The organism is Arenimonas sp., from assembly GCF_041919775.1.
Lineage (GTDB): Bacteria > Pseudomonadota > Gammaproteobacteria > Xanthomonadales > Xanthomonadaceae > Arenimonas.
The window spans coordinates 1-54,811 of sequence record NZ_JAYRTE010000013.1 but is presented as its reverse complement, the minus strand read 5'-3'; the positions used below and the strand labels follow the sequence as shown (position 1 = coordinate 54,811).

Annotated in this window: 54 protein-coding genes (1 of these 54 cut by a window edge); 31 read left to right on the top strand and 23 right to left on the bottom strand. The window is 69.7% G+C overall.

The annotated features are described in order from the left end of the window. The 5 genes in view from ACE3TE_RS08890 to ACE3TE_RS08870 are tightly spaced (at most 40 nt apart) and all read left to right on the top strand, a layout consistent with a single transcriptional unit that may run on beyond the window. Positions 1-789: the 3' portion of a DUF3014 domain-containing protein gene (locus ACE3TE_RS08890; protein ID WP_374604159.1), read on the top strand. 30 nt of this gene lie to the left of the window's left edge; 789 of the gene's 819 nt are visible here — the last part of the coding sequence; its start codon lies off the left edge, out of view; its stop codon occupies positions 787-789. A 40-nt stretch (positions 790-829) separates the two neighbouring features. Next, positions 830-1,585: a YiiX/YebB-like N1pC/P60 family cysteine hydrolase gene (locus ACE3TE_RS08885; protein ID WP_374604157.1), complete on the top strand. Its 756-nt coding sequence runs from the start codon at positions 830-832 to the stop codon at positions 1,583-1,585. Further along, the gene (locus ACE3TE_RS08880; RefSeq protein WP_374604155.1) at positions 1,573-2,712 is read left to right on the top strand and encodes a diguanylate cyclase domain-containing protein; all 1,140 of its coding nucleotides are present in this window, start codon (positions 1,573-1,575) and stop codon (positions 2,710-2,712) included. Before ACE3TE_RS08885 ends, ACE3TE_RS08880 begins: the two co-directional genes overlap by 13 nt. Positions 2,713-2,739: 27 nt before the next feature. Next, positions 2,740-3,789 (top strand): class I SAM-dependent methyltransferase, encoded by a 1,050-nt coding sequence (locus tag ACE3TE_RS08875; RefSeq protein WP_374604153.1) that lies wholly within the window; start codon positions 2,740-2,742, stop codon positions 3,787-3,789. Beyond that, positions 3,786-4,493: a pseudouridine synthase gene (locus tag ACE3TE_RS08870; protein ID WP_374604151.1), complete on the top strand. Its 708-nt coding sequence runs from the start codon at positions 3,786-3,788 to the stop codon at positions 4,491-4,493. The genes ACE3TE_RS08875 and ACE3TE_RS08870 overlap by 4 nt, the downstream gene beginning before the upstream one ends. A gap of 93 nt (positions 4,494-4,586) precedes the next feature. Here ACE3TE_RS08870 and ACE3TE_RS08865 read toward each other — a convergent pair whose 3' ends face one another. Beyond that, positions 4,587-5,069, bottom strand: a complete 483-nt coding sequence (locus tag ACE3TE_RS08865; protein ID WP_374604149.1) for a YajQ family cyclic di-GMP-binding protein — start codon at positions 5,067-5,069, stop codon at positions 4,587-4,589. A gap of 185 nt (positions 5,070-5,254) precedes the next feature. Here ACE3TE_RS08865 and ACE3TE_RS08860 point away from each other — a divergent pair, with 185 nt between their 5' ends. After that, positions 5,255-5,935, top strand: a complete 681-nt coding sequence (locus tag ACE3TE_RS08860) for an RcnB family protein (protein ID WP_374604147.1) — start codon at positions 5,255-5,257, stop codon at positions 5,933-5,935. A 55-nt stretch (positions 5,936-5,990) separates the two neighbouring features. Here the strand turns inward: ACE3TE_RS08860 and dinB are convergent, their stop codons facing one another. Both dinB and ACE3TE_RS08850 read right to left on the bottom strand, forming a co-directional pair. After that, positions 5,991-7,085 (bottom strand): DNA polymerase IV, encoded by a 1,095-nt coding sequence (gene dinB, locus ACE3TE_RS08855; protein WP_374604145.1) that lies wholly within the window; start codon positions 7,083-7,085, stop codon positions 5,991-5,993. Then, the gene (locus ACE3TE_RS08850) at positions 7,082-7,966 is read right to left on the bottom strand and encodes a LytTR family DNA-binding domain-containing protein (protein ID WP_374604143.1); all 885 of its coding nucleotides are present in this window, start codon (positions 7,964-7,966) and stop codon (positions 7,082-7,084) included. Before ACE3TE_RS08850 ends, dinB begins: the two co-directional genes overlap by 4 nt. 159 nt (positions 7,967-8,125) lie before the next feature. Between ACE3TE_RS08850 and ACE3TE_RS08845 the strand changes: the two genes are divergently transcribed. After that, entirely contained in the window at positions 8,126-9,319 is a 1,194-nt protein-coding gene (locus tag ACE3TE_RS08845) for an acyltransferase family protein (RefSeq protein WP_374604141.1), read from the top strand. Here the strand turns inward: ACE3TE_RS08845 and ACE3TE_RS08840 are convergent. The 3 genes from ACE3TE_RS08840 to ACE3TE_RS08830 form a co-directional block, all read right to left on the bottom strand. Continuing rightward, on the bottom strand, positions 9,269-10,276 hold the full coding sequence (locus tag ACE3TE_RS08840; protein ID WP_374604140.1) for a GlxA family transcriptional regulator: 1,008 nt from the start codon (positions 10,274-10,276) through the stop codon (positions 9,269-9,271). The two genes, ACE3TE_RS08845 and ACE3TE_RS08840, sit on opposite strands and share 51 nt — an antisense overlap. Then, positions 10,263-10,697: a hypothetical protein gene (locus tag ACE3TE_RS08835; RefSeq protein WP_374604138.1), complete on the bottom strand. Its 435-nt coding sequence runs from the start codon at positions 10,695-10,697 to the stop codon at positions 10,263-10,265. Before ACE3TE_RS08835 ends, ACE3TE_RS08840 begins: the two co-directional genes overlap by 14 nt. Positions 10,698-10,804: 107 nt before the next feature. Next, positions 10,805-11,686, bottom strand: coding sequence for a hypothetical protein (locus ACE3TE_RS08830; RefSeq protein WP_374604136.1), 882 nt, complete (start codon positions 11,684-11,686; stop codon positions 10,805-10,807). A gap of 159 nt (positions 11,687-11,845) precedes the next feature. On the opposite strand from ACE3TE_RS08830, the gene ACE3TE_RS08825 reads away from it, so the two are divergent. Beyond that, complete coding sequence (locus ACE3TE_RS08825; protein ID WP_374604134.1) at positions 11,846-12,361, top strand: EF-hand domain-containing protein; 516 nt, start codon at positions 11,846-11,848, stop codon at positions 12,359-12,361. A 51-nt stretch (positions 12,362-12,412) separates the two neighbouring features. Here ACE3TE_RS08825 and ACE3TE_RS08820 read toward each other — a convergent pair whose 3' ends face one another. Then, on the bottom strand, positions 12,413-13,024 hold the full coding sequence (locus tag ACE3TE_RS08820; protein WP_374604133.1) for an OmpW family protein: 612 nt from the start codon (positions 13,022-13,024) through the stop codon (positions 12,413-12,415). A 385-nt stretch (positions 13,025-13,409) separates the two neighbouring features. Between ACE3TE_RS08820 and aceF the strand changes: the two genes are divergently transcribed. The 4 genes from aceF to lpdA are packed head-to-tail and all read left to right on the top strand — an operon-like array spanning position 13,410 to position 19,142. Continuing rightward, positions 13,410-14,768: a dihydrolipoyllysine-residue acetyltransferase gene (gene aceF, locus ACE3TE_RS08815; protein ID WP_374604131.1), complete on the top strand. Its 1,359-nt coding sequence runs from the start codon at positions 13,410-13,412 to the stop codon at positions 14,766-14,768. 7 nt (positions 14,769-14,775) lie between these two features. Further along, positions 14,776-15,831, top strand: a complete 1,056-nt coding sequence (locus ACE3TE_RS08810; RefSeq protein WP_374604129.1) for a mechanosensitive ion channel family protein — start codon at positions 14,776-14,778, stop codon at positions 15,829-15,831. Continuing rightward, the gene (locus tag ACE3TE_RS08805; RefSeq protein WP_374604211.1) at positions 15,818-17,383 is read left to right on the top strand and encodes a GNAT family N-acetyltransferase; all 1,566 of its coding nucleotides are present in this window, start codon (positions 15,818-15,820) and stop codon (positions 17,381-17,383) included. The genes ACE3TE_RS08810 and ACE3TE_RS08805 overlap by 14 nt, the downstream gene beginning before the upstream one ends. Before the next feature lie 25 nt (positions 17,384-17,408). Beyond that, positions 17,409-19,142 carry a dihydrolipoyl dehydrogenase gene (gene lpdA / locus ACE3TE_RS08800; protein WP_374604128.1) on the top strand — a complete coding sequence of 578 codons (1,734 nt, stop codon included), beginning with the start codon at positions 17,409-17,411 and terminating at the stop codon, positions 19,140-19,142. Between the two features lie 82 nt (positions 19,143-19,224). Here the strand turns inward: lpdA and ACE3TE_RS08795 are convergent, their stop codons facing one another. The 8 genes from ACE3TE_RS08795 to ACE3TE_RS08760 form a co-directional block, all read right to left on the bottom strand. Then, positions 19,225-19,434: a DUF2061 domain-containing protein gene (locus tag ACE3TE_RS08795; RefSeq protein WP_374604126.1), complete on the bottom strand. Its 210-nt coding sequence runs from the start codon at positions 19,432-19,434 to the stop codon at positions 19,225-19,227. 169 nt (positions 19,435-19,603) lie between these two features. Continuing rightward, positions 19,604-20,971: a DASS family sodium-coupled anion symporter gene (locus ACE3TE_RS08790; protein ID WP_374604124.1), complete on the bottom strand. Its 1,368-nt coding sequence runs from the start codon at positions 20,969-20,971 to the stop codon at positions 19,604-19,606. Between the two features lie 2 nt (positions 20,972-20,973). Then, positions 20,974-21,306: a Na+/H+ antiporter subunit G gene (locus tag ACE3TE_RS08785; protein WP_374604122.1), complete on the bottom strand. Its 333-nt coding sequence runs from the start codon at positions 21,304-21,306 to the stop codon at positions 20,974-20,976. Further along, positions 21,303-21,572 (bottom strand): K+/H+ antiporter subunit F, encoded by a 270-nt coding sequence (locus tag ACE3TE_RS08780; RefSeq protein WP_374604120.1) that lies wholly within the window; start codon positions 21,570-21,572, stop codon positions 21,303-21,305. Before ACE3TE_RS08780 ends, ACE3TE_RS08785 begins: the two co-directional genes overlap by 4 nt. Next, positions 21,569-22,054, bottom strand: coding sequence for a Na+/H+ antiporter subunit E (locus ACE3TE_RS08775; RefSeq protein WP_374604118.1), 486 nt, complete (start codon positions 22,052-22,054; stop codon positions 21,569-21,571). Before ACE3TE_RS08775 ends, ACE3TE_RS08780 begins: the two co-directional genes overlap by 4 nt. Further along, on the bottom strand, positions 22,051-23,577 hold the full coding sequence (locus ACE3TE_RS08770) for a monovalent cation/H+ antiporter subunit D (RefSeq protein ID WP_374604116.1): 1,527 nt from the start codon (positions 23,575-23,577) through the stop codon (positions 22,051-22,053). Before ACE3TE_RS08770 ends, ACE3TE_RS08775 begins: the two co-directional genes overlap by 4 nt. Beyond that, a complete protein-coding gene (locus ACE3TE_RS08765; protein WP_374604115.1) occupies positions 23,577-23,933 on the bottom strand; it encodes a Na+/H+ antiporter subunit C in 357 nt (118 codons plus the stop codon). The genes ACE3TE_RS08770 and ACE3TE_RS08765 overlap by 1 nt, the downstream gene beginning before the upstream one ends. Next, complete coding sequence (locus ACE3TE_RS08760) at positions 23,933-26,698, bottom strand: monovalent cation/H+ antiporter subunit A (protein ID WP_374604113.1); 2,766 nt, start codon at positions 26,696-26,698, stop codon at positions 23,933-23,935. Before ACE3TE_RS08760 ends, ACE3TE_RS08765 begins: the two co-directional genes overlap by 1 nt. A gap of 145 nt (positions 26,699-26,843) precedes the next feature. Between ACE3TE_RS08760 and ACE3TE_RS08755 the strand changes: the two genes are divergently transcribed. The 5 genes from ACE3TE_RS08755 to ACE3TE_RS08735 all read left to right on the top strand — a co-directional run bounded on the left by ACE3TE_RS08755 (position 26,844) and on the right by ACE3TE_RS08735 (position 35,086). Continuing rightward, the gene (locus tag ACE3TE_RS08755; protein WP_374604111.1) at positions 26,844-27,707 is read left to right on the top strand and encodes a nucleoside-diphosphate sugar epimerase; all 864 of its coding nucleotides are present in this window, start codon (positions 26,844-26,846) and stop codon (positions 27,705-27,707) included. 137 nt (positions 27,708-27,844) lie between these two features. Further along, entirely contained in the window at positions 27,845-29,872 is a 2,028-nt protein-coding gene (locus ACE3TE_RS08750; RefSeq protein ID WP_374604110.1) for a DUF1302 domain-containing protein, read from the top strand. A gap of 17 nt (positions 29,873-29,889) precedes the next feature. Next, entirely contained in the window at positions 29,890-31,257 is a 1,368-nt protein-coding gene (locus ACE3TE_RS08745) for a DUF1329 domain-containing protein (protein WP_374604108.1), read from the top strand. 90 nt (positions 31,258-31,347) lie between these two features. Beyond that, on the top strand, positions 31,348-32,577 hold the full coding sequence (locus tag ACE3TE_RS08740) for a WD40/YVTN/BNR-like repeat-containing protein (protein WP_374604106.1): 1,230 nt from the start codon (positions 31,348-31,350) through the stop codon (positions 32,575-32,577). Between the two features lie 10 nt (positions 32,578-32,587). After that, the gene (locus ACE3TE_RS08735; RefSeq protein WP_374604104.1) at positions 32,588-35,086 is read left to right on the top strand and encodes an RND family transporter; all 2,499 of its coding nucleotides are present in this window, start codon (positions 32,588-32,590) and stop codon (positions 35,084-35,086) included. 82 nt (positions 35,087-35,168) lie between these two features. Here the strand turns inward: ACE3TE_RS08735 and ACE3TE_RS08730 are convergent, their stop codons facing one another. After that, positions 35,169-36,056 (bottom strand): DMT family transporter, encoded by an 888-nt coding sequence (locus ACE3TE_RS08730; RefSeq protein WP_374604102.1) that lies wholly within the window; start codon positions 36,054-36,056, stop codon positions 35,169-35,171. 37 nt (positions 36,057-36,093) lie between these two features. Here ACE3TE_RS08730 and ACE3TE_RS08725 point away from each other — a divergent pair, with 37 nt between their 5' ends. Beyond that, the gene (locus ACE3TE_RS08725; protein ID WP_374604100.1) at positions 36,094-36,582 is read left to right on the top strand and encodes a hypothetical protein; all 489 of its coding nucleotides are present in this window, start codon (positions 36,094-36,096) and stop codon (positions 36,580-36,582) included. Between the two features lies 1 nt (position 36,583). On the opposite strand, the gene ACE3TE_RS08720 is transcribed toward ACE3TE_RS08725, so the two are convergent. Beyond that, positions 36,584-37,480 carry a phosphoribosylaminoimidazolesuccinocarboxamide synthase gene (locus tag ACE3TE_RS08720; RefSeq protein WP_374604098.1) on the bottom strand — a complete coding sequence of 299 codons (897 nt, stop codon included), beginning with the start codon at positions 37,478-37,480 and terminating at the stop codon, positions 36,584-36,586. A gap of 93 nt (positions 37,481-37,573) precedes the next feature. On the opposite strand from ACE3TE_RS08720, the gene ACE3TE_RS08715 reads away from it, so the two are divergent. The 3 genes from ACE3TE_RS08715 to rpe are packed head-to-tail and all read left to right on the top strand — an operon-like array spanning position 37,574 to position 38,935. Then, positions 37,574-37,936, top strand: a complete 363-nt coding sequence (locus ACE3TE_RS08715) for a cytochrome c (RefSeq protein ID WP_374604097.1) — start codon at positions 37,574-37,576, stop codon at positions 37,934-37,936. Further along, complete coding sequence (locus ACE3TE_RS08710) at positions 37,933-38,259, top strand: DnaJ family molecular chaperone (RefSeq protein WP_374604095.1); 327 nt, start codon at positions 37,933-37,935, stop codon at positions 38,257-38,259. The genes ACE3TE_RS08715 and ACE3TE_RS08710 overlap by 4 nt, the downstream gene beginning before the upstream one ends. 7 nt (positions 38,260-38,266) lie before the next feature. Next, complete coding sequence (rpe, locus tag ACE3TE_RS08705) at positions 38,267-38,935, top strand: ribulose-phosphate 3-epimerase (protein WP_374604094.1); 669 nt, start codon at positions 38,267-38,269, stop codon at positions 38,933-38,935. Here the strand turns inward: rpe and ACE3TE_RS08700 are convergent. From ACE3TE_RS08700 to ACE3TE_RS08690, 3 genes are all read right to left on the bottom strand, one after another. After that, the gene (locus ACE3TE_RS08700) at positions 38,898-39,572 is read right to left on the bottom strand and encodes a class GN sortase (RefSeq protein ID WP_374604092.1); all 675 of its coding nucleotides are present in this window, start codon (positions 39,570-39,572) and stop codon (positions 38,898-38,900) included. The genes rpe and ACE3TE_RS08700 overlap by 38 nt on opposite strands. Continuing rightward, positions 39,569-39,751 carry a hypothetical protein gene (locus ACE3TE_RS08695; RefSeq protein WP_374604090.1) on the bottom strand — a complete coding sequence of 61 codons (183 nt, stop codon included), beginning with the start codon at positions 39,749-39,751 and terminating at the stop codon, positions 39,569-39,571. The genes ACE3TE_RS08700 and ACE3TE_RS08695 overlap by 4 nt, the downstream gene beginning before the upstream one ends. Before the next feature lie 83 nt (positions 39,752-39,834). After that, the gene (locus tag ACE3TE_RS08690; protein WP_374604089.1) at positions 39,835-41,865 is read right to left on the bottom strand and encodes a marine proteobacterial sortase target protein; all 2,031 of its coding nucleotides are present in this window, start codon (positions 41,863-41,865) and stop codon (positions 39,835-39,837) included. A 140-nt stretch (positions 41,866-42,005) separates the two neighbouring features. On the opposite strand from ACE3TE_RS08690, the gene pdsR reads away from it, so the two are divergent. From pdsR to ACE3TE_RS08665, 5 genes are all read left to right on the top strand, one after another. Continuing rightward, positions 42,006-42,695: a proteobacterial dedicated sortase system response regulator gene (gene pdsR / locus ACE3TE_RS08685; protein ID WP_374604087.1), complete on the top strand. Its 690-nt coding sequence runs from the start codon at positions 42,006-42,008 to the stop codon at positions 42,693-42,695. Between the two features lie 6 nt (positions 42,696-42,701). Further along, the gene (locus ACE3TE_RS08680; RefSeq protein WP_374604085.1) at positions 42,702-44,720 is read left to right on the top strand and encodes an ATP-binding protein; all 2,019 of its coding nucleotides are present in this window, start codon (positions 42,702-42,704) and stop codon (positions 44,718-44,720) included. Between the two features lie 113 nt (positions 44,721-44,833). Further along, positions 44,834-46,309, top strand: a complete 1,476-nt coding sequence (trpE, locus tag ACE3TE_RS08675; protein ID WP_374604083.1) for an anthranilate synthase component I — start codon at positions 44,834-44,836, stop codon at positions 46,307-46,309. A 9-nt stretch (positions 46,310-46,318) separates the two neighbouring features. Further along, positions 46,319-48,043 (top strand): diguanylate cyclase, encoded by a 1,725-nt coding sequence (locus ACE3TE_RS08670; RefSeq protein WP_374604081.1) that lies wholly within the window; start codon positions 46,319-46,321, stop codon positions 48,041-48,043. Between the two features lie 68 nt (positions 48,044-48,111). Next, positions 48,112-48,585, top strand: coding sequence for a hypothetical protein (locus ACE3TE_RS08665; RefSeq protein WP_374604079.1), 474 nt, complete (start codon positions 48,112-48,114; stop codon positions 48,583-48,585). A gap of 32 nt (positions 48,586-48,617) precedes the next feature. Here ACE3TE_RS08665 and ACE3TE_RS08660 read toward each other — a convergent pair whose 3' ends face one another. Next, entirely contained in the window at positions 48,618-48,755 is a 138-nt protein-coding gene (locus ACE3TE_RS08660; RefSeq protein WP_374604209.1) for a hypothetical protein, read from the bottom strand. 311 nt (positions 48,756-49,066) lie between these two features. Here ACE3TE_RS08660 and ACE3TE_RS08655 point away from each other — a divergent pair, with 311 nt between their 5' ends. The 4 genes from ACE3TE_RS08655 to ACE3TE_RS08640 are packed head-to-tail and all read left to right on the top strand — an operon-like array spanning position 49,067 to position 52,192. After that, entirely contained in the window at positions 49,067-49,654 is a 588-nt protein-coding gene (locus ACE3TE_RS08655; RefSeq protein WP_374604077.1) for an aminodeoxychorismate/anthranilate synthase component II, read from the top strand. 43 nt (positions 49,655-49,697) lie between these two features. Continuing rightward, positions 49,698-50,732: an anthranilate phosphoribosyltransferase gene (gene trpD / locus ACE3TE_RS08650; RefSeq protein ID WP_374604075.1), complete on the top strand. Its 1,035-nt coding sequence runs from the start codon at positions 49,698-49,700 to the stop codon at positions 50,730-50,732. 5 nt (positions 50,733-50,737) lie between these two features. Further along, complete coding sequence (trpC, locus tag ACE3TE_RS08645) at positions 50,738-51,526, top strand: indole-3-glycerol phosphate synthase TrpC (RefSeq protein WP_374604074.1); 789 nt, start codon at positions 50,738-50,740, stop codon at positions 51,524-51,526. A gap of 3 nt (positions 51,527-51,529) precedes the next feature. Next, entirely contained in the window at positions 51,530-52,192 is a 663-nt protein-coding gene (locus ACE3TE_RS08640; protein WP_374604072.1) for an HAD family hydrolase, read from the top strand. A gap of 487 nt (positions 52,193-52,679) precedes the next feature. Here ACE3TE_RS08640 and ACE3TE_RS08635 read toward each other — a convergent pair whose 3' ends face one another. Beyond that, a complete protein-coding gene (locus ACE3TE_RS08635) occupies positions 52,680-53,138 on the bottom strand; it encodes a GNAT family N-acetyltransferase (protein WP_374604070.1) in 459 nt (152 codons plus the stop codon). A gap of 3 nt (positions 53,139-53,141) precedes the next feature. After that, complete coding sequence (gene crp, locus ACE3TE_RS08630) at positions 53,142-53,813, bottom strand: cAMP-activated global transcriptional regulator CRP (protein ID WP_374604068.1); 672 nt, start codon at positions 53,811-53,813, stop codon at positions 53,142-53,144. Between the two features lie 184 nt (positions 53,814-53,997). Here crp and speD point away from each other — a divergent pair, with 184 nt between their 5' ends. Further along, positions 53,998-54,792 carry an adenosylmethionine decarboxylase gene (gene speD / locus ACE3TE_RS08625; protein WP_188664428.1) on the top strand — a complete coding sequence of 265 codons (795 nt, stop codon included), beginning with the start codon at positions 53,998-54,000 and terminating at the stop codon, positions 54,790-54,792. The last annotated feature ends 19 nt before the right edge of the window (positions 54,793-54,811 follow it).

The following is a 54,811-nucleotide window of genomic DNA, read 5'->3' as shown; positions in this document are numbered from 1 at the left end:
CTGGCACTGGGCTTCGTCGCGGTCTGCGGCGTCCTGGCCTGGAAGTTCTACCCGCGCGCCGCATCCGGCGACGAAACCCCGGTGGTCGCGAAGGCGCCCGAGCCGATCGGCATGCCCTACGAACCGGAGGTGCGCCATCCGATCGAAAACGTGCCGGTGGTGCCGGAAACCGCGCCGGCCGAGCCCCTGCCAACGCTGTCCGACAGCGATCCGGTGGCCTGGGCCGCGCTGGCCGGCCTGCTCGACGGCGACGACCTCGCGACCTGGCTCGTGCCCGAATACCTCGTCCAGCGCCTGGTGACCACGATCGACAACCTGCCGCGCCGCGACATCACGCGGCAGGTGTATGCCGCACGCCCCGTGGCGGGCAACTTCGCCGTCTCCGGCACCGACGGGCAGTCGGTCCTCGATCCCGCCAATTTCACCCGCTACGACGCCGCCGTCGCGGCCTTCGAGGCAGTTGACCCGGCCCGCCTGGTGTCGGCCTATGTCCGCCTGTATCCGCTGTTCGAGCAGGCCTACCGGGAAGTCGCGGCGCCGGGCCAGACCTTCAACGACCGCCTGGTCGAAGTGATCGACCACCTGCTGGCGGCGCCGGATCCGGGCGCCGGACTGGCCGTGGTGCCGGTTCCCGGCCAGCCCCGCTGGGCCTTCGCCGACCCGCGGCTGGAGCAAGCGTCGATCGGCCACAAGGCGCTCTGGCGCATGGGCCCGGCCCACGCCGCGCGCGTGAAGGCCAGGCTGGCGCAGCTGCGCGGGCTGCTGGCGGCGCAGGCTCCGGTGCGCTGAAGACTGCCCAGCGGCGGGGGCATGCGCTAGGCTTCCGCGCATGTCGCCGCTCCGATCGATCGGGCGCCGGCTGGCGCGTTTCCTGGCCAAGCCGCGTGAACGAAACAGCCACCTGCCCACCAGCCCGCCGCGGCTGCTCGCCGCCACCCTGCGCAAGGGCGACGTGCTGCTGGTCGAAGGCAGCAGCCGTTTCGCCACCGCGATCAAGTACCTGACCCAGTCGACCTGGTCGCACGCGGCGCTGTGCATCGGCGACACGCTGGGCCCGCCGGCCCCGGGCGAGGAGGCGCGCATCTTCGTCGACGTGGACGTCGTCGAGGGCGTGCGCACGATCCCGCTGTCCACCTTCGCCGGCCTGCACGCGCGCATCTGCCGGCCGGTGGGGCTGTCCGACGACGAGATCGACGCGCTGGTGCGCTTCATGCTCGAACGCAAGGGCACCACCTACGACCTCAAGAACATCTTCGACCTGGCCCGCTACCTCGTGCGCACGCCGCCGGTGCCCGGCTCGATGAAGCGGCAGCTGCTGGCCCTGGGGAGCGGCGAACCGACCAAGGCGATCTGCTCGACCTTGCTCGCGCAGGCCTTTGAATCGATCCGCTACCCGATCCTGCCCGAGATCGAACGCGTGGACGCCGGCACCGTCGGCGGCCAGCTCGCGCGCCGGGAAATCCTGCACATCCGCCACCACAGCCTGTACGTGCCGCGTGATTTCGACGTGTCGCCGTTCTTCCAGATCGTCAAGCCGCGCCTGGCCCAGGGCTTCGACCACCGGGCGCTGGAATGGAAGGCCTGAGCCCCGCGCCGTCACCGCGGCCCGGCAACGAACGCCGCGCCTGGCGGCTTGCGCAGGTGGCGCACGACAGCTACCAGCGGTCGAAGCTGGCCGGTTTCCTGTACCTGTTCGGCTGGAGCGTGGTGGCCTGGCTCGCCGGCGCCCACGTGTTCGCTCCCTGGCCGACGCTGGCCATGGCCGCGGTGTTCCTGCTGGTCGGCCTGCTTCGCCTCGCGATGCGGCCACCGGCGCCGGATGACGCCGGGGCCAACCAGCGCTGGCTGAAGCAGTACGCGCTGGTGCTGCCGCTGGCGCCGCTGGCCTGGTCGGCGGTGCAGGGCTGGATGCTGCTCGATCCGCGCTTCGGCACCGAGGTGCGGATGGTGTCGCTGATCGCGACCATCGGCTACGCGACGGTGTTCGTGAACGTCTACACCACGGTGCGCGGCTTCGCGGTGGTCGGCGCCACCGCGCTGTTCCTGCCGACGCTCATCATCCTGTGGCTCGACAGCGGCCAGCGCGCCCTTGCCGTGGCGATGAGCTTCTACGCGATCTACCTGGTCGGGGCGCTGCTGCGCACCCACGCCGAATACCGGCGCCGGCTCGACCTGGACATGGCGCTGCGCGAACAGCGCGACCTGTACGAAGGCCTGAGCCGCATCGACCCGCTGACCGGCGTGTGCAACCGCCGCCACTTCGGCGAGCGCCTCGATGCGCTGGTGGAACGGGCCAGGGCGGAGGGCGCGGAGTTCTGCCTGCTGATCCTCGACGTCGACCACTTCAAGCACGTCAACGACCGCTACGGCCATGCGGTCGGCGATGCCTGCCTGCGCGCGCTGGCCACCCGGATGCAGCAGGTTTTCACGGCGCCGCGGTCCCTGCTTGCCCGGCTGGGGGGCGAAGAGTTCGGCGTGCTGTTCGAGGGTGGCGAAGACGAGGCACGCGAGGCCGCCGAACGCCTGCGGTCGGGCCTGGTGGCCTCGCCGCTGGCGCTGGAGGGCCGTTTGCTGCTGGTGACGGCCAGCATCGGCCTGGGCCGGTTCGATCCGGACCGCCACGGCGACGCGGACGGCCTGTATCGCGCCGTCGATGGCGCCCTCTACGCCGCCAAGCAGGCCGGTCGCGACCGCATCGCGGCCGACGCGTGAAGCCCGCGGGTTAGACTTGCCGCCCCGTTGCCCGCACCGGCTGCCTTCGTGATTCCCGATCCCGCGCTCGAGACCCTGCTGCTGCCCCTGGCCTCCGGCGCGCTCGCCTGGCCGGCGCCGGGTGCCAGCCTGTTCCTGCGGGCGCGCACGGGCGTGGCGCTGAACGCGGCGCGCGGCCATCGTCCGGTTTGCGAGCAGGGCTTCAAGCCGTGGGCCGACGCGCTGGCGCGGGATGGCTTCGCGGTTTCGGAGGCCAACACCGGCCGTTTCGGCCTGGTGATGCTGCTGGCACCGCGGCAGCGCGACGAGTCCCGCGCCTTGCTGGCGCGCGCGATCGACCAGGCCGGCAACGGCGGCGTCGTGCTGGCCTGCGCGGCCAACAAGGAAGGCGCGCGTTCGATGCAGGACGACCTCGAGCGACTCGCGGGCCCGGTGCACGTGCTGGGCAAGAACCACTGCCGCGCCGTCTGGACCGCTCCGCTGGGTGACGCGATCGACGAGGCGCTGCTGGCGCAGTGGCGCGAACTCGACGCGCCGCGGCCGATCCTGGACGGACGTTTCGTCAGCCGGCCGGGGCTGTTTGCCTGGGACCGCATCGACGCCGCGTCGGCGCTGCTGGCCGCGAACCTGCCGAGCGACCTGGCCGGCGAGGGCGCCGACCTGGGCGCCGGCTGGGGTTACCTCGCGGCCGAGGTGCTGGCGCGCTGCCCGGGCGTGACCGCGCTGGACCTGTACGAGGCCGAGGCGCGTGCGCTGGCCCTGGCGCGCGGCAACCTCGCCGGCCAGCGCCTCGTGCCGGGCCTGCACTGGCACGACGTCACCACGGGCCTGCCGCGACGCTACGACTTCATCGTGTCCAATCCGCCCTTCCACCAGGGCCGCGCCGACCGGCCCGAGCTGGGCCAGGCCTTCATCCAGGCCGCGGCGCAGGCGCTGCGGCCGGGCGGCCGGCTTTGCCTGGTCGCCAACCGCCACCTGCCATACGAACAGGCCCTGGCGCAGGGCTTCGGCGAGGTGCGCAAGCTGGCCGACGCCGGCGGATTCAAGGTCATCCACGCGGTGAAGGCGGGCGCATGAAACTGGTGAAGCTGATCGCCAACCTCGGCTACGGCAGCCGCAAGCAGGTGGCGCTGATGTTCCGCGAGGGCCGCATCACCGATGCCGCCGGCGAGGTGCTGTACGCCGACGACGTGGTCGGGCACGACGACGTGCGCGTGGACGGCGAGCCGCTGGATCCGCCGCAGGGTTTGCTGCTGCTGCTGCACAAGCCGGTGGGCTACACCTGTTCGACCAAGGACCCGGGGCGCGTGGTCTACGACCTGCTGCCGCCGCGCTTCCGGCTGCGCAATCCGGTGCTGTCCACGGTCGGTCGGCTCGACCGCGATACCTCCGGCCTGCTGCTGATGACCGACGACGGCGCGCTGCTGCACCGGATCACCTCGCCCAAGGCGATGCTGCCCAAGGTCTACGACGCGGTGCTGGACCAGGACCTTCGCGGCGACGAGGCGGCGACGTTCGCCAGCGGCACGCTGATGTTGGAATCGGAAAAAACGCCGCTCGCGCCGGCCGGGCTCGAGGCGCTGGAACCGCGCCGCGCCCGGGTCACCCTGGTCGAAGGCCGCTACCACCAGATCCGCCGGATGTTCGCTGCGGTCGGCAACCACGTACACGCGCTGCACCGGCACCGGTTGGGCGGCTTGAATCTGGACGGGCTGGCGCCGGGCGAGTGGCGGCTGCTCGACGACGCCGACCGGGCAAAGTTGTTCGACACGAACTTGTAGGAGCGCCTTCAGGCGCGAATCCCTTCTTTGCCAAAGGCAAAGCCAAAAGCAAAGCCAAAAGATTCGCGCCTGAAGGCGCTCCTACAGCAGCGGTCAGTCGCGGAAGTTGTCGAACTGCAGCGGAATCTCCAGGTCCGACTTCTTCAGCAGCGCCATCGCATCCTGCAGGTCGTCGCGCTTCTTGCCCGACACGCGCAGCTTGTCGCCGTTGATCTGGGCCTCGACCTTGAGCTTGGCTTCCTTGAGCGTGGCGACGATCTTCTTGGCCAGCTTCTGTTCGATGCCCTGCTTGACGGTGATCTTCTGGCGCGCCTGGGCGAGGTTGATCTCGGGCTCGCCGACGTCGAGGCAGCGGATGTCGATGCCGCGGGCGATCAGGCGCGCGCGCAGGATGTCGAGCATCTGCTTGAGCTGGAAATCGCTCGGCGCCTTCTGCGTGACCACGAAGCCGTCCAGCTCGAAGCTGGCGTCCTGGCCCTTGAAATCGAAGCGGTTGCCGAGTTCGCGGTTGGCGGTATCCACGGCGTTGGTCAGTTCATGCTTGTCCACTTCGGACACGACGTCGAACGATGGCATGGCGGCTCCCTGGCGGTTTTGCGCCATTCTAGCCGAGCCGCCGCCGTGTTCATCGGGCTGAACGACAGGCAGGGCTTCACGTCGGGCAAACGAAGGATTCAAGGCCAATTCAGTGCCCCGACCGCCATCATTCGCCCCGTGGATGGCCCTGGCCGCCCACGCTCCGTACCCCGAGGGATCCGAAGATGAAAAGAGTACTGATGGTTTCGATGGCCGCGCTGCTGGCGGGCGCCATGGTGACGCCGGTGGCCGCACAGGACGTGCGCGCCCGCGTCGTTGCCGGCGAGTCCGCCCGTGACAGCAACAAGGGCCCCGTTCGGGAAGATCGCCGCGAACAGCGGCGTGACGACCGCAACGGCCACCGCGAAGACCGCCGGGAAGACCGTCGGGACTGGCGGGCCGATAATCGCGACAACCGCCGCGACTGGCAGGCCGACCGCCGGGACAACCGCCGCGACTGGCAGGCCGACCGCCGCGACAACCGCCGCGACTGGCAGGCCGATCGCCGCGATTACCGCCATGACCGCCGGGACGACCGCCGTGACTGGCGCGAGGACCGTCGCGACAACCGCCGCTACGTGCGCCACGACGACCGCCGCTGGCGCGGTTACCAGTGGCGTCCCGAGTACCGCTACCGGGCTCCGGCCCGCTACGTGTACCCGGCCGGCTATCGCCAGGTGCGCTGGAGCGTAGGCCACCGCATGCCGCCTGCGTATTACGGTCGCCCGTACTACGTGGACTACGGCAGCTACCGCCTGCCGCCGCCGCCCTACGGCCACCGCTGGGTCCGTTCGGACCGTGACGTGGTGCTCGTGGCGCTGGCGACCGGCCTGGTGCTGGACGTGCTTTACGACCTGTACTACTGAGCCCTTCGGCAACGTGGTGCCCCGACGGGCGGCCGAGAGGCCGCCCGTCCTGTTTTCAGCGGGCTTCGTCCTCGTCCCGGTCGAACAGGCCGGGCTGCGGCGGTGACTCGTCATGGCCGCGGAAGTTGGCCAGGCCCACGCCCACCAGGCGGTAGCGCGTGCGCGGCGGCAGGTCCACGCGCTGGCGAAGTTCCAGTGCGAGCGCCGTGAACTCTTCCAGCGTGCCGGGCATCACCGCCGGGGTCAGGCTGCGGGTGAGGATGCGGAAGTCCGCCGTCTTGAGCTTGAGCACGAGGGTGCGCGGGCTGCGCTCGGTTTCGCGCCGGGACGCGGCCCAGGCCTTGGCCGCCAGGCGCACGATGGCGTCGCCGGTGGCTTCCAGCGGCAGATCGGTGTCGAAGGTGTCCTCGGCCGACACCTGGGTGGTCGGGCGTTCGCTCCGTACCGGGTTTTCATCGATGCCCAGCGACAGCTCGTGCAGTCGCCGGCCCCAGCGCCCGAACCGGGCTTCCAGACCGTCGACGCCGAAGGCGCGCAGCTCGCCGACGCTGCGGATGCCCAGGCCGGCGAGCTTGCCCTCCATCACCTTGCCCACGCCGGGGATCTTGCCGACCGGCAGTGGCGCCAGGAAGTCGGCCACCATCGCCGGCTTGACCACGTAGATGCCGTCGGGCTTGCGCCAGTCGCTGGCGATCTTGGCCAGGAACTTGTTCGGCGCGACGCCGGCCGAGGCGGTGAGCGCTGTTTCCTCGCGGATCTGCGCACGCACGGATTCGGCGACGGCGGTGGCGCTGGCCAGGCCGAGCTTGTTCTCGGTCACGTCCAGGTAGGCCTCGTCCAGCGACAGTGGCTCCACCAGGTCGGTGTGCCGCGCGAAGATCTCCCGCACCTGCCGCGACACCGCCTTGTAGCGCACGAAATCAGGCGGCACGAACACCGCCTGCGGACAAAGTTTCTCCGCCCGCAGCGCCGGCATCGCCGAGCGCACGCCGAACTTGCGCGCCTCGTAGCTGGCCGCGCAGATCACCGAACGCGCCCCGCGCCAGGCCACCACCACCGGCCGCCCGCGCAGCGAGGGATCGTCGCGCTGTTCCACCGACGCATAGAACGCGTCCATGTCCACGTGCACGATCTTGCGCGGTGCGCTCACGATGCGGTGCCGAGGCGGTCCTTCAGGGCGGCGCGGTAGCGGCGGCTGCAGGGCAGGGTGACGCCGTCGCGAAGGTGGATGCGGGCGTCGCCGGTGTCCAGGGGTTCGATGCTGGCGACCTGGTCGAGGTTGACGATGTGGCTGCGGTGCACGCGCTGGAAGCGCGCCGGGTCCAGCCGCGCCTCGATCGCCGAGATGGTCGTGCGCAGCGGGTATTCGCGGCCGCGCACGCGCAGGTTCACGTAATTGCCCGACGCCTGCAGCGCCTCGATGTCGCTGGCGGCGACCAGGAACTCCCGGCCGAGCTTGCGCACCAGGAAACGTTCCGGGCGTTCGGCCGGTGCATCCGGCGGCGCATCGTCGGGCGCATCGAGCAGCCGTGCCTCGCCCTGCAGGCGCCTGAGCAGGAACCGGTAACCCTCCATCACCAGGGCGAACTGCAGGAAGGTGCGGCCGTCCTTGAGGTATTCGTACAGAAGCTGCCGGCCCCAGTCGCCGAAGTCGTAGTCGGCCCCGGCCCAGGCGTAGACGGCCTCGCGCAGCGCGACCATGCCGGCCACGTGCAGGAAGCAGAACACCAGGCTGCCCACGAGCCACGCCGGCAGCGCCCGCGCCCAGGTGTCCAGGTGCAGGGGAAAACGCCGGGTGTACCAGGCGATGCCGGGCACCAGGGCCAGCAGGACCAGGTGGCTCGACCACTCCCAGACCGCGGGTTCCATCGGGTGGTGCGGCAGGCCGGCCCGGCGCATCTCCATGCCCACCACCATGGTTTCGCTGGCCGCGCCCAGCAGGATCAGCACGATCCAGGCGCCCCATTCGATCCAGTGGCGGTAAGGCCGATAGCGATCGTAGGCGGTCGGCGGGGGAATGGCGGCGGGCATCGGGCCATTCTAGGCAAGGGGCGGCGCGGAAGCCCGCCCCCATTCGTCCCTGGATTCCGCAATTGGTCACCGGGGCCCCGCCGGGCGTCACTTTGCGCTGGTGGCGGCCGCGGCGGCGTCCCAGTCTGGCCCCGCCATCCCCCGAATACGGAGCCGCCCGTGCAACGCCGCCATGACATCGACGCCCTGCGCGTCATCGCCTTCGCCCTGCTGATCGCCTACCACGGCGGCATGGTCTACGTGGCCGAGTGGGGCTTCCACCTCAAGTCCGGCCACACCTACGAATGGCTGCAGTGGCCGATGATCGCCATGAACCGCTGGCGCATGGATCTGATCTTCCTGCTGTCGGGGCTGGCGATCGGCCTGTTCCAGCCCGAGCGGCAGATGGGGCGCTTCGTCCTGCTGCGTACCTGGCGGCTGCTGTTGCCGCTGCTGTTCGGCATGGCCGCCATCGTGCCGGTGCAGGCCTACTGCGAGGCGGTGGCGAACGGCGTGGTCGAGCCTGGCTTCCTGGCCTTCATGGCGCGCTACCTGCAGCTGCAGCCCTGGCCCGAAGGTGGCTTCGCCGGCGCGGAGTATGGATTCACCTGGAACCACCTGTGGTACCTGGCCTACCTGTGGGTCTACACGCTGGTGCTGGTACTGCTTCTGCCACTGCTACGCAGCCGCGCCGGGCAGGCGCTGGCCGGCTGGCTGGGCGGGCTGCGCGGCGTCTGGCTGGTCCTGGTGCCGGCGTCCCTGCTGGCGCTTTACATGAACACCCTGCTGCAGCCCTTCGGCGACGCCGAACGCGACCTGGTCAGCGACTGGTACCGGCATGCCGAATATTTCACGGTGTTCCTGCTCGGCTACCTGCTCGCACGCAGCCAGGCCTTCTGGACCGAACTACTGCGCCTGCGCCGGCCGCTGCTGGTGGCCGCGGTGGTGATGGGTTCGGTGTACCTGCTGCTGGTGCGCTCGGGCATTGAATGGGGCGAACCCGCGCTGGCGGCGGTTCGCTGCCTGCGCGGCCTGTACGCATGGACCACGCTGATGGCGATCCTGGCCTGGGGCCATCACCTGCTCAACCGGCCCTTCCGCTGGCTGCCCTATGCCACCGAGGCGGTGTATCCCTGGTACGTCCTGCACCAGAGCGCCATGGTGCTTCTGGCCTACTGGCTGGTGCCGCGAGGCCTGCCGGTGTGGGTGGAAGCCGGCGCCGTGCTCGGCGGCACCGTGCTCGCCTGCGCCCTGGGCCACGAGATGATCCGCCGGGTCGGCGTGCTGCGGCCGCTGTTCGGGCTCAAGCGCCGCAAGCCGGTCTCAGTGCGGCCGCATCCGGAACCGCTCGCGGTAGTCGGCGGGCGTGAGTGAGGTGGCGCGCTTGAACAGCTTGCGGAAGCTCGACGCATCCGAATAACCGCAGCGCTCGACGATTTCGTCGAAGCTCAGCAAGGTCGTTTCCAGCAGCGCCTTGGCCCGCTCGACCCGCAGGTGCTGCAGGTGGGCGAGCGGGCTGGCGTTGTAGTGCTGGCGGAAGTGGCGCAGCAGGCTGCGTTCGCTGGTGCCGCAGTGCCTGGCCAGTTCGCTGACGCTCAGTTCGCGGTGCAGTTCGCGCTGCAGGAAGGATTCGGCCTTCTCCGACAGCGAGTGCCGCGGCCGCTCGGCCAGGGCCAGGCTGATGTAGGGCGCCTGGCTGCTTCGGTCGGGGTCGAGCAGCATCATGCGGGCGGTGTTCTGCGCCAGCGCCGGGTCGGCGACGCGTGCCAGCACCTGCAGCATGTAACCCATCACCGCGGTGCTGGCGCCGGTGGTGGCGATGTCGCCGTCCTCGACCACCATGCGCTGAACGTCCAAGCGCACCCGCGGGTAATGGCTTCGGAAGGCGCCGTCCAGCCACCAGCTGGTGGTGGCCTCGTGGCCGTCGAGCAGGCCGCCTTCGGCCAGCAGCAGGCTGCCGCAGCAATTGGCGGCCAGCGGCACGCCGCGCAGGGACAGCGCCCGCAGCAGTTCGATCTCGGGCCCGTAGGCGCGCACCCGCTCCAGCGCGTCCTGCACGCTGGCGTGCATGTAACCGGGCACCAGCAGCAGGTCGAGCGCACGGTCGGGGGACTGCACCGGGCCGATCACCAGGCCGCCGTCGAGTTCGATCGTCGCCTGGCCGCGGGCGCCGACCAGCACCGAATCGAGGCTGAGCGTCGTGGCCGGGTCGCGCAGCCGGGCCAGCTTCTGCGCGATCCTGAGCAGGTCCATCACGCCGGTGTAGCTCGAGGCGATGGCGCCCTCCATGGCCAGCAGGCCCAGGGTGAAGCGGCCCTCAGCGGCTGACATAGACCGCCCCGGAATTGTCCGAAAGCCAGTCCAGCAGGACCCGGGGCACGGCCAGCGCCGGCAGCGGCCCGGTAACGGCCTGTCCGCAGTCGAGCAGCCGGACACGGCCGGGGTGGCCCGCCGGCAGCGCGGTGGCGGACGGAGCGAGCAGGGTCGGCTGGCCCTGTCCGTCGCGGGTCAGCAGCCACAGGCCCGGCGGCGGCGTCGCGCCCGGCTCGCAGGTGTCGGCGATCCGCAGCTTCACGTCGGGGCCTTGTGCGGGCAGCAGGCGCCAGCGGCGTCCCTGTCCGTCGAGCACGGCGTCGTAGTGGGTGCCTTCGACGAATACGGCCTCGTCGGCGGCCGGCGTCGCGGTCCTGGCGGCCACGACGTGGGGGGCGAACAGGGCGGCGGTCAGGGCCAGGGTCATCAGTCGTTTCATCGCGGACTCCTTGTGTCCCGGGCGGGGGGCGCCGGGGTGTCCACAGGGTCGCGCTGGCGAGTCTCGCCCGGCAGTGGCGAAAACGCCACCCTCCGGGCGAGATCCGCCTAGTTGCCGGCCTGACAGCCGTCGGTGTAGTGCAGCCAACCGGTGACCAGGCCGCCGTCGGTTTCAGTGCGCTCGACCCGGCCGCAGGTCAGTACGGGGCGGGTCTCGCCAGGCGGGAGCCAGCGCGGCTGGTCCTCGCCGGGCAGGGTGTCGGTGGCCGGCACGGGTTTGACCGATTCGATGTCGCCCTTGCCCAGGTCCACGAGACAGTCGAAGCGGTCGCCGCCCGAATCGACCAGGCGTACCGCGGCCTTGCCGCGATTGAGCGGCCAGGCCTTGCTGACGCCCTCGGTGACCACGCCGCCGTCGAAGGCGCAGCGCAGCACCGCCTGGCCCAGCGTGGGCAGGTCACGGCTCCAGTCGGCGTCCGGCTTGCCGGCCGCGTCGAAGCGCGGGGCGTTTTCCAGGTCCAGCCCGTATTCCGCGCGGCAGCAGCCCGTGCCCTCGCGACCATCGGCGAAACGCAGCGCGGCGCTGAAGGGCATCGCCGGGCCGTCGGCCATGGTGTCGAAACACTGGGCCGGCGACAGCACTGCACCGGTGAACGCGCCGGGTTCGTCCTCCGGGGCGCCGCGGAAGGTCCAGGCGCCGGTGCCGGTGGCGGCCAGCTCGCCCACCAGCAGGGTTTCGCCTTCGGGCTCGGTGAGCAGGCCGCCCTGCACGCCCAGTTCCAGTGACCAGAAAGGCTCGTTGCCGGCACAGCGGAAGCTACGCGGGACCTGGCCCGGCGGCAGGTCTTCAGGGGGCGAGGTTTCAGGTGTCGGTGCGGCTTCGGTGGGGGCGGGGACGGCGACGCCGGCCGTTTCGCCGGCCGGCTCAGGGGCGGGCGCACACCCGGCCAGGGCCAGGGCGAACAGGGGCAGAAGCAGGGCAGCGCGCATCGCGTTCCTCCGGCTCGGAAGCCCACGATGCCGCAGGGGGCGGGTGCCGGCAAGCTGAACGATTCAGCGGACGGAACGGGCCTGGCGTCAACGCGGCGGCAAGGCCGGCGTTCCCGGTACGCAAGGGCGGAATTCCCCGCCACGAGACGGAGAACGCACATGCGCAAGACTCTGGTTTTCACTGCACTGGCCCTGGCCACCGGACTGGTGATGGCGCAGCAGCCGGGACCCACCGGTGACCGCGAGGCCGCCCGTGCCGAATGGCGCGCCAAGGCCGACGCCCGTTTCGGCGAAGCCGACAAGGACGGCGACGGCCAGCTCGACCGGATCGAAGTGCAGGGCATGAACGCCCGCCTGGCGAAGAACTTCGATCGCGTCGACGCCAATTCCGATGGCGAGATCAGCCGCGACGAGCTCAAGGCCATGCACGGGAAGATGCGCCACCACGGCCGCAAGGCGGGCCACCGGATGAGCTACATGCGGGGTCTGATCAAAGGCATGGACGACAACGGCAATGGCGCGATCAGCCGGGCCGAGCTGGGCGACAAGGTGCCGATGATGGTGGAGAACTTCGCCGCCATCGACGCCGACGGCAACAACGAGCTCAGCCGCGAGGAAATGCGCGCCTTCCACCAGGCGCGCCGCGCCGAACGGCGGGCGCAGCGGGCCGACTGACGCGGGGGTGGTCGCGGGCGGGGCGCTGGGGCGCCCCGCCCGCAGGCGGTATCAGAAGCGCAGGCCGGCGCTGATGCCGTAGACGATCGGGTCGACTTCGGCGGTGCCGACGTTGCCCAGGGACTCCACCGTCACGTCGGTGTCGAAGGACAGGCGGCGCACGTCGGCACGGATGAAGACGTTGTCGCTGACGAACCAGTCCAGGCCGGCGCCGAAGGCGATGCCGTTGGCGTTGGACCCGTCGATGCCCAGGCCCGCGAGCGCGCCCTGGGTGCGTTCACCCGACACGTTGACCCAGCCGTAGCCCAGGCCCACGAACGGGCGCACCGCGCTGTCCGGCGCGAAGTGGTAGTTCACGCTCAGCGTGGTCGGACGATGCTCGACGCTGGCCACGGTGCCCAGGCCATCGAGCGTGACTTCATGCTCGAACTTGGACAGGCCCGACCACAGCTCCACCGACCAGTTGTCGTTGAAGGCGTAGGCGGCGCTGCCGGTCAGGCTCCAGTCGTCGTTGACGCTGGCGTCGGCGCCGGCCAGCTGGCCATTGCCGGACTTGGGGTCGGTGTTCTGGTAGCCCAGGGTCAGGCTGAAGGCCTGGGCATTGGCGCCCGAGGCGGCGAGCGCGGCGGCGAGGGCGAGGCTGGACAGCACGAGACGTTGCATGGGGATCTCCTGGCGTTCTTGGGGGGCCGGCCGGCGACCGGTGCGCAGAGGCTGCGCTGGGGGTCATCAATCCCCGGTGAGGCCGGCGCCAAGACCGGGTGAAGCCAACGCCCGATGAACGGCACGGGAACTAGCGCGCGGGCAGGGGGTCCCATCTGGCACAGGTGCCGCCATGCTGGAGAGGCGAACCTGCCGGTCCCGGTTCTTTCGGACTGGTGGCAGATCCTTGGCGCAAGGGCCTTCATGGTCCCGTCCGGACGCGAACAGCACGCGCGTTCCAAGGCGTTAGCGCTGCCCACGCCCCCCAGGCATCCCCCGGGGGGTTTTTTTTGCGGCCAACCGGGGGACAATGGAAAGCCCTCCGTTTTAGAACCCCAGGTGGACCATGGCCGAGCTCAAGGAAGCGCGGGTGCCGGATATCGGCGACGACAAGGACGTGCCGGTGATCGAGGTGCTCGTGAAGCCGGGCGACACCGTCAGCAAGGACCAGGGCCTGGTCACGCTTGAATCGGACAAGGCGACGATGGAAGTGCCGGCGCCCTTCGACGGGATCGTGCGCGAGGTGAAGGTGAAGGTCGGCGACGAACTCTCCGAGGGTTCGGTGGTGGCGCTGATCGAGCCCGCGGCGGACGCCGGCGACGCGCCGGCGGCCAAGGCCGAGCCCAAGGCCGAAGCCAAGCCCGAGCCCAAGGCTGAGCCCAGGACCGAAGCAAAGGCAGAGCCTGCACCGGAAGCGAAGCCCTCGTCGGGCGCCGGTCCCGCCCAGCCGTCGACGCCGGCCATGAACGCCGGCAACCCCAACTCGCCGCCGGTCACCTTCGACGCGGAAGCCCTGATGCCGGGCAAGGTGCCGCACGCCAGTCCGGCAGTGCGCCTGTTCGCCCGCGAACTCGGCGTCGACCTGGCCCAGGTCAGCGGTAGCGCCCGCGGCGGCCGCATCAGCAAGGAAGACGTGCAGGCCTTCGTGAAGTCGGTGATGGCCGGCGGCGGCGCCCGTGCCGGCGGTGGTGGTGGCGGGCTCGACCTGATCCCGTGGCCGAAGGTCGATTTCTCGAAGTTCGGCGCCGTCGAGCGCCAGCCGCTCTCGCGCATCCAGAAGCTCAGCGGCGCCAACCTGGCCCGCAACTGGGCAATGATCCCGCACGTCACCCAGTTCGACGACGCCGACATCACCGAGATGGAGGCCTTCCGCAAGCGCCTGGGCGAAGAAAACAAGGACACCAAGGTCACCCCGCTGGTGTTCCTGATCAAGGCCGCGGTGGCGGCGCTGAAGAAGTTCCCGGCCTTCAACGCCTCCCTTGATGGCGACGAGCTGGTGCTCAAGCAGTACTTCCACATCGGCATCGCGGTGGACACGCCCGACGGCCTGGTGGTGCCGGTGATCCGCGACGCCGACCGCAAGGGACTGCTGGAACTGGCCCGCGAACTGGGCGAGATCAGCGCCAGGGCCCGCGACAAGAAGCTGTCGTCGGCGGACATGCAGGGCGGCTGTTTTTCGATCAGTTCGCTGGGCGGCATCGGCGGCACGGCGTTCACGCCGATCATCAACGCGCCGGAAGTGGCCATCCTGGGCGTCTCGCGCAGCGCGATAAAGCCGGTCTGGAACGGCAAGGAATTCGCGCCGCGGCTGATGCTGCCGCTCAGCCTCAGCTACGACCACCGCGTGATCGACGGCGCTGCCGCCGCGCGTTTCACCAGCTACCTGTCCCAGGTCCTGGGCGACCTGCGCCGCCTGCTGCTGTGACCGGCCGATGAGCACGCCGGCCGCCACCGCGACCCGCGACGCCAGCGAAACGGCAGCGGCCGCGGGCAAGGACTGGTGGCAGCAGACCCTGGTCGAACTCGGCGGCGTCAGCTTCACCCCGGCGGGCCTGGCCGGTGCGCTGGGCGTCTTCGTCGTGGCCTGGCTGGTGTCGTGGGCAGTGCGCCGCGGGCTGACGAAGTACTCGCAGCGCGAGGGCACGCGCGACCGTCGTGCCGCCATCTACACCGTCGGCCGCATCGTGCATTACCTGCTGCTGCTGGTCGCCTTCCTGGTCGCGCTGGAACTGATCGGCGTGCCGGCCAGCCGCTTCGCGGTGTTCGCCGGCGCGATCGGCGTTGGCCTGGGTTTCGGCCTGCAGGCGATCTTCAACAACTTCATCTCCGGCCTGATCCTGCTGTTCGACGGCAGCCTGAAGGTCGGTGATTTCGTCGAGCTCGAGTCCGGCGTGCACGGCGAGGTCAGCGACATCAACATCCGCGCCACCCGCATCACCACCAATGACAACATCGAGATCCTGGTGCCCAACTCCGAGTTCGTCAGCGGCCGGGTGGTGAACTGGACCCACAACGACGTCTCGCGCCGCCTGCGCATCCCCTTCGGCGTGGCCTACGGCAGCGACAAGGAAACCGTGAAGGCCGCGGCGCTGGAAGCCGCCTGCGCGGTGCCCTTCACCCTGGCCCAGGAAGGCCCGCGTCGCCCGCAGGTGTGGCTGACCGAATTCGGCGACTCGAGCCTGAACTTCGACCTGGTCGTCTGGCTGACCGCCGAGGCCACCAAGCGCCCGTCCGCGGTGAAAGCCGCGTACAACTGGGAGCTGGAAACGGCGCTGGCCAGACACGGCCTCGAGATTCCGTTCCCGCAGCGCGACCTGCACCTGCGCAGCGCCTTCGGCCTGCGCGACGGGCAGGCCTGGGAGGCGATGGGGCGCCCGGTGCGCAAGCCGGCCGAGGCGGATCCGCCGCCGCGCTCCGGTGGCAACGACGCCACCGAGGACGTGAAGCGGGAAATCAAAGAAGACAAGGATTCCACTGATGCCACGTAGCGACGACAGCCGTTCCAAACTTTTCGTGCGACTGGCCACGCGCGCGGACATTCCCGCGATCATCGCGCTTTCCGCGCGCACCTACGGCGAGCACATGGCCTATACGCCCGAAATGGTCGGCGGCCAGCTTACCCAGTTCCCCGGTGGCCAGTTCGTCGCCGAATACGACGGCGAGGTGGTGGGCTATTGCGCCACCTTCTGCATCGCCGAATCGCTGGCGCTGGCCCCGCACGGCTGGCGGGAAATCACCGGCGGCGGCTACGCCTCGCGCCACGACGCCAACGGCGACTGGCTCTACGGCATGGAGGTGTGCGTGGACCCGGCGCGCCGCGGCCTGCGCATCGGCCGGCGCCTGTACGACCGGCGCAAGCGCCTGTGCATGCAGCTCGACCTCAAGGGCATCGTCTTCGGCGGCCGCCTGCCGGGCCTGGCCAAGCGGATCAGGCAGTTCGGCACGGCCGAGGCCTACGTGGACGCCGTCGAGGAGGGCAGGGCGCGCGACCTGGCGCTTTCGTTCCAGCTGGGCAACCAGTTCGAGGTGATCGGCGTGCTGCCCGACTACCTGCCGTCCGACCATGAATCGCTGGGCTACGCCGCCCACCTGGTCTGGCGCAATCCCAGCTTTTCCGACCACCCGGAAATCCGCAAGGCCCAGCGCAGCGGCGACCTGCCGGCGGCGGTGCGCGTGGCGACCGTGCAGTACCAGCAGCGCCGCATCAAGACCTTCGAGGAGTTCGCCACCCAGATCGAATACTTCGTCGACATCGCCGCCGACTACCGCAGCGATTTCGTGGTCTTCCCGGAACTGATCACGCTGCAGCTGCTGTCGATCGAGAACAAGCCGCTGTCGCCGTCCGATTCCATCCGCACGCTGACCAAGTACACCAACCAGTACCGCGACCTGATGCACAAGCTGGCGGTGTCTTACAACATCAACATCATCGGCGGCTCGCACCCGACGCAGATGGACGACGGCGACATCCACAACATCTGCTACGTGGCGCTGCGCGATGGTTCCATCCACGAGCGCGAGAAGATCCACCCCACGCCCAACGAAGTGCACTGGTGGAAGATCGCCGGCGGCGACGGCGCCGAGGCCATCCCGACCGACTGCGGCCCGATCGGCGTGATGATCTGCTACGACTCCGAGTTCCCGGAGCTGGCGCGGCACCTGGTCGACCAGGGCGCGATGATCCTGTTCGTGCCCTATTGCACCGACGTGCGCCAGGGCCACCTGCGCGTGCGCTACTGCTGCCAGGCGCGCGCGGTCGAGAACCAGGTCTACGTGGTCACCTCCGGCAACGTCGGCAACCTGCCGGGCGTCAACAACTTCGACATCCAGTACGCGCAGAGCTGCATCATCACGCCCTGCGATTTCCCGTTCGCGCCCGAAGGCATCGCCGCCGACACCACGCCCAACGCCGAGCAGGTGGCCTTCGCCGACCTGCGCCTGGACGACCTGATGCAGGCCCGCGCCTCCGGCACCGTGCAGAACCTGCGCGACCGCCGCCACGACCTCTACCAGACCACCTGGAAAAAGCGCCGCACCTGAGGCGCCCGCAATCCCAAGGACAGACATGGCCAAGACCATTGAACTGAAAGTGCCGGACATCGGCGACGACAAGGACGTGCCGGTGATCGAGCTGCTGGTGCAGCCCGGCGACACCGTCGCGAAGGACCAGGGCCTGGTCACGCTCGAATCCGACAAGGCCACGATGGAAGTGCCGGCCAGCGATGCCGGCGTCATCAAGGAACTGAAGGTGAAGGTGGGCGACACCGTCTCCGCCGGCGACGTCCTCGCCATCGCCGAGGTCGAAGGCTCTGTGGGAGGGACTTCAGTCCCGAAGCCCTCCCCCGAAAAGGCGGAGTCGGATGCAAAGGCCTCGTCCGGCCGCGACGCCGACATCACCTGTCGCATGCTCGTCCTCGGCGCCGGCCCCGGCGGCTACACCGCCGCCTTCCGCTCCGCCGACCTGGGCATGGATACCGTGCTGGTCGAACGCTACGACGCCCTGGGCGGCGTCTGCCTCAACGTCGGCTGCATTCCGTCCAAGGCCCTGCTGCACGCCGCCGAAGTGCTCGTCGAAGCCAGGCACGCCGCCGACTTCGGCATCAGCTTCGGCGAGCCGAAGATCGACCTCGACAAGCTGCGCGGCCACAAGGAGAAGGTCGTCGGCCAGATGGTGAAGGGCCTGGCCGGCATGGCCAAACAGCGCAAGGTGCGCACGCTCACCGGCACCGGCAAGTTCGTTTCCGCCAACGAGCTGGAAGTCGAAGGCAAGGACGGCAAGCAGCTCATTCGCTTCGAGCAATGCATCATCGCCGCCGGTTCGCAGCCGGTGAAACTGCCGGCCTTTCCCTGGGACGACAAGCGCGTGATGGACTCCACCGACGCGCTGGAGCTCGCCGAGGTTCCCAAGCACCTGCTGGTGGTCGGCGGCGGCATCATCGGCCTGGAGATGGCCTGCGTGTACAGCGCCCTGGGCAGCGAAGTCACCGTCGTCGAGTTCATGGACCAGCTGATGCCCGGTGCCGACAAGGACCTGGTCAAGCCGCTGGCTGACCTGCTCAAGAAACGCGGCGTCGCCGTGCATCTTGGCTGCAAGGTCACCGAGGTCGCCGCGAAGAAGGACGGCCTGCACGCCAGCTTCGAAGGCGATTCCAGGCCCGAACGCAGCAAGTTCGACCGCGCCCTTGTGTCCGTGGGCCGCGCGCCCAACGGTGGCAAGATCGCGGCCGACCAGGCTGGCGTCGAAGTCACCGACCGCGGTTTCATTCCGGTCGATCGCCAGATGCGCACCAACGTCCCGCACATCTTCGCCATCGGCGACATCGTCGGCCAGCCGATGCTGGCCCACAAGGCCACGCACGAAGGCAAGCTGGCGGCCGAAGTGGCCTTCGGCGAGAAGAAGGAGTGGGTGGCCCGGGTGATTCCCTCGGTCGCCTACACCGACCCGGAAATCGCCTGGGCCGGCGTCACCGAAACCGAAGCCAAGGCCAAGGGCCTGAAGGTCGGCGTGGCCAAGTTCCCGTGGGCGGCCTCGGGCCGCGCCGTCGGCATCGGCCGCACGGAAGGTTTCACCAAGCTCATTTTCGACGAGGAAACCGACCGCATCATCGGCGGCGGCATCGTCGGCGTGCACGCCGGCGACCTGATCGCCGAAGTCGCCCTGGCCATCGAAATGGGCTGCGAAGCCGCCGACATCGGCCACGCCATCCACCCGCACCCGACGCTCAGCGAATCGGTGGGCATGGCCGCCGAGATCCAGGAAGGCTCGATCACCGACCTGTACATCCCGAAGAAGAAATAAAAAACGCCCCGGCGACGAATTCGCCGGGGCGCCGATCCCGACGCGGCGCTCCTGCCCCGGTGCGAGGCGGCGGGATTCGTGGCTAGATTCTCAGGGGCGCGCTGAACGCCGCCTTTGCGCGGCGGGCTTCGATGCGCTTCCAGACCTTTTCATGGAAGTGGTACGCCACCGTATTGCAGGCCGGTTCAACCAGCGCCAGCGCGCCGCCGACCACCACGCTGCCGGTGAGCGCATAACCGACGCCGAAGGCGACGGTGAAATGAACGGCGGCGAATGACAGGGTCTTGGCCATGGCGGGCTCCTTGGGGACGCCATGAATACTGGGGGCAGGGCGCCCGGCAATCCATTCGATTATTCCCATGCCGGCGATAGGCGCTGACTATGATCTTGTGGGAGGGACTGAAGTCCCTCCCACAAGAGCAAAAGATTCGGCCCTGAAGGGCCTCCTGCAGGGACGGACTTCAGGAGAAGGCGAACCAGCAGACGGTGCAGATGACTGCGGCGGCCAGCACGTTCAGCATCGCGCCCTCGCGGAACATGCGGTGTGCGCTGACCAGGCCGCTGCCGTAGGCGATCGCGTTCGGCGCGGTCGCCACCGGCAGCATGAACGCGCCGCTGGCGGCCAGTACCGCCGGGAACATCAGCAGCGCCGGGTCCACGCCGATGGCCACGCCGGTCGCGGCCAGGATCGGCATCATCAGCACCGCCGTCGCCGTGTTGCTGGCGATCTCGGACATCAGCAGCACCGCCACCACGATCGCCACCAGCAGCAGCGGCAGCGGCAGGTTGCCCAGCCCGGCCAGGTGGCCCGCCAGCGCCCCGCTCAGGCCCGAAGACTGGAACGCCGTCGCCAGCGCGATGCCGCCGCCGAACAGCACCAGCGCGCCCCAGGGAATCGACTCCGCCGTTTCCCAGTCCAGCAGCCGGCTGCCCTTGCCGTCGGGGATCACGCACATCAGCACCACCGCCAGCAGCGCCACCGCCGCGTCGTTCGCGCCCGGCATCAGCAGCCAGCTGCTCCAGCCGCCGAACGGTTCGGTGCGCGTCACCCAGGCCAGTGCGGTCAGCGCGAACACGAACACCACGCGTTTTTCGCCCGGCGTCCAGAAGCCCGCGGCCGGCAGCGTCGCCGCCGGCGTATCGCCCAGGCCGCGTCCCAGCCACCAGCCCACCAGCGGCAACAGCAGCAGCACCACCGGGATGCCGATGCTCATCCAGTCCAGGAAGCCGTAGCGCGTGCCGGTGGTTTCCGCATACACCTGCATGAACACCAGGTTCGGCGGCGAGCCGATCGGCGTGCCCAGGCCGCCGATGCTGGCCGAATAGGCGATCGCCAGGATCAGCGGCGCCTGCAGGCGCTTGTCCGGGTACACCTGCAGGATCGCCAGCGCCACCGGCAGCATCACCAGCGTCGTCGCGGTGTTGGAGATCCACATGCTCAGCGCGCCGCAGGCCGCGATGAAGCCGAACAGCAGGCTGCGCCCGCTGCTGCCGCCGAAGGCGCGCACCATGCCCAGCGCCAGCCGGCGGTGGGCGCCGCAGCGTTCCAGCGCGCGCGACAGCATGAAGCCGCCGCCGAGCAGCAGGATCAGTTCGTGGCCATAACTCTGCGCGACCTGCTTCGCGTCGAGCACGCCCAGCACCGGGAACAGCGCCAGCGGCAGCAGCGCGGTGACCGGAGCGCGCACGGGTTCGAGCACCCACCACAGCGCGCACCAGCCGGTCATGCCCAGCGTGGCCGCCAGCGCGTGCCCGCTGCCCTGCGAAACCGCAAGGAAATAAAGTGAAACCGCGAGCAGCGGGCCGGCCGGCAGGGCAAGCCCGCGCATCCTCAGGCGTCCCCGTCCTGGCCCGGCGGTGGTCCGGGCCGCAGCGAGGCGTCGCTGGCCAGCGCCGCGCGCGCCACCAGATAGGCGCTGACCGGCGCGGTCATGAACAGGAACAGGGTGATCAGCAGCTCGCGCAGGCTGGGCACGCCCTGCATCGCCTGCCACAGCATCGCCGCCAGCAGCACGCCGCCCACGCCCAGGGTGCTGGCCTTGGTCGGGCCGTGCAGGCGCTTGAAGATGTCGCCGAGCTTGGCCAGGCCCCAGCTGGCCACGAGGGCGAAGCCGGCGCCGGCCAGCAGCAGGGCGCAGACGAGGATTTCCAGGGCCTGGTTCATTCGACGATGTCCCCGCGGATGACGTACTTCGACAGCACGATGGTGGTGACGAAGCCCAGCATGGCGATGATCACCGCCGCCTCGAAGTAGATCGTGCTGGCGTCGCGAAGGCCCGCCAGGACCAGCAGGGCGATGGTGTTCACCGACAGCGTGTCCAGCGCCAGGATGCGGTCGGGGATGCCCGGGCCGCGCAGCAGCCGGTAGAGGTTGAGCACCATCGCCAGCGCGAAGGCGCCCATGGCGATGTCGATGCAGGCCTGGATCATGGGAAGACCTCCCGCAGCGGGGTTTCGTAGCGCGTCTTGATCTGGGCGATCGCGGCGCCGGCGTCCTCGAGGTGCAGGAAGTGCACCAGCAGGTGGCGCTGGTCGGGCGACAGCTCGGACGACACCGTGCCCGGGGTCATCGTGATGATGCCGGCCAGCGCCGAGATGCCGTGCGGGTTGGTGATGTCGAGCGGAATCCAGACGAAGCCCGGGCGCATTTTCGATTCCCGGCCCAGGATGCGTCGCGCGACCTCGATGTTCGACAGCACGATGTCCCACAGCACCACCATCACCAGACGTATCGCGACGCCCGGGCGGCGCATGTGCGCGGTGTCCTCGCGCAGGCGCTGGGCCACCAGCGGCAGCAGAACCGCCAGCACGGCGGCCAGCAGCACGTGGGCAAGATCCGTCGTGGCCACCAGCAGCAGCCAGACCACGAACACCGCCAGGCTCAGCAGCGGCGCGGGCAGCCAGCGCTTCATGGTTCCACCCCCGGCTTCGGAAGCGCGCCGCGCACGGCGTCGATGTAGGCAGCCGGGGCCACCAGCTGGGCGCCCGCGTCCTGCGCGTAGCGCAGCACCGGGCCACCGAACAGGCTTAGCAGCACGCCCATCACCAGCAGCACCACGGTGGCGCCGACTTCCGGGATCCGCAGCCGCGGCACGGCACCGGGCGGGGCGGGTTCGCCGCCCTCACGCCAGAACAGCTGGCTGCCGGCACTGGCCAGGGCCACCAGCACCACCAGGCTGGTGCCCAGCACCACCGGCCAGAGCCAGCTGGCCTGGGCGTCGGGCACCGCCGCGAGCAGGCTGAACTTGCCGACGAAACCCGACAGCGGCGGCAGCCCCGCCACCGAAACGGCGGCGACGAAGAACATCAGCCCGAGCAGGCCGCGGTGCTTGACGTGGTCGAGCTTGCGCAGGCTGTCGCCGGCATTGTCGCGCTGGCGGCGGATCAGGTCGGCCAGCAGGAACATCGCGCCACCGACCAGGGTGCTGTGCAGCAGGTAATACAGGCCCGCGCCCAGGGCCTCGGCACTGGCCAGGCCGAGCGCGATGAACAGCGTCGCCGCCGAGGCCAGCACCAGGTAGGCCGCCAGCAGGCGGATCGACGGCGCCGCCAATGCGCCCAGCGTTGCCAGCACCAGGGTCGCCGCGCCCAGCGGCAGCAGCCAGGGCCAGGCCAGGTTGGCCAGTTCGCCGGCATCGGCGCCGAAGACCAGGGTGAACACGCGCAGCACCGCATACACGCCCAGCTTGGTCATCACCGCGAACAGCGCGGCGACCGCCGCCGGGCTGCGGGCATAGGTTTCCGGCAGCCAGAAGTACAGCGGCAGCAGCGCCGCCTTGGCGCAGAACACCACCAGCAGCAGGCCCGCGGCTGCCTTCAGCGGCGCCGCCTCGGCCGCCGGCATCGCCGCCACGCGCACGGCGACTTCCGCCATGTTCAGCGCGCCGGTAAGGCCGTAGATGTAGCCCACCGCGAACAGGTACAGCGTCGACGCGGTGATGTTGAAGGCCACGTACTGCAGGCCGCTGCGCACCCGCGCGCCGCGGGCGCCGCTGAGCAGCAGGCCGTAGGAGGCGATCAGCAGCACCTCGAAGAACACGAACAGGTTGAACAGGTCGGCGGTGAGGAAGGCGCCGTTGAGGCCCATCAGCTGGAACTGGAACAGGACGTGGAAGTGCAGCGCGCGCCGGTCCCAGCCGCCGGTCGCGAACCACAGGCAGGGCAGTGCCAGCAGGCTGGTGGCCAGCAGCATGATCGCCGAGAGGCGGTCGGCGGCCAGCGTGATGCCCAGTTCCGCGGCCCAGTTGCCGACCAGGTACACGCGCGTGCCGCCGTCGTCGGCCTGCACCGCCAGCGTCGCCGCGATGGCCACCAGGCCGGCGCAGGAGAGCAGGCCGACGAAACGGTGCACGGCGATGCGCCGCGTCGGCACCAGCAGCAGCACGATCGCGGCCAGCAGCGGCAGCAGGATCGGCAGGATGGTCAGGTGCGCCATCACGGGCTGTCCTCCCGGCGCGGTTCACTGCCGTCGACGTGGTCGCTGCGGCTGTCGGAGCGGCTGCGTACGGCGGTGACCAGCAGCACGGCAGTCATCGCGAACGCGATCACGATGGCCGTCAGCACCAGCGCCTGCGGCAGCGGGTCGGTGTGGTTGGCCAGGGTCGGGTCGATCGCCTTGTCCAGGATCGGCGGCTTGGCCACCGCCAGCCGGCCCATGCTGAAGATCAGCAGGTTCACCGCGTACGAAAGCAGGGTCAGGCCCAGGATGACGTCGAAGCTGCGCGCACGCAGCAGCAGGTAGACGCCGCCCGCGACCAGGGTGCCGATGAAGATCGAAAGCGCCAGTTCCATCAGCGCGCCCCCCCGTGCAGCGGCGGCCGCACCGCGGCCATCATGCCCAGCATCAGCAGGGTGCCGGCGGCCACGACCAGGTAGACACCGATGTCGAAGGCCATGGCGCTGGCCAGGGGGATGTCGCCCAGCAGCGGCACGCTGACGTAGCGGGTGTGGCTGGTCATGTAGGCGTAACCCAGCGCCCAGCTGCCGACGCCGGTGAGCAGCGCGAACAGCAGGCCCAGGCCGATCACGCGCGGGTAATCGAAGCCCAGCCGCTGCTCCATGTATTCATTGCCCGACAGCACGTACTGCAGCAGCACCGGCACCGCCAGCACCAGGCCGGCGATGAAACCGCCGCCGGGCAGGTTGTGGCCGCGCAGGAACAGGTACACCGACACCGCCAGCGCCAGCGGCAGCAGCAGGCGCGCCACGGTGTTGGGGATGAGCAGCGGATCGGGCGAACCTTCGGCGCGGCGCTCGGGCAGCATGCGTGCCCGGCGCAGCATGGCGTGCACCACCAGGCCGGCGATGCCGAACACCGCGATCTCGCCGAGGGTGTCGAAGCCGCGGAAGTCGACCAGGATCACGTTGACCACGTTGCTGCCGCCGCCTTCGGGCAGGGACAGGGCCAGGATCTGCGAAGCCACCGTGTCCAGCGGCCGGGTGATGATGGCGTAGGCCAGCGCGGCCACGCCGCCGCCGGCCACCAGCGCGATGGCGGCATCGCGCCAGCGGCGCAGGCGCGAGGGTTCGGGCGCGGATTCGGCCGGCAGGTAGTTCAGCGAAAGCAGCATCAGCGCGATCGTCACCATTTCCACCAGCAGCTGGGTCAGGGCCAGGTCCGGCGCGGACAGCAGCACGAAGGCCAGGCTCACCGCCAGGCCGACCGCCCCCATCACGACCAGCGCCAGCAGGCGGCGGCGGTGCAGCACCACGGTGGCGACCGTCGCCACCATGCCCAGGCCCCAGACAAGCCAGGCCAGCGGCGGCATCGGCTGCGAGCGGCCGCTCAGAACCAGATCGGAAGACAGGAAGGGCACGATGCCCAGCGCCAGCGCCGACAGCACCATCAGCAGCAGGTAGCGCTGCAGGCTGCCGTTTTCCAGGCGCGCGGTGAGCTTGCCGGCCAGCCGCACCGCCTCGGCCACCTTCCATTCGTACAGGCGCCGGCCGCGCGAGTCGTAGCTGACGCCGTAGAGGTCGATCAGCCGGCGGATGCCGAAATAAAGCGCGATGCCCGCGGCCAGTCCGAACAGGCTCATCATCAGCGGCGTATTGAAGCCGTGCCAGATCGCCAGGCTGTAATAGGGCACGTTGTCGCCAAGCACGCCCTGGGCCGCCGTCTGCAGCACCGGCGCGATGGTCAGCGCCGGCGCGATGCCCACCGCCAGGCACAGGATCACCAGGATCTCGACCGGGATGCGCATGAAGCGCGGCGGCTCGTGCGGCGTGCGCTCGATGCGCAGCGGTCCGGGCCCGAAGAAGGTGTCGTGCACGAAGCGCAGGCTGTAGGCCACGCCGAAGGCACCGGCCAGCACCGCGGCGCCGGCGATGCCCCAGCGCATGAACATGTGGCCGCGGATCTCCAGCGCTTCGGTGAAGAACATTTCCTTGGACAGGAAGCCGTTGAGCAGCGGCACGCCCGCCATCGCCAGCGAGGCGATGATCGCCAGGATCGCGGTATAGGGAAGGATGCGCAGCAGCCCGCCCAGCCGGCGCATGTCGCGGGTGCCGGTTTCGTGGTCGATGATGCCGGCCGCCATGAACAGCGAGGCCTTGAAGGTGGCGTGGTTGAGGATGTGGAACAGGCCGGCCACCACCGCCATCGGCGTCGACAGCCCGAACAGCAGCGTGATCAGGCCCAGGTGCGAGATGGTCGAGTAGGCCAGCAGCCCCTTGAGGTCGTGCTGGAAGATCGCGTGCCAGCTGCCCACCAGCAGGGTGATCGCACCGATGCCGCTGACCAGGTAGAAGAACAGGTCGCTGCCCGCCAGCGCCGGATGCAGCCGCGCCAGCAGGAACACGCCGGCCTTCACCATCGTCGCCGAATGCAGGTAGGCCGACACCGGCGTCGGCGCCGCCATCGCATGCGGCAGCCAGAACTGGAACGGGAACTGCGCGCTCTTGGTGAATACCGCCAGCAGCACCAGCACCAGGGCATACGGGTACAGCGGGCTGGCCAGGATCTGCGGCCCGGACGCCAGCACCACGTCGAGTTCGTAGCTGCCGGTGATGCGGCCCAGCAGGATCACGCCGCCCAGCAGCGCCAGGCCGCCGGCGCCGGTGATCGCCAGTGCCATGCGGGCGCCGTCGCGGGCGTCCTGGCGGTGGTTCCAGAAGCCAATCAGCAGGAAGGAGCTGATCGAGGTCAGTTCCCAGAACACCGCCAGCAGGATCAGGTTGCCGGCGACCACCATGCCCAGCATCGCGCCCATGAACAGCAGCAGGAAGGCCAGGAAGCGCGGCATGCTGTCTTTCTCGGCGAGGTAGTAGCGCGCGTACAGCACGATCAGCGCGCCGATGCCGAGCACCAGGCCGGCGAACATCCAGGCCAGGCCGTCGAGCCGCAGCGAGAGATCCAGGCCCATGGCCGGGATCCAGGGCACCAGGCTGCGCACGCCTTCGCCGGACATCACGTCCGGGGTCATCAGGACCAGCAGCACCAGGCCGGCCACGGGCGCCAGCCCGGCCATCCAGGCGGCCGCGCGGCGCTGGTGGTCGGGCAGCAGGCCCACCACCAGGGCGAGCACGAAGGGGATGGCCAGCAGTGTTCCGAGCATCGCGTTCCTTGCCTGGCCGCGGTCTGGTGGCCAGGGGCCGGGGCGGCGGTTTCGGGGGTCGTCGCACGACGAAGTTGGCCGTCGAGTCTATCGCATCGTTTTGCTAAGGCGCTGTGCACGCGGACCCCGCGGGTATGCTTGGCGCATGGGGAACGACGGGGGAGATGCGCGGGGCTGGGGCGTGTTCGGCCTGACCGGACTGGTCGGCCAGTCCCTGCGCGTGCAGCTGCGGCCGGACGATCCGCTGGCCTGGGCGGTCACCCGGCAGCCGCCGGCGGACGCAAGCGCGCTGCCCTGGATCACCGGCAGCCTGCCGGCACTCGCCGACCCGCCGCCGGTGCAGGCGATCGCCAGCCTGGGGCCGCTGGATGCCTTCACCGACTGGTTCGATGGTTCGTCCCTGGCGCCGCAGCGGCTGGTGGTGCTGGGTTCGACCAGCCGGCACGGCAAGGCGGACTCGCCGGACCCGGAGGAACGCGCGCTCGCGCGGCGGCTGGCCGACTGCGAGGCGCGGCTGTCGGCCTGCTGCGCCAGCCGCGGCAGCGCGCTCACCCTGCTGCGACCCACGCTGATCTGGGGCCACGGCCGCGACCAGAACCTCTCGCGCTGGGTGGCGCTGGCCCGGCGCCGGCGCTGGCTGCCGCTGCCCGCGACCGCCCGCGGGCTGCGCCAGCCCATCCACGCCGACGAGGTTGCGGCGGCGGTGCTGGCGGCGCTGCGGGCCCGCGTCCCGGTGTCCGGGGCGTTCGACCTGCCGGGAGCCGAGACCCTGCCCTACGACGACATGGTCCTGCGCTCCCTGCAGGCCGGGGCGCCTGCGTCGCGCCTGCTGCGGCTGCCGGCGCCTGTGTTCCGGGCCTTGCTGCGCCTGGCCGGGCGGCGCGGCCCCGGGCCGGGGCTGGTGTCGCGGCTGGGCCGGGACCTCACCTACGACGGCGCCCCGGTCCGGGCCGCGCTGGGCCTGGCGCAAAAGCCCTTTCGCCCGCGGCCGGAGGACTTCCCGGCCTGACCATACGCAGCAGCATTGCCATTTCCTAACGAACAATTAATATGCCTAGAGGAAATGCTCTAGAGTCTGGGGGGAGCCAGATAGCCATGAACAACGCCCGGAAACCGCACCGTCGACCTGAACCCGAGGAAGCACCCATGAAGAAACTGCATTCAAACCACGGGCGGGTCGCTCGTGCCCGCCTGGCCGCCGCCGTCGCGCTCGGCCTGCTGATGGCCCCGGCCGCCCAGGCCATCGAGTTCACGCGTGGCGAACTCCAGGGCAGCTTCGACACCACCGTGTCCTACGGTTACGCCTGGCGCGTCGAGGACCAGGACGAGGACCTGATCGCCAAGTCCTGGTTCAACCCGCTGCTGTGCACCCAGAACGTGCCGCTGGGTCCGATCCCGGTCGGTCCGGGCCGCTGCACCAGCACCGGCGGCGTGCCGGGTTCGCAGGCCCAGATCGACGCGATGGGCCGCTTCTCGGCCAATCGTGACGACGGCAACCTCAAGTACGACAAGGGCGACGCCATCTCCAGCGCGGTCAAGCTGACCTCCGAGCTCAGCCTGAACTGGCGCGACTGGGGCATGTTCATGCGCGCCACGTACTTCCACGACTTCGAGAACGAAGGCCGCGACGATCTCACCGAAGAAGCGCAGGACCGCATCGGCCAGCGCTTCCGCATGCTCGACGCCTTCGTGTTCAAGAACTTCTCGCTGGCCGACGACGGCAGCCTGGCCGGCACCGTCCGCCTGGGTCGCCAGGTGGTCAGCTGGGGCGAGAGCACCTTCATCCAGAACGGCATCAACGTCATCAACCCGGTCGACCTCTCGGCGCTGCGCGTCGCCGGCGCCGAGCTGCGTGAAGCCTTCCTGCCGATCGACATGCTTTACGGCTCGATCAGCCTGAGCGACAACGTCTCGCTCGAGGCGCTGTACATGTTCGAGTTCGAGGAAATCGAAATCGATGCCGCCGGCACCTATTTCAGCGCCAACGACTTCGCCACCCCGGGCGGCACCTACGTGATGCTGGGCTTCGGCACCACGCCGCAGCCGGTCTACAACCCGGAGCGCTTCTTCAGCACCTGCTACAACGGCCCGGCCGGCTACGCCACCTCCGACCGCTTCGCCGACCTGGCCGGCATCTACGGTCCGGCCACCGCCGCCCAGATCATCGCCATCGGCTGCGGCAACGCGGTGGGCCGCCTGCCCAACCGCAACGCCCGCGACGACGGCCAGTTCGGCCTGGCGCTGCGCTGGTACGCCGAGGCGCTGAACGAAACCGAGTTCGGCTTCTACTTCCTGAACTACCACAGCCGCGTGCCGCTGCTTTCGGGCCGCGCCGTGAACAACCCGCTGGTCGGCGCCGCCTCGGGCCGCTTCTTCGCGGAGTTCCCGGAAGACATCCAGATGTACGGCATCAGCTGGAACACCACGCTGCCCGGCGGCGTCGCCTGGCAAGGTGAGGTCAGCCACCGCCCGAACATGCCGCTGCAGGTCGACGACGTCGAGCTGCTGTTCGCGGCGCTGACCCCGCTCAATCCGTTCATCCCGGTGCCGGCGCTGCAGTTCAACAGCCAGCTCGGCAGCTACGCGCTGGGCCAGGAAGTGCGCGGCTGGCGTGAACACGAAGTCAGCCAGGTGCAGATGACCTTCACCAAGCTGTTCGCCGACGTGCTCGGCGCGAACCAGCTGGCGGTGGTCGCCGAGCTGGGCGGCACCGAGGTCTGGGACCTGCCCAGCCATTCCGAACTGCGTTACGAAGGTGAAGGCACCGACACCGGCGGCGGCTGCGACGTGGGCGACTCGCTGGCGGCTGGCTTCCCCGGTGCGGGTGCGCTGGCCTTCGGCTGCATGCGCAACCCGCAGACCCTGGGCGGCGGCTTCCCGACCGCGTTCTCCTGGGGCTACCGCCTCGCGGCGCGCGCCGACTACAACGGCGCCTTCGGTTCGGCGCTCACGCTGTCGCCACGTGTCGCCTTCAACCATGACGTAAGCGGAACGACCCCGGGACCGGGCGGGAACTTCATGGAAGGTCGCAAGTCCCTCACCCTGGGCCTGGAGGCGAACTACCTGCAGCAGTGGGTGTTCGACCTGAGCTACACCTCGTTCAGCGGGGCGGAGCAATATAACCAGATCCACGACCGCGACTTCGCGGCGTTCACCGTCAAGTACTCGTTCTGAGCCCAGGAGGCATACGGATGAAGATGAACAGGAAACACGCACTTGCCCTCGCGGCAGGCGCCGTCCTTGCCGCTGGCACCGGAATGGTGCAGGCCGCGGTCAGCGCCGAAGAAGCAGCCAAGCTGGGTCGTGAACTGACCCCGGTTGGCGCCGAGAAGGCCGGCAACGCCGCCGGCACCATCCCGGCCTGGGACGGCGGCATCACCCGCCCGCCCGCGGGCTTCCGCGTCGGCACCTTCCACATCGACCCGTACGCGGCCGACAAGCCGCTGTACTCGGTCACCCGCGCCAACCAGGCGCAGTACGCCAACGTGCTGAGCCCGGGCCAGAAGGCGATGTTCGCCAAGTACCCGACCTTCCGCATGGACGTGTACCCGACCCGCCGCAGCGCCTCGTTCCCGCAGCGCACCTACGAGTTCACCAAGCGCAACGCCACCCAGTGCAAGCTGGTTTCCAACGGCGAAGGCGTGCAGAACTGCGCCGAGGGCATCCCGTTCCCGATCCCGCAGAACGCCTACGAGGTCATCTGGAACCACAAGCTCAAGTACAAGGGCCTGTCGGTGCTCAGCTACTCGAACCAGGCCGCGCCCACTGCCAACGGCAACTTCACGCTGACCAAGGTCCGCGAGGAGCTGCTGGGCCTGTACTACAAGCCGGGCAACACCTCCGAGAACATCAACAACATCCTGCTGTACTTCAAGCAGGAAGTGCTCGGCCCGGCGCGCCTGGCCGGCCAGGTGCTGCTGGTGCACGAAACCCTGAACGCGGCCGCCGCGCCGCGCCAGGCGTGGGTCTACAACCCGGGCCAGCGCCGCGTGCGCCGCGCCCCGAACGTGGCCTACGACAACCCGGGCACCGCCTCGGACGGCCTGCGCACCAATGACATGACCGACATGTTCAACGGCGCCATGGACCGCTTCAACTGGGAGCTGGTGGGCAAGAAGGAAATGCTGGTCCCGTACAACGCCTACAAGGCGCACAGCGACAAGACCAAGGTTGCCGACCTGATCCGCCCGGGCCACCTCAACCCCGACCACATGCGTTACGAACTGCATCGCGTGTGGGTGGTCGAGGCCAAGCTCAAGGAAGGCATGCGCCACATCAACAGCCGCCGCACCTTCTACGTGGACGAGGACAGCTGGCAGATCATGCTGATCGACCACTACGACGGCCAGGGCAACCTGTGGCGTTATTCCGATGCTCCGTCGGTGAACTACTACGAGGTCCCGACCTTCTGGTCCACCCTCGAAACCCACCACGACCTCAAGTCCGGCCGCTACATCACGATGCTGCTCGACAACGAGGACAAGGTGCGCGACTTCGGTTACCAGAGCACGCCGGCGAACTACTCGCCGCAAAACCTGCGTACCGCGGGCGTTCGTTGATCCACGCTTGAAGAAAGACCAGCCGCGCCCGAAAGGGCGCGGCTGCGTTGAGGGGCCCGCGCGACGCGGGGAAGCCGGAAGGGGGAGATGATGTCGAGCAAGCCATTCAACCGCACGCGCCTTGCGGGTGCCCTGCTGCTGGCGATGCTGCTGCCGCTGGCGGCACAGTCCCAGGATGCCGAAGCACCCGCGGCCGACGAGATGCCCGAAGAAGTGATGCCCGGCAGCGCCGAACCCGTGGAGGCCACCGCCTCCGACGGCGCGCAAGGCAGCGCGGCCAGCGTGGATCCGGCGGCGCTCGATGCCGAGATGATGCCGCGCGCCAGCCAGTCGCTGCTGCTCGACGTGGTGCAGACCGCGGCCGGTTATTTCGTCGTCGGCGAGCGTGGCCACGTACTGATCTCCGAAGACGGCAGGGAATGGAAGCAGGCCCCGGTGCCCACGCGCTCCACCCTCACTTCGATCACCAGTGCCGACGGCGTGCTTTGGGCCGGCGGCCATGACGGCGTCATCGTGCATTCCACCGATGGCGGCCAGACCTGGACCCGCCGGCGCATGCAGGTCTGGACCCCCGACTACGCCGACCCGCTCGACGGCGTGCCGGTGATGGACATCCTGATGGTCGACGGCATGAACGGCTTCGCCGTCGGTGCCTACGCGATGTTCCTGGAAACCGCCGACGGCGGCGTCACCTGGACGCCGCGCGGCATCATCAACTACGACGAGCCCGAACCCGCGCCGGCGGAACCGGTGGCGCAGGAGCCCGTCGCCGACGAACCGGCTGCCGAGGCCCCCGCTGCCGACGACTGGACCTTCGACGCCTCCGACCTCGAGCTCGAGGCCGAGGCCGACCCGCACCTGTACGCCATGGCGCGCACCGACGAAGGCCACCTGGTCATCGCCGGCGAACGCGGCGCCTTCTTCCGTTCGACCGACGGCGGCCAAAGCTGGGAACGTGACCGCCTGCCCTACGAGGGTTCGATGTTCGGCGTGCTGTCCTTCGGCGGCGGCCATCTGCTGGTGCACGGCCTGCGCGGCAACGTGCTCGAATCCCGCGACCTGGGTCGCACCTGGACCAATGTCGACACCGGCGTGAACACCTCGCTGATGGGCGGCCACGCGCTGGCCAACGGCGGCGCGATCCTGGTCGGTGCCAACGGCGTCGTCCTGACGCGCCCGGACGCGGATTCACCGTTCACCGAAACCCGCTTCGAGATGGCGAACGGCGAAACGCCGAACCTGACCGGGGTCCTGCCGGCCGGCGATGCCGGCTTCATCGTGGTCGGCGACAAGGGCGCCGGCTTGTTCCGCCCGCAGTAAGGGAGTTCCCATGAGCCTGCCCAACAGCCAGCCCGGCCCGTTCGCCCGGATCGCCGAGAAGATCGTCTTCGCGAACCGGCCGGTCATCCTGGTCCTGTTCGCCCTGATCACGCTGGCGATGGCGTATTTCGCCAGCCAGCTCGAGGTCGATGCCGGCTTCAAGAAGCAAGTGCCGCTGCAGCACGAGTACATGCAGACCTTCCAGGATTACGAGGCCGAGTTCGGCGGCGCCAACCGCGTGCTCGTGGCCGTGATCGCGAAGGACGGCGACATGCTGGACCAGCAGTTCATGTCGACGCTGGAAAACGTCACCAGCGACGTCATCAACCTGGCGGCGACCGACGACGCACGCGCCCGCTCGCTGTTCACGCCGAACGTGCGCTTCATCGAAGTCGTCGAGGACGGCCTGTCGGGCGGCAACGTCATCCCGCAGACCTTCACGCCCAACGTCGAAGGCTTCGAGGCGCTGCCCGAGGACTTCGAGCAGATCCGCAGCAACATCATCAAGGCCAACATCGTCGGCCGCCTGGTCGCCAAGGATTTCTCCGGCGCGATGATCTGGGCCGACCTGATCCCGGAAAGCGACGTCAACAAGCTCGACTACCAGGAGGTCGCCGACCAGTTCGAGGCGATCCGCCAGAAGTACGAAGACGACAACCACAGCGTGCACATCATCGGCTTCGCCAAGATGGTCGGCGACATCAGCGACGGCGCGCGCTCGGTCATCAAGTTCTTCGCGCTGACGATCGGCTTCACCTGGCTGCTGCTGTTCCTGTACTCGACCTCGGTGAAGCTGGCCTCGCTCACCGTCGCCGCCGCGCTGGTGTCGGTGGTCTGGATGCTGGGCGCGCTGCAGCTGATGGGCTTCGGCATCGACCCGATGAACATGCTGACGCCCTTCCTGATCTTCGCGATCGCGGTCAGCCACGGCGAGCAGATGATCAACCGCTTCCGCGGCGAGATTTTCTTCGGCGGGCTGGAAGAGGGCACCGTCGACGAGCTTCGCGCAAGCGCCAAGAACGCAGTCGAGCCGCTGGAAGCCGCGCGCCTGTCCTTCCGCATGCTGCTGATCCCGGGCACCGTGGCCCTGCTGGCCGGCTGCATCGGCTTCGGCGCGATCATGGTGATCCCGATCGACATGGTGCGCGAGCTGGCGATCACCGCCACCGTCGGCGTCGCCCTGACCATCCTCACCGACCTGGTGCTGCTGCCGGTGCTGCTGAGCTACACGAAGCTGCGCAACCTCGACCGCAAGCGCGAGTTCCGCCTGCGCCAGCTGACCCGCTTCGACCGCATCTGGGCCGCCCTGTCGCGCCTGAGCCGGCCGAAGGTGGCCTGGCTGGTCGTGGCCGTCGGCGTGCTGGGCTGGTTCTTCGCCTGGCAGCACGGCAACAAGGTGATGATCGGCGACGCCCAGCAGGGCGTGGCCGAGCTGCACGCCGACGCCCGCTACAACCAGGACGCCGTGCTGATCGCCGACCGCTTCGCGCTGGGCGTGGACATCCTCAACGTCATCGCCGAAGCCGGCCCCTCGGCCTGCACCACGTCGTATGCGGCGATGGAAACCATCGACCGCTTCGCCTGGCACATGCAGAACGTCGAAGGCGTCGAGCAGGTGATCACGCTGCCGGCCGCCGCCAAGATCGTCAACGCCGGCTGGAACGACGGCCTGGGCGCCTGGCGCGTGCTGCCGCGCGACCCGGACACCCTGCGCCAGGCCACCCAGAGCTTCGAAACCGACTCGGGCCTGCTCAACAGCGACTGCAGCGCGATCCCGATCACCATCTTCACCTCCGACCACCGCGCCACCACCATCGACCGCGTGGTCGCGGCGGTGAAGCAGTTCCGCGAGGAGAACGGCGCCTACGCCGAGGGCAACCTGCGCGTGCGCCTGGCGGAACAGGCCGCGAACGAGCCGGGCTTCACCTCCGACCAGGTCAACCTGCGCCTGGCCACCGGCAACGTCGGCGTGATGGCCGCCACCAACGACACCGTGCGTGCTTCCGAGCACACCATCCTGTACCTGCTGTACGCGGCGGTGTTCGTGATGTGCCTGATCAGCTTCCGCAGCCCGCTGTCGGCGCTGTGCATCCTGCTGCCGCTGGTGCTGGTGACCGAACTGGGCCACTCGGTGATGGTGGAACTGGACATCGGCATGAAGGTGAACACGCTGGCCGTGGTCGCCCTGGGCGTCGGCATCGGCGTGGACTACGGCATCTATATCTTCGCGCGCATGCGCGAGGCCATGCAGACGCCGGGCCGCACCCTGTCGGAAAGCTACTTCATCGCGCTCAAGACCACCGGCATCGCTATCTTCTACACCGCGCTGACGCTGGCGGTGGGCGTGGCGATGTGGATCTTCTCCGAGCTCAAGTTCCAGGCCGACATGGGCATCATGCTGACCTTCATGTTCATCGTGAACATGATCGCCGCCATCGTCTTCCTGCCCGCCCTGTGCCGCCTGCTGCTGCGGCCCGGCGAAAAGGACACCTGGACCCCGCGCCTGTAGGGAATTGGGGACAGGTACGTTTCTGGCTAATGGGGACAGGTACGTTTTGGCTTCACCAAAACGTACCTGTCCCCTCTCTACGCTAGAGCTCCTCGGCCACCGGCGCCGCCCGCGCCTTGGCCTGCGATCGCAGCGCGATCAGCAGGATCCCGGCCAGGGTCATGGCGCCACCGACCAGCAGCTTCGGCCCGGGCCGGTCGCCCCAGAAGGCGATGCCCAGGCCGGTGGCGAACACCGGCGTGAGCAGCAGCCAGGGCATCACCTTCGCGACGGCGTGGCGCTGCACGAGGCTGTAGTAGATGCCGTGGCCGATGACCGAGGCGACGATGGCCGCGTAGGCCACGCCGGCCCAGGCGCTGCCCGACACGCCACCCAGCTGGCGGATGGCGCCAGGCTCCAGCCACAGGCTCAGGCCCAGTAGCGGCAACACGCCGACCAGTGCGATCCAGGCCTGCAGGCCGTAGCGCGTGACGCCGCCCAGGCCGCGCATCAGCACCGTGCTGACCGCCAGGAAAAACCCCGAGGCCAGCATCAGGCCCAGCGACAGCGGGTTGTCCAGCACCAGCGGGTCGAAGCCGAGGACCAGCACGCCCCCGAAACTCAGGCCAATCGCCGCACCGGTGCGCCACGCGAAGCGCTCGCCGAGGAAGGCCCAGGCCAGCAGCACCGAAAACGGGATGTAGCTCTGCATCACGATCGAGGGGGAGCTCAGGTCGCCGGCCAGCTTCAGCGCCCAGAAGCTCAGGCCGAAGTGCAGTACCCCCGTGCACAGCGTGATCGCCAGCAGGCGCGGCCATTGCCCGGGACCCGGTCGCCGCAGGAACGGCGCCAGCAGCAGCACCAGCAGCGCCAGCCGCAGGGCAGTGAACAGCAGCGGCGGCAGTTCCTGCAGGGCCGTCGCCGAGCCCAGGAAATTGCCGGCCCAGGCAACACAGACCAGCAGGGCCAGCAGGATGTCGCGAACGGGCATGGTCGGGACCGGATCCGGAAACCGTTAGTATGACCCGATGCAAGCGTCCAGCCTCGCCACCGTCGTTTTCGCCACCGCGCTTTCCTGGGCGGTTTTCCTGCTTCTTGCCGCGCTGGTGCTCAAGCTGTCGGTGCAGCTGGCCGCGAACCTGCGCGCCGGCTACTGGCGGCTGGTCGCCGTGCTCGCCGTCACGTCGGTGCTGATGCTGTTCGTGCAATGGGCCACGGGCGCGGCGTTGGGCCTCGGGCCCGAGACGATGCAGCAGGTCCGCACGGCCGAAGTCGCCGCCGTGCCGACCCTGGCAAGGGCCGTGCTGGGCACGGGCATCGTGCTCACCGCCGCCTGGCTGCTGCTTGCGCTGGGCCTGGACCTCGCCGTCCGGCGCCCGGACGGCTCCCGGATGGGTTACGGCCGCGCCCTGCTGGCGGCGCTGCTGGCGATGGTGCTGCTGGTGGTCGTCGGCATCGCCATCGGCGTGGTCCTGGGCCTGCTGGGCCTGGGGTCGCTGGTCGTCCCGGCCGCCTGACTCAGTCGATCCGCAGGTCGGCCAGGCGCTCCAGGGCCTCGGCGTACTTGGCCCGGGTGCCTTCGATCACTTCGGGAGGCAGGCGCGGGCCGGGCGCGGTCTTGTCCCAGTCCAGCGTTTCCAGGTAATCGCGCACGAACTGCTTGTCGTAGCTGGGCGGGCTGGTGCCCACCTCGTACTGGTCGGCAGGCCAGAACCGGGAACTGTCGGGCGTCAGCATTTCGTCCATCACGTGCAGCACGCCGTTGTCGTCCAGCCCGAACTCGAGCTTGGTGTCGGCGATGATGATGCCGCGCTCGCGCGCATACCGGGCCGCGAACTTGTAGATCTGCAGCGTCGCCGCGCGGATCTGTTCGGCCAGGTCGGCACCGACCTGGGCGACCATGGTGTCGAAGCTGATGTTCTCGTCGTGTTCGCCCACGGCGGCCTTGCTCGAGGGCGTGAAGATCGGCTGCGGCAGGCGTTCGGCCTGGCGCAGGCCGTCGGGCAGGCGGATTTCGCACACCGCGCCGGTGCGCTGGTAGTCCTTCCAGCCGCTGCCGATCAGGTAACCGCGCACGATCGCCTCCACCGGCACCGGCCGCAGCTTCTTGGTGACCACCGAGCGCCGCTCGTACAGCGCCAGGTCGCTGCCTTCGGGCAGCACCGAGGACACCGGTTCGTGGGTGAGGTGGTTGGGCACCAGGTGGGCGGTCTTGTCGAACCAGAAGTTGCTGATCTGGCACAGCATCTCGCCCTTGCCCGGAATCGGGTCGGGCAGCACCACGTCGAAGGCCGAAAGGCGGTCGCTGGCGACCATCAGCAGGCGCTTGCCCGGCAGTTCGAACACGTCGCGGACCTTGCCGCGATGGAGCAGGGGCAGGCCGGGAAGCTCGGCGGTATGCAGGGTGGTCGGCACGGGCGTCTCGTGAACGGGACCGGGCCGGCCATTGTACGACTCTGGCGGCCCCGGTGCGCGCCGGGCTGCCGGACCGGCTGCTAGAATCCGCGCATGCTCCGACCATCCCTCATCCTGGGCCTGGCGCTGGCCCCGCTGGTGGCCTGCGCCGACGGCCGGACCGCCGCGCCGGCGCCGGCAAACGCCGCGTCCGGCGGCCTGCCCGAACGCCCCGCCAAACTGGGCCTGTGCGCCTCCTGCCACGGTGACGACGGCACCAGCCGGATCGCCGGCACGCCGCACCTGGGCGGGCAGGACCGGATCTACCTGGCCCGTTCGCTGGCCGCCTACCGCAGCGGCGAACGCCGCCACGAGCCGATGACCAGCCTGGCCAATGCCCTGCAGCCCGCCGACATCGAGGCGCTGGCCGCCTGGTATGCGGCCCAGCCCGGTTTCGTCGGCGGGGGCCAGCGATGAGGTGGTACGGGAAGCTGTTCGGCTTCATCGCCGGCTGGCTGCTGCTGCGCCACCCGGCCGGCGCGGTGCTGGGCCTGGCCCTGGGCCATGCCTTCGACGCCGACTGGTTCCGCGCGAAGAAGTACGACCCCTACGCCGTGCTCGGCCTGACGCCCGAAGCGAGCGAAGCCGAGATCGACCGCGCCTATCGCCGGCTGATCACCCAGTACCACCCCGACCGCCTGGGCGGCATCGCCGAAGACCTGCGCAAGCAGGCCGAGGAAAAGGCGCGCGAGATCAACCACGCCTACGACCGCATCAAGAAGCTGCGCAACAAGCACTGAGGCCGCCATGTCCGACTGCATCATCGCCCCGTCCATCCTGTCGGCCAACTTCGCCAAGCTGGGCGAGGAAGTGGACGCGGTGATCGCCGCCGGCGCCGACTGGGTGCACTTCGACGTGATGGACAACCATTACGTGCCCAACCTCACCATCGGCCCGCTGGTCTGCGAGGCGCTGCGCAAGCACGGCGTCACCGCGCCGATCGACGTGCACCTGATGGTCAAGCCGGTGGATCGCATCATCCCGGACTTCGCCGCCGCGGGCGCCAGCGTCATCAGCTTCCATCCCGAGGCCAGCGAACACGTGCACCGCACCGTGCAGCTGATCAAGGCGCAGGGCTGCCAGGCCGGGCTGGTGCTGAACCCGGCGACGCCGGTCGAGGTGCTGGACTACGTGCTGCCCGAGCTGGACCTGGTGCTGCTGATGTCGGTGAACCCGGGCTTCGGCGGCCAGGCCTTCATCCCCTCGGCGCTCGACAAGCTCAAGCGCGTGCGCGAGCGCATCGACAAGCTCGGCAAGCCGATCCGCCTGGAAATCGACGGCGGCGTGAAAGCCGACAACATCCGCGCGATCGCCGCCGCCGGCGCCGACACTTTCGTCGCCGGCTCGGCCATCTTCAACGCGCCCGATTACCGCGAGGTCATCGCGAAGATGCGCGCGGAAGTGGCCGCAGCGTAACCAGGTAGCGCAGCGGTCCGCGCGGCGCGGTGGCGTCGAAGGGCCAGCAGGTGACCAGCAGCAGCTGGTCGAGCTTGCTCGCGGCGATGCGCTCCTTCCTGGAATCGGCCACGCGGGTCCCGATGACTTCATAAAGACGAGGGCCTGCGCGGCCCTGCAGTTCCAGCACGTCGCCCTGGCGCAGGTCCTGCAGCCAGCGGAAATGGGTGTCGCGATGGCCGCTGATGACCACGGTGCCTGCTGCGCCGGGCGTCGCGCTCGACTCGGCCCAGCCCGGCCCAAAAGCCAGGCTGCGGCCACTGTCTCCGGCCAGCACGATCTGCGAAATGCCCAGGCGCGGCGCCGCCAGCTTCGCCACCGCATGGGTGTCGGCCCAGGGCCAGGGGCGATGCGTGCCGCCGTCGGCCAGCGACTGCCGCCAGGTCGTTTCCAGCAGGCCCTGCGCCAGCGCCGCCTTGGCGGGAAGCCAGGCCGCCTGCAGGCCCAGCGCGAGGGCCGCCACCAGCAGGGCCCGGGCCAGCCAGCGGCGGGCCGGCGCGGCGCTGCCGCGAAGGCCGCGCGGCCGGGGTGCAGGCCGCCGCGATGGTGGGACTTCCGTGTCCCGAGGGTGCATCCGTGATGTGGTCGCGAAGTTCACCGCGCCTCCTGCGCGGCCTTGGGGGAAGGCAGGGGAAACGGGCGCCGCCGCAGCAGCGGGCTGGCGTCGGCCGGCACGAAGAACCAGTGCATGTGCGCCAGCGCCGTTTCGGTCGAACGCCGGCCCGGCTCGGGCGCCGGGGCAGGAAAGCGACTGCGGTTTTCAACGATCAGGACCATGTCGGTGTCTCCTTGCGTGGGTGTAGGAGCGCCTTCAGGCGCGAATCTTTTGCTTCGCTTTCAGCGAAGAAGGGCTTCGCGCCTTAAGGCGCTCCTACAGGGGAAATCTGCCTCGCCCGGAGCATCAGCAGGCTGCCGAGCAGCAGAACCGCGGCGAGGATGAGGTCGCGTTGCCAGCCCGTGCTGCCCTGGGCGAAGGCGAGGCTGCCGGCAGGGGTGGCGTTCGCGAGCTGGGTGCTGCCGAGGCTTTCCCCGGCCGGGCGCGCCGGGGTTTTATCAATGGCGACCAGGCTGGTGTAGCTGCTGACCAGGCCGTGGCGAAGCGCGACATCGACGATGGCGGGGCGCAGGCTTTCAATGTCGCCACCGCGGCGCAGTTCGTCTTCCAGCGCATCGATGCGGGCCCGGCCCCAGAGTCGCGCCACGCCCGGCGCCGGCAGCGACTTTTCGCTACCCAGCGACAGGCGGCGCGACCAGGGCTGCGGCGACAGGCCGCGCACGGTCGCGATGCCGTCGATCCGGTCCAGGCGCGCGACCACCTGCACGGCCTCGCCCTGGTAAAGGTCGGGAATGCGCGCGGGATAGGCCTCCGCGACGCCGGGCCAGTCGACCTGGATGTCGCGCATCGCCGGGCGGTCGAGCTTCGCCAGCAGGCCGTCCATCTTTTCCGCGACCTCGTTGACGTCGCGCACGGCCACGCTGGTGCCGCGCCCCAGTTCTGCGGCCTTGCGCAGGAAGTGGCCGTTGGGCGCGCTGCCGATGCCGACCGGGAACAGCCGGCTCTTGCCCCGTCCCGATTCGATGAAGCGCAGCAGCTGGTCCTCGTTGCCGATCGCAGCGTCCGTGGCCAGCACCACCTGGCGCAGGTAACCCTCGGGCGCGTGGTCGGCGAAGGCGGCGACCAGCGCAGGCAGCATCTCGGTGCCGCCCTCGGCGCGCAGCGCGCGCACGAAGGCGCGGGCGCGGGCCACGTTGCCGGGTTCGGCCGGCACCGCATCGGCGAACAGCAGCTCGAAATCATCGTCGAAGCGGATCACGTTGAAGCGGTCACCGGGGCGCAGCCGCGCCAGCGCGCGGTCCGCGGCTTCGATCGCCTGGGCCATGGACGCGCCCGACATCGAGCCGGAGTTGTCGATCACCAGGATCAGTTCGCGCGGCAGCGGCGCCACCGGCAGGGTCGGCGGCACCAGCATCAGCAGCGCGTAGTCCTCGCCGGCCACGCGGTCCAGAAACACGGCGCTGCGCGGCGCCTTGCTGGGCACGGGCTCCCATTCGAGCGCGAAGTCGCGGTCGCTGGGCTCGACCAGTTCGGCCAGCTCCACGCGGTGCCGGCCCTCGTGCCCGAACACGCTGACGGCATGGGTCGGGCTTTCGACGCGCTGCAGCGGCAGGCCGGCATCGATGTCGGCGATCAGGGCCACGGTCGGGCCGGCGGCAATGCCGCGATCGACGGCGGTCGCGGCGGCGGGCAGTGTATCGGGCGCGCTGGCCGCCATCGAATGCATCGCGAAGGACGCCTCGGGCGACGGCGCCGGCAGGTAGCGCGGCGTCAGCGTCAGCGGCAGGCCCAGGGAAAACACGCCATCGCGGTAGGCCACCGGCTGCCAGTAGCGCACCTCGATCTCGATTTCCTCACCGGGGCCGATATTCGCCACCGCGGTCTGGAACAGGTTCGGACGGTTCTGCGAGACCAGGCTGGCGCGCTGGCCGGCGGCGGCCGCAGCCTCGTAGGCGGCCTTCGCATCCTCCTTCTCACGGATTTCGCCCTCGACCAGGCGGTCCCCGATGCGCAGCGTCAGCGCGCCGACAGCCGCGTTTTCCGGCAGCGGCAGCAGGTAGCGGCCTTCGCGCCACTGGCTGGAGTCGTTGCGGTAGGTCTGGCGCACCGACACTTCGGCCATCAGTCCGTGCACCCGCATGTGCACGCTGGTGTCCATGGCCAGGGTAGCCACCCACTGGCCGTTTTCCTCGAACAGCAGGCCTTCCGGGTCCTCCCCGGCCACTGCAAGCAGCGGCAGCAGGGACAGCAGCAGGCCGGCCAGCCAGCGGCGGCTCCAGCCTGCGGCGCGCAGCGAGAGGTAGAGACGGGGTTTGCGGGTTTCGCGCTCGGTCATGGCGGCTCTCCGTGGGGACAGCTGCATCACAGCGCGGCCACCGGCCCGCATAGGGGCAAGCAAGGGCAGGGCGCTGACGAGTTGTGGCGATTCGCGGGCAACACGTTGCCGGCCCCGGGCCCGTGGCCTAGGCTGGCCCCATGTCACGCACCGTTGCCATCGTCGAAGACGAACCCGCCATCCGCGACAACTACGCCGACGCACTGCGTCGCCACGGCTACGGCGTGCTGCCTTTCGCCAGCCGCGCCGAGGCGCAGGCCGCCTTCGCGACGAAGCTGCCGGACCTGGTGATCATCGACGTCGGCCTGGGCGACGAACCCGAAGGCGGCTTCGACCTGTGCCGCGAACTGCGCGCGAAGTCGGCGACGCTGCCGATCCTGTTCCTGACCGCGCGCGACTCGGACTTCGACGTGATCTCCGGCCTGCGCCTGGGCGCCGACGACTACCTGAGCAAGGGCACCAGCCTGCCGCAGCTGACCGCGCGCATCCACGCGCTGTTCCGCCGGATGGACTCGCTGGCGGCGCCGCGGGTGAAGGAGCAGGTGTTCCGGCTGCGCGGGCTGACGCTGGAACTCGAACGCATGCGCGTCACCTGGAACGACCAGGACGTCGCGCTGACCGTCACCGAGTTCTGGATGGTGCATGCGATGGTGCGCTACCCGGGACACGTGAAAACCCGCGAGCAGCTGATGCGGGAAGCGCAGGTGGTCGTCGACGACGCCACGATCACTTCGCACATCAAGCGCATCCGCCGGAAGTTCCAGGCGCTCGACCCCGCCTTCGACGACATCGACACCGTGCACGGCGCCGGTTACCGCTGGCGCGCCTGAGGCGGCATGGGCCTGCGCTCGAAACTGCTGCTGGTGGCGCTGTCGATCCTGGCGCTGCCCTGGGCCGGCTGGCAGTTCGTGCGGGAGATGGAAACCCTGCTGCGCCAGGGCCAGGAGCAGGCGCTGCTGGCCTCGGCCGATGCCCTGGCCCGCAGCGTCGCGGTGCGTCCGGGCGGGCTGCCCGCCGCCGGTGATAGCGGCTTCGTGCATCTGCTGGACTTCGCGCCGCGGCTCGACGGCGACGTGGCGGACTGGCGCGTCGCCGCCGGTTCGGCGCTGGCGTTCGGTTCGCCCCGGCCCTGGATGCGCGTGCTGGCCGGTCGCGCCAACGAGCGGCTGCACCTGTGGATTTCCGTCGACGACGCCAGCGCCCAGCGCGGTGACGCGCACTGGCCGGCCGACCTGGCCTTCGACCGGCTGGAGCTGCGGCTGCTGGGACGCGGCGGCGTGCTTTCGCTGCGCCTCGCCAATGCGAGCCCCGGTGAACTGCGCGTCGCCGGCGACGATGGCCTGCCGCCCTCCGTCCGCGTCGAGGGCGCCTGGCGCGAACGCGAGGGAGGTTACGAGCTTGAACTGGCCCTGCCGCAGGACTTCAGCGTGCGCGCGCTCGGCCTGCGCGTGCAGGATGCGGACGGACTCGGCCAGGTCCGCGTCGCCGGCACCCTCGACGGCGACGGCGGGATCCGGCCACTGCCGCTGCACGGATTCCTCGGCGCGCTTGAACCCGTGCTGCAGGCGCTGGCTCCAGAAGGCATGCGCGTGCGCGTGACCGATCGCGAAGGCTGGGTGCTGGCCCGCGCCGGCGAGGTTCGCGCCGACCCGTCCGAGGAAGACATCCTGCCCTGGCGGCGCGGCCTCTACCGCGCCCTGCTTTTCCGCGACGTCACCGCCGTCGCCGACGAGCCGGCCCAGGCCCGCCGGCTGGTGCGCGCGGAAGTGGCCCGGGCGGTCGCCGGCAGCCCGGCCGTGGCCTGGCGGCGCGACCCGGCCGGCGCCCGCCTGCTGCTGTCGGCGTCGGTGCCGCTGGAGGTCGCGGGCCAGGTCCGCGGCGCGGTGCTGGTCGAACGTTCGAATTCCGAAGTGCTGCTGCTCACCGACCAGGCCTTCTCGCGGCTGCTGGGCGTGAGCCTGGTCGCGTTCCTGGCCTCGGGCGGGGTGATCCTGCTGTTCGCGACGCGGCTGGGACAGCGCATCCGCCGCCTGCGCGACGCCGCCGAGCGCGCGCTCGACCGCGAAGGCCGGGTCACGCCCTTTCCGCGCACCACGGCACGTGACGAAGTCGGCGACCTCTCGCGCAGTTTCGCGCGGCTTCTCGACCAGGTCTCGGCCTACACCGACTACCTGCGATCGCTGTCGGGCAAGCTGTCGCACGAGCTGAACACGCCGCTGGCGATCGTGCGCAGTTCGCTCGACAACCTCGACCACGAGCCACTCGAACCGCAGGCGCGCATCGTGCTCGCCCGCGCCCGGGACGGCGTCGAACGCATGGGCAACCTGGTGCGGACGATGAGCGAGGTCACCCGCATCGAACACGCCATCGACGCGGCCGAGGCCGAAGACCTCGACCTGCGCACGCTGCTGCAGGACTGCGCCGACGCCTACCGCGTGCTGCTGGCACCCCGGGAACTGCGGCTCGAGCTGCCCGCCGGTCCGCTGCCGCTGCGGGCCGCGCCGGACCTGCTGGTGCAGGCGCTGGACAAGCTGGTGGACAACGCGCGCGGCTTCACGCCGGAGACGGGCTGGGTGCGGCTGTCGGCAGCGCGCGAAGAGCACGGCGTGCGCATCACCCTGGCCAACCAGGGCCCGCTGCTGCCGGACGCCATGCGCGGCCGCCTGTTCGATTCGCTGGTGAGCCTGCGGGAAAAGAACCAGCGCGCCGAAGGTGCCGCCCACCTGGGGTTCGGGCTCTATGTCGTGCGCCTGGTGGCCGACCTGCACCGCGGCCACGCCGAAGCCGGCAACCTGCCGGGCGGCGGCGGCGTGGAGTTCGTGCTTCACCTGCGGGGCATGCCCTCTGGCCTGTAGGAGCGCCTTCAGGCGCGAATCTTCTCTGTGCCGCAGGCAAAGGCTTCGCGCCTGAAGGCGCTCCTACAAAGGTCTGTGGATATACTTGGGCTTGCCTCAAACGGACGCCGCGCGTGATTTCCGCCGAACAGTTCCAGACCCTCGCCCAGGCCGGCCACAACCGCATCCCGGTCGTGCGCGAGGTGCTTTCCGACCTCGACACCCCGCTGTCGGTGTACCTGAAGCTGGCCGACGGCTCGCATACCTACCTGTTCGAGTCCGTCGAAGGCGGCGAAACCTGGGGCCGGTATTCGATCATCGGCCTGCCGGCGCGCCGCACCTACACTTTCCGCGGCCACCAGCTGGAGGTGCGCGAACACGGTGAAGTCACCGAGACCCGCACGCTCGAAGACCCCCTGGCCGAGGTCGATCGCCTGCGCGCCTCGTTCAAGGTGCCGCGCATCCCGGAGCTGCCCGGCTTCACCGGCGGCCTGGTCGGTTATTTCGGCTTCGAAACCATCGGCTGGATCGAATCGCGCCTGGCCGGCGGCGACAAGCCCGACCAGCTTGGAACGCCCGATGCCTTGCTGATGCTCAGCGAGGAGCTTGCGGTCTTCGACAACCTCAAGGGCCGCCTTTACCTGGTGGTGCACGCCAATCCGGAAGAACCGCAGGCCTACGCCCGCGCCGTGCGCCGCTTGGACGAACTGGTGCACCGCCTGCGCCACTCCGGCCGCAGCTACCCGGACGTGCTCGATCCGTCGCTGCTGCAGGAGCAGGACTTCGTGTCCGGCTTCACCCGCGAAGGTTTCCTCGCGGCGGTGGAGCGCTGCAAGGAATACATCCGCGCCGGCGACATCTTCCAGGTGGTTCTCAGCCAGCGCATGAGCGTGCCTTTCCGCGCCCGGCCGGTGGACGTGTACCGCGCCCTGCGTGCGCTCAATCCCTCGCCCTACATGTATTTCCTCGACCTCGGCGGCACCCAGGTGGTGGGCAGCTCGCCCGAGATCCTGGTGCGCCTGCAGGGCGGGGAAGTAACCGTGCGCCCGATCGCCGGCACCCGCCCGCGCGGCGACACGCCCGAGGCCGACACCGCGCTCGAGGCCGAACTGCTGGCCGACCCGAAGGAGCGCGCCGAACACCTGATGCTGATCGACCTGGGCCGCAACGACGTCGGCCGCGTCGCCAACCCGGGCAGCGTCACCGTGCCCGACCAGTTCATCATCGAACGCTATTCGCACGTGATGCACATCGTCAGCGAAGTGCGCGGGCAGCTGCAGGACGGCCTGGGCTTCGCCGACGTCATCAAGGCCACGTTCCCGGCCGGCACCGTCAGCGGCGCGCCGAAGATCCGCGCACTGGAAGTGATCCGCGAGCTCGAGCCGGTGAAGCGCAACATCTATTCCGGCGCCGTGGGCTACATCAACTGGTGGGGCGACGCCGACACCGCGATCGCCATCCGCACCGCGGTGATCCAGGACGGCCGCCTGCACGTGCAGGCCGGCGCCGGCATCGTGCACGACTCCGACCCGCAGAAGGAGTGGGAAGAGACGATGAACAAGGGCCGCGCGCTGTTCCGCGCCGTGGCCCAGGCAGCGGGCGGGCTCTGAGGCGCCGGGGTGGAAGGCCTTCTTCGCCGCCTCCGCCCCCGTTCCACCAGCCTGAGGGTCTGGCTGGCGCTGAGCTTCGGCGCGCTGGCGGTGGCGCTGGTCGCCGTGCTGTCGTGGCGCATCGAACGCGTGGCCACCGACAAGCTGCAGGAGGACATCGGCCTGCGCCTGCAGACGCGCGCGCAGGCGCTGGCCGGGCGCCTCGACCGCGGCCTCTATGAACGCCTGAACGACATGCGGGCCCTGGCGCTGATGCCGGTGCTCGACGACCCCGCGGCCAACGAAGAGGCGCTGCGCGACCTGTTCGACCTGATGCAGCTCAACTATCCGGACTATGTCTGGATCGGCGTCGCCGGCGCCGACGGCCGGGTGCAGATCGCCAACCGCGGCCTGCTTGAAGGCGCGGACGTTTCTTCACGACCCTGGTTCCAGGGCGCGCGCAAGGAGCCTTTCGTCGGCGACCTGCACGATGCGGTGCTGCTGTCGAAGCTGGTGTCCAGCCCGGGCGGCGAGCCGCTGCGGCTGGTGGACGTCGCCGCGCCCATCCATGACGGGCACGGCGTCGTGACCGGCGTGCTCGGGGCGCACCTGTCCTGGCGCTGGGCCGAGGGGCTGCGCGAGGACCAGATGGCCGCCAACGACCCGGTGGAAGTGTTTTTCCTCAACGACGCCGGGGAAATCATCATGGGTCCCGAGGACATGCGCGGGCAGGTGCCGGCCGTGCCCAGCGCCCGCGCGGTGGGCGAGGGTGCGCGTGGCGCGGTGCTGGAAACCTGGCCCGACGGCAAGCAGTACCTCACCGGCTACGTGCCGACCCAGGGCTACGAAAGTTACGCCGGGCTGGGCTGGACGGTACTGGTCCGCAAGGAAGCCAGCCAGGCCTTCGAGCCGGTGCGCGAGCTGAGCCGCGAAATCTGGCTGGCCGCGATCGCCATCACGGTGCTGTTCCTGCTGCTGGGCACCCTGATGGCGCGCTGGATCGGTGCGCCCCTGCACGCACTGTCGGAAGCCGCGCGGCGGATCCAGGCACGCGAGCCGGACGCCGCCTTCCCGCGTGAGCGCGGTTATCGCGAGGCCCGGGAACTCACCGTTGCCCTGCGCGGCCTGGTGGACGAACTGACCACGCACGAGCGCGAGCTGACCCAAATGGCCGCCGGCCTGGAGCAGCGCGTGCGCGAACGCACCCTGGCCCTGAGCGAAGCCAATGCCCAGCTCGAAGTGCTGGCGATGACCGATGCGCTGACCGGCCTGGCCAACCGCCGCCACTTCGGCGACCAGCTCGCGCGGGAAGCCACCCGCGCCGCCGAAACCGGCCACCCGCTGAGCCTGATCACGCTCGACATCGACCGCTTCAAGGCCATCAACGACCAGCACGGCCACCCGGCCGGCGATGCCGTGCTGCGCCGGGTCGCGCTTCTGCTGGAGGAACAGGTGCGCGCCAGCGACCTGCTGGCCCGCGTCGGCGGCGAGGAGTTCGCGGTGCTGGCGGTCGACACCGGCCTCGTCGAAGCCACCCAGCTGGCCGAACGCCTGCGCGCCGCCATCGAAAACGCCGGGCCCATCGCCGTGGGCCGCGCCGCGATCCCGGTGACCATCAGCCTGGGCGTGGTCACGCGGCGCATCCAGGGTGGCGAGCTTTCACGCGCCCCCGAGCGCCTGCTCGCCGCCGCCGACGACGCGCTCTACCGGGCCAAGCGCAACGGCCGCAACCGGGTGGAAGTGGCGCCGGGCTGAGGCCCGGTCGTGGCGGGTCGCGCGCCTTGGCTGCGTAACAGGGACAACGACGTCCTGGAGGCCCGACCATGCGCCCTGCCGCCTGCCTGAGCACCGGTTTGATTCCCTGCCTGTTCCTGCTGCTGGCCTGTTCGCAGCCCGCGGACGCCACGGCCGATGCGGTTTCGGCGTCGCCGCCCGCGACCGGCCCGGAGGCCGTAGACGCCGCGCCTGCCGAGGGCGCGGGCTCGCTGGTCGGCGAGTGGGCGGTGGAGCCGGCGCTGTGTGCCGAAAGCCGGCTCAGCTTCACGGCCGATGGCCGCCACGAGGCGCTGATGGATGACGGGGGCGGATGGCAGGTGCTGGCTTCGGGCAGCTACGAGCGCAGCGGCAGCGAACTTCGCATCGTTTTCCAAGGCGTCGGGCAGCAGCGCGAGATCCTCTCGGTCGGCCCGGAGCAGCTGGTGCTGCGTCACGACGACGAGGCCCTTGCCCGAGCAACGGGCAGCGACGAAGTCGTCCTGTACCGCTGCCCGCCAACGGCGGACGCCGCTGCCTCCTGACTGCTGACTGCTGCCCTGGCCCAGGCGGGCGGCTACGTCACCATGCCGAAGGGATCGCGAGAACCGTTGCCGTCCCACTGTTCATGATGTTGCAGGACGATCTGGCTCACTTCCTGGAACTGGTCGTGATCGGCGATCTCCAGAAGGGCGAAGCCGTGCTGCGGGTGCAGCCGGACCAGTGCGCGTTCTTCGGCCGTCGCATGGTCTCCCCCACGAGGGCGCTGCGGTCATCAAGCTCCGCGCACCAGGGGAGATAGGCGCTGAGGTGTGCCATGCGGGCTCCTTCGGATTTGCCTTTTGCAATCAACGTCGCCGCCGGGACCAAGGCGCCACGCACGCACGGACCCCGGGGCCCGCATCGGGGCAGGGTCCTCGGCTATTCTTGTGGGCCGCCGTTGCGGCCGGTCCTGGCCGCCGCTGCCGCCGATTCGGCCTGGGCCTGCGGCAAAAAAGCACTAAAAATCAGATAGATGGGCCGACAATGCTGCTGATGATCGATAACTACGACAGCTTCACCTACAACCTCGTCCAGTACCTGGGTGAGCTGGGGCAGGACGTGAAGGTCGTGCGCAACGACGAGCTGACCGTGGCCCAGATCGCCGCGCTGGCGCCCGAGCGCATCGTCATCTCGCCGGGGCCGTGCACGCCCAACGAAGCCGGCGTGTCGCTGGAAGTGCTGGAAAAGCTGTCGGGCCAGGTGCCCATCCTGGGCGTCTGCCTGGGCCACCAGAGCCTGGGCCAGGCCTTCGGCGGCAAGGTGGTGCGGGCCCGCACGATCATGCATGGCAAGACCTCGCCGATCCGCCACAAGGGCATCGGCGTGTTCGCGGGCCTGCCCGATCCCTTCGAGGCCACGCGCTACCATTCGCTGGTCGTGGAGAAGGATTCGCTGCCCGACTGCCTCGAGATCACGGCCTGGACCGAAAACGAAGACGGTTCGATGGACGAGATCATGGGCCTGCGCCACAAGACGCTGGCGGTGGAGGGCGTGCAGTTCCATCCGGAATCGATACTCACGCAGCATGGGCACGACATGCTGCGAAACTTCCTGGAAGGCCATCGCGCCTGAAGGCGCTCCTACAGGATTAGTCAGGCGCAAACAGGGAAAAGCAATGCCGATCAAGCCGCAGGATGCGCTCCAGCGCATCATCGAGAACCGCGAAATCTTCCACGACGAGATGGTCGACCTGATGCGGCAGGTGATGCGCGGCGAGGTGTCGCCGGTGCTCACCGCCGCGATCCTGTCGGGCCTGCGCGTGAAGAAGGAAACCGTCGGCGAGATCGCTGGCGCGGCGCGGGTGATGCGTGAATTCTCGGCCAAGGTGACCGTGCCCGACGCGCACAATTTCGTCGACATCGTCGGCACCGGCGGCGACGGCGCCCACACCTTCAACATCTCCACCGCGAGCATGTTCGTGGTCGCCGCGGCGGGCGCCAAGGTGGCCAAGCACGGCAACCGCAGCGTCTCGTCCAAGTCCGGCAGCGCCGACGTGCTCGAGGCCCTGGGCGCGGTGATCGAACTGCAGCCCGACCAGGTCTCGGCCTGCATCGCCGAGACCGGGATGGGCTTCATGTTTGCGCCGATCCACCACCCGGCGATGAAGAACGTGGCCGCCGTGCGCAAGGAAATGGGCGTGCGCACGCTGTTCAATATCCTCGGCCCGCTGACCAATCCGGCCGACGCGCCGAACATCCTGATGGGCGTGTTCCACCCCGACCTGGTCGGCATCCAGGTGCGCGTGCTGCAGCGCCTGGGCGCCAAGCGCGCGATGGTGGTCTGGGGCCGCGACGGCATGGACGAAATCTCGCTCGGCGGCGCCACCATGGTCGGCGAACTGCGTGGCAACGACGTGGTGGAGTACGAAATCCACCCCGAAGACTTCGGCATCCCGATGGCCGCCAGCCGCAACCTGCGCGTCGAAGACGCGGACGAGTCGCGCGCGATGCTGCTCGAGGCGCTGGACGGCAAGGACGGCCTGCCGCGCGAGATCGTCGCGCTCAACGCCGGCGCCGCGCTGTACGCCGCAGGTCGCGCCGTTTCCATCGCCGACGGCATCGGCCAGGCCCGCGCCGCGCTCGAAGGTGGCAAGGCCCGCGCCAAGCTCGATGAATTCGTCGCGGCCACCCGCCGCCTGGCCGGGAAGTGAGCGCGGTGTCCGACATCCTGCAAACCATCCTGGCCCGCAAGGCCGTCGAGGTCGCCGAACGGTCGGCGGCGGTGCCGCTGGCCGATCTGATCGCCCGCCAGGCCGACGCGCCGGCTCCGCGTGGTTTCGCGGCGGCGCTGCAGGCGAAAATCGACGCCGGCCTGCCGGCGGTCATCGCCGAAGTGAAGAAGGCCAGCCCCAGCAAGGGCGTCATCCGCCCGGACTTCCGCCCCGCCGACATCGCCGCCAGCTACGAACGCGGCGGCGCCGCCTGCCTGTCGGTGCTGACCGACGTCGATTTCTTCCAGGGCGCCGACGCCTACCTGCAGCAGGCCCGCGCGGCCTGTTCGCTGCCGGTGCTGCGCAAGGATTTCGTGATCGATCCCTACCAGGTGCACGAGGCCCGCGTGCTGGGCGCCGACTGCATCCTGCTGATCGTCGCGGCGCTCGACGACGCCGCGCTGGGACGGCTGTCGAACCTGGCGCTGGAGCTGGGCATGGACGTGCTGGTGGAAGTGCACGACATCGACGAACTCGAGCGCGCGCTGCAGGTGGGCGCGCCGCTGGTGGGCATCAACAACCGCAGCCTGCGCACGTTCGAGGTGTCCCTGGACACGACGCTGGACCTGAAGCCGGCGGTCCCGGCCGACCGCCTGCTGGTCACCGAAAGCGGCATCGCGACCCGCGAGGACGTGGCGCGCATGCGCACGAACGGCGTCAACGCCTTCCTGGTCGGCGAGAGCTTCATGCGCGCCGATGAACCGGGCGCCGAACTGGCTCGGCTGTTCGGCTGAAGGATGGCTTCGCGCGCCGCCACCGTCCTGTTCGATTTCGACGGCACGCTGGTGCGCGGCGACTGCGCGGCGGCCTGGCTGCGCGACCTGCTGGCCAGCCACCCGCTGCGGCGGCTGCTGGCGGGCGCGAGTTTCCCGGTGCTCAAGCCGGCTTTCGGCTGGTGGCGCGTGGCCTGGATGCCGGCGAGTTTCTACACCTGGCTGGCGACGGTGGGACGCACCGACGAGGCGCTGGCGGAGGCGCGGGAGGATTTCCTGCGGCTGTGCGCGGCCCGCCGCGAGCAATTGCTGATCGCACCGGCCGTAGCCCGGCTGCACGCGCACCTGGCCGCGGGCGACGAGGTGGTGATCGTCACCGGCGCCGAGGCGGGGCTGGCGCGCTCGCTGTGGAGGGCGCTGGGCCAGCCGGACGTGCCGGTGGTCGGCTCGAGCGTGCGTCCGGCCCTCGGCGGCTACATCGGCGCCGAACACACCGTGGGCCCGCGCAAGCTGGTGGCGCTTGAGCGCGCCGGCATCCACCCGCCTTTCGCGGCCGTGTACTCCGACAGCGCCATCGACCTGCCGCTGCTGTGCGAAACCGCGCGCCCGGTCCTGGTACAACCCGACCGGCGCAACCTCGCCCGCGTCGACAAGCGCCTGCGCGGCGCCTTCGAAACCCTGCTCTGACTCTCGCGGACAAGCGGGCTTGCCCGTCGGGCAAGAACAGCCTTTGTTGGGGCTTCGTCGCAGCGTCAGCGCGCAGCGGGGGAATCGCCGGACCCTCGGTCGATACGGCGTCCTGCCCATCGACTCGGGCGCGCTTCGGCATCCTGCCTCCGCTCCGACGATTTCCCCCACTGCACGCTGCCGCCCCGATTTCCGCACGGGCCGCTGGATACAAGCCCGCCGCCGAGCGGCGCAATCATGTCGCGACTGGCACTTCGCCACGAAGGGGCGAGCGGGTAACCCACGGCCCGTGCGGGAATCGGAGCGACGACGTGCACGCTATGTCCTCGACGAAGTGGAGGACATGGATGTCCGTAACGGCCGGCCGTGAGCTGGTCATGGATGACGCTTGCGACCGGCCGGGCGGCGAGGACGTAGCGTGCGCGGCGGCGCCGCGACGAAGTCCCAACACAGGCTGTTCTTGCCCCAGGGGGCAAGCCCCGAATATTCAGGCGCCGAGTCGCTTCAGGAAGCGCAGGGCCCCGTCTTCGTAGCCGCAGGCGCGGTAGAAGTCGTGGGCTTCGGCGCGCTGGGCGCCCGAGGTCAGTTCGATGCGGGCGGCGCCGGCCTGGCGGGCGCGTTGTTCAGCTTCGCGCAGCAGCATCCGGCCCACGCCCTGGCGCTGTTCGCCGGCAGACACCGCCAGCGCCGTGATCCGGCAGGTCGGGCCACCCAGCGGCAGGTAGTAGCGGATGTCCAGCGCCAGCAGCCCCACCAGGCAGCCGTGGCGGTCGGCCACCAGCACCTGTTGGCCCGGCTCTTCGGCCACGGCCCGCAGCCGGGTGGCCGCTTCATCGCGGTCGCAGGGGTAGCCCAGCACGCCGAGCAGCGTGGCCACGCCCGCGGCGTCCTGGGCGGCGGCCGGCCGCACCAGCAGGGTGTCGGTGCCGGCGACCTGGCGAGCCATCGATCAGCGGGTGCCGTAGACCACGACGGTCTTGCCGCGGGCGTGCAGGATGCCCTGTTCCTGCAGCTGCTTGAGCACACGCCCGGCCATCTCACGGCTGCAGCCGACGATGCGGGCCAGCTCCTGGCGGGAGACCCGGATCTGGATGCCCTGCGGGTGCGACAGCGCGTCCGGCTCCTGGCACAGGTCGTGCAGCGTGCGCACGATGCGCCCGCTCACGTCCAGGAAGGCCAGGCGGCTGGCCTTGCGGCTGGTGTCGAGCAGGCGCTTGGAAAGCTGCAGGCCGATCGCGTACAGGATGCGCGGGCATTCGGCCGCCAGCGGGCCGGCAAAGAGCTGGTGCAGGCGGTCGTAGTTGATTTCGGCCAGTTCGCAGGCGCTGCGCGTGCGCACCACCACCGCGCGGGCGTCGGCGGCGAAGAACAGGCCCATTTCACCGATGAACTCGCCGGCGTTCACGTAACCCAGGATCAGCTCCCGGCCGTCCGGCTCTTCGCTGACCACGGACAGCGAGCCGCTGATCACGTAATAGAGCGACGTGGCCGGCGTGCCCGGGCGAAAGACGTCGTTGCGGGACGGGTAGCGGCGCCGGTGGCAGTGGTCCAGGAACCGGCTGAACGTCGCGGCGTCGGGGGCCAGGGGGCTGTTGACCACCTTGTGTGGCTGGATCGGCATCGGCGAAGTCCTGTCCTGCGCCATGGCGCGTCCTCGGCTGGCTGTGAAGCATTCAGATTAGGGCGTCATGGCGGGATCGGCAATGCCGGCGCCGGCCCGGCCGGGCCAAGGTTTCCCCCGGGGGGTATTTGGCCGATAATGCGCCCCCTCCGCTCCACCCCCCTCCGCACGCAGGAAAGCCATCGTGGTCAAGCCGCTCCCCCGCCTCAGGCTCCAGGGTTTCAACAACCTGACCAAGGCCCTGAGCTTCAACATCTACGACGTCTGCTACGCCGTGTCGGAAGAACAGCGCCAGCGCTACATCGAGTACATCGATGAAGCCTACAACGCCGAGCGACTGACCCAGATCCTGACCGACGTGGCCGAGATCATCGGCGCCAACATCCTGAACGTGGCCCGCCAGGACTACGACCCGCAGGGTGCGTCGGTGACGATCCTGATCTCCGAAGAGCCGGTGATCGACAAGAAGGCCGCGGGCAAGGAGATCATCTCCGACGCCGTGGTGGCGCACCTGGACAAGTCGCACATCACCGTGCACACCTATCCGGAAACCCACCCGCACAACGGCATCGCCACCTTCCGCGCCGACATCGACGTGGCCACCTGCGGCGTCATCTCGCCGCTGAAGGCCCTGAACTACCTGATCGAAAGCTTCGAGTCCGACATCGTGGTCATGGACTACCGCGTGCGCGGCTTCACCCGCGACGTGAAGGGCACCAAGCACTACATCGACCACAAGATCAATTCGATCCAGGACTTCATGTCCAAGCCGATCAAGTCGCGCTACGAGATGATCGACGTCAACGTGTACCAGGAAAACCTGTTCCACACGAAGATGCACCTCAAGGAATTCGACCTCGACACCTACCTGTTCGAGGAGAAGGCCAAGAACCTCGGCTTCAAGGACCGCATGCGCATCGAGTCCCAGCTCAAGCGCGAGATCGTCGAGCTCTTCAACGGCCGCAACCTCGCCGACTGAACGGCGAGGGGACGGGTGC

Bases quoted from the DNA above. Each gene is read 5' to 3' on its own strand.
- ACE3TE_RS08825 (WP_374604134.1), top strand. From the start codon at position 11,846: ATGCGCAAGACTCTGGTTTTCACTGCACTGGCCCTGGCCACCGGACTG.
- ACE3TE_RS08745 (WP_374604108.1), top strand. From the start codon at position 29,890: ATGAAGATGAACAGGAAACACGCACTTGCCCTCGCGGCAGGCGCCGTC.
- ACE3TE_RS08880 (WP_374604155.1), top strand. From the start codon at position 1,573: ATGGAAGGCCTGAGCCCCGCGCCGTCACCGCGGCCCGGCAACGAACGC.
- ACE3TE_RS08840 (WP_374604140.1), bottom strand. From the start codon at position 10,276: ATGTCAGCCGCTGAGGGCCGCTTCACCCTGGGCCTGCTGGCCATGGAG.
- lpdA (WP_374604128.1), top strand. From the start codon at position 17,409: ATGGCCAAGACCATTGAACTGAAAGTGCCGGACATCGGCGACGACAAG.
- ACE3TE_RS08655 (WP_374604077.1), top strand. From the start codon at position 49,067: ATGCTGCTGATGATCGATAACTACGACAGCTTCACCTACAACCTCGTC.
- ACE3TE_RS08885 (WP_374604157.1), top strand. From the start codon at position 830: ATGTCGCCGCTCCGATCGATCGGGCGCCGGCTGGCGCGTTTCCTGGCC.
- ACE3TE_RS08860 (WP_374604147.1), top strand. From the start codon at position 5,255: ATGAAAAGAGTACTGATGGTTTCGATGGCCGCGCTGCTGGCGGGCGCC.
- ACE3TE_RS08695 (WP_374604090.1), bottom strand. From the start codon at position 39,751: ATGGTCCTGATCGTTGAAAACCGCAGTCGCTTTCCTGCCCCGGCGCCC.
- ACE3TE_RS08850 (WP_374604143.1), bottom strand. From the start codon at position 7,966: ATGCCCGCCGCCATTCCCCCGCCGACCGCCTACGATCGCTATCGGCCT.
- ACE3TE_RS08760 (WP_374604113.1), bottom strand. From the start codon at position 26,698: ATGCTCGGAACACTGCTGGCCATCCCCTTCGTGCTCGCCCTGGTGGTG.
- ACE3TE_RS08830 (WP_374604136.1), bottom strand. From the start codon at position 11,686: ATGCGCGCTGCCCTGCTTCTGCCCCTGTTCGCCCTGGCCCTGGCCGGG.
- ACE3TE_RS08795 (WP_374604126.1), bottom strand. From the start codon at position 19,434: ATGGCCAAGACCCTGTCATTCGCCGCCGTTCATTTCACCGTCGCCTTC.
- ACE3TE_RS08775 (WP_374604118.1), bottom strand. From the start codon at position 22,054: ATGAAGCGCTGGCTGCCCGCGCCGCTGCTGAGCCTGGCGGTGTTCGTG.
- trpD (WP_374604075.1), top strand. From the start codon at position 49,698: ATGCCGATCAAGCCGCAGGATGCGCTCCAGCGCATCATCGAGAACCGC.
- ACE3TE_RS08680 (WP_374604085.1), top strand. From the start codon at position 42,702: ATGGGCCTGCGCTCGAAACTGCTGCTGGTGGCGCTGTCGATCCTGGCG.
- ACE3TE_RS08690 (WP_374604089.1), bottom strand. From the start codon at position 41,865: ATGACCGAGCGCGAAACCCGCAAACCCCGTCTCTACCTCTCGCTGCGC.
- ACE3TE_RS08665 (WP_374604079.1), top strand. From the start codon at position 48,112: ATGCGCCCTGCCGCCTGCCTGAGCACCGGTTTGATTCCCTGCCTGTTC.
- ACE3TE_RS08755 (WP_374604111.1), top strand. From the start codon at position 26,844: ATGGGGAACGACGGGGGAGATGCGCGGGGCTGGGGCGTGTTCGGCCTG.
- ACE3TE_RS08635 (WP_374604070.1), bottom strand. From the start codon at position 53,138: ATGGCTCGCCAGGTCGCCGGCACCGACACCCTGCTGGTGCGGCCGGCC.
- crp (WP_374604068.1), bottom strand. From the start codon at position 53,813: ATGCCGATCCAGCCACACAAGGTGGTCAACAGCCCCCTGGCCCCCGAC.
- ACE3TE_RS08820 (WP_374604133.1), bottom strand. From the start codon at position 13,024: ATGCAACGTCTCGTGCTGTCCAGCCTCGCCCTCGCCGCCGCGCTCGCC.
- ACE3TE_RS08780 (WP_374604120.1), bottom strand. From the start codon at position 21,572: ATGATCCAGGCCTGCATCGACATCGCCATGGGCGCCTTCGCGCTGGCG.
- pdsR (WP_374604087.1), top strand. From the start codon at position 42,006: ATGTCACGCACCGTTGCCATCGTCGAAGACGAACCCGCCATCCGCGAC.
- ACE3TE_RS08810 (WP_374604129.1), top strand. From the start codon at position 14,776: ATGAGCACGCCGGCCGCCACCGCGACCCGCGACGCCAGCGAAACGGCA.
- ACE3TE_RS08730 (WP_374604102.1), bottom strand. From the start codon at position 36,056: ATGCCCGTTCGCGACATCCTGCTGGCCCTGCTGGTCTGTGTTGCCTGG.
- ACE3TE_RS08865 (WP_374604149.1), bottom strand. From the start codon at position 5,069: ATGCCATCGTTCGACGTCGTGTCCGAAGTGGACAAGCATGAACTGACC.
- ACE3TE_RS08770 (WP_374604116.1), bottom strand. From the start codon at position 23,577: ATGGCGCACCTGACCATCCTGCCGATCCTGCTGCCGCTGCTGGCCGCG.
- ACE3TE_RS08740 (WP_374604106.1), top strand. From the start codon at position 31,348: ATGTCGAGCAAGCCATTCAACCGCACGCGCCTTGCGGGTGCCCTGCTG.
- ACE3TE_RS08725 (WP_374604100.1), top strand. From the start codon at position 36,094: ATGCAAGCGTCCAGCCTCGCCACCGTCGTTTTCGCCACCGCGCTTTCC.
- aceF (WP_374604131.1), top strand. From the start codon at position 13,410: ATGGCCGAGCTCAAGGAAGCGCGGGTGCCGGATATCGGCGACGACAAG.
- ACE3TE_RS08870 (WP_374604151.1), top strand. From the start codon at position 3,786: ATGAAACTGGTGAAGCTGATCGCCAACCTCGGCTACGGCAGCCGCAAG.
- ACE3TE_RS08735 (WP_374604104.1), top strand. From the start codon at position 32,588: ATGAGCCTGCCCAACAGCCAGCCCGGCCCGTTCGCCCGGATCGCCGAG.
- ACE3TE_RS08710 (WP_374604095.1), top strand. From the start codon at position 37,933: ATGAGGTGGTACGGGAAGCTGTTCGGCTTCATCGCCGGCTGGCTGCTG.
- ACE3TE_RS08765 (WP_374604115.1), bottom strand. From the start codon at position 23,933: ATGGAACTGGCGCTTTCGATCTTCATCGGCACCCTGGTCGCGGGCGGC.
- ACE3TE_RS08715 (WP_374604097.1), top strand. From the start codon at position 37,574: ATGCTCCGACCATCCCTCATCCTGGGCCTGGCGCTGGCCCCGCTGGTG.
- ACE3TE_RS08835 (WP_374604138.1), bottom strand. From the start codon at position 10,697: ATGAAACGACTGATGACCCTGGCCCTGACCGCCGCCCTGTTCGCCCCC.
- ACE3TE_RS08640 (WP_374604072.1), top strand. From the start codon at position 51,530: ATGGCTTCGCGCGCCGCCACCGTCCTGTTCGATTTCGACGGCACGCTG.
- rpe (WP_374604094.1), top strand. From the start codon at position 38,267: ATGTCCGACTGCATCATCGCCCCGTCCATCCTGTCGGCCAACTTCGCC.
- ACE3TE_RS08785 (WP_374604122.1), bottom strand. From the start codon at position 21,306: ATGAACCAGGCCCTGGAAATCCTCGTCTGCGCCCTGCTGCTGGCCGGC.
- ACE3TE_RS08750 (WP_374604110.1), top strand. From the start codon at position 27,845: ATGAAGAAACTGCATTCAAACCACGGGCGGGTCGCTCGTGCCCGCCTG.
- ACE3TE_RS08790 (WP_374604124.1), bottom strand. From the start codon at position 20,971: ATGCGCGGGCTTGCCCTGCCGGCCGGCCCGCTGCTCGCGGTTTCACTT.